This is a genomic window from Nitrospirota bacterium, assembly GCA_016195565.1.
Taxonomy (GTDB): domain Bacteria; phylum Nitrospirota; class Thermodesulfovibrionia; order Thermodesulfovibrionales; family UBA1546; genus UBA1546.
Genome location: JACPZK010000022.1, coordinates 57,672 through 115,342, shown reverse-complemented (window position 1 = coordinate 115,342; position 57,671 = coordinate 57,672). Strand labels below are relative to the sequence as shown.

General features: G+C 43.8%; 57 protein-coding genes, 1 tRNA gene and 1 pseudogene (2 of these 59 cut by a window edge). 38 read left to right on the top strand and 21 right to left on the bottom strand.

The features are described from left to right. Nucleotides 1–952, top strand: partial view of a sigma-54-dependent Fis family transcriptional regulator gene (locus HY035_07895; GenBank protein ID MBI3378303.1) — the 3' portion only. It extends 380 nt beyond the left edge of the window; the window shows 952 of its 1,332 coding nt (coding positions 381–1,332); the start codon falls outside the window, past its left edge; its stop codon occupies nucleotides 950–952. A 24-nt stretch (nucleotides 953–976) separates the two neighbouring features. Here HY035_07895 and pyk read toward each other — a convergent pair whose 3' ends face one another. The 6 genes from pyk to HY035_07865 all read right to left on the bottom strand — a co-directional run bounded on the left by pyk (nucleotide 977) and on the right by HY035_07865 (nucleotide 7,449). Then, nucleotides 977–2,395: a pyruvate kinase gene (pyk, locus tag HY035_07890; GenBank protein ID MBI3378302.1), complete on the bottom strand. Its 1,419-nt coding sequence runs from the start codon at nucleotides 2,393–2,395 to the stop codon at nucleotides 977–979. Between the two features lie 23 nt (nucleotides 2,396–2,418). Beyond that, nucleotides 2,419–4,035: an L-aspartate oxidase gene (gene nadB, locus HY035_07885; protein MBI3378301.1), complete on the bottom strand. Its 1,617-nt coding sequence runs from the start codon at nucleotides 4,033–4,035 to the stop codon at nucleotides 2,419–2,421. Nucleotides 4,036–4,071: 36 nt separating this feature from the next. Further along, nucleotides 4,072–4,734 (bottom strand): HAD-IA family hydrolase, encoded by a 663-nt coding sequence (locus HY035_07880; protein ID MBI3378300.1) that lies wholly within the window; start codon nucleotides 4,732–4,734, stop codon nucleotides 4,072–4,074. Between the two features lie 27 nt (nucleotides 4,735–4,761). Next, nucleotides 4,762–5,349 carry an imidazoleglycerol-phosphate dehydratase HisB gene (gene hisB / locus HY035_07875; GenBank protein MBI3378299.1) on the bottom strand — a complete coding sequence of 196 codons (588 nt, stop codon included), beginning with the start codon at nucleotides 5,347–5,349 and terminating at the stop codon, nucleotides 4,762–4,764. 81 nt (nucleotides 5,350–5,430) lie between these two features. Further along, a complete protein-coding gene (gene hisC / locus HY035_07870) occupies nucleotides 5,431–6,468 on the bottom strand; it encodes a histidinol-phosphate transaminase (protein MBI3378298.1) in 1,038 nt (345 codons plus the stop codon). A 105-nt stretch (nucleotides 6,469–6,573) separates the two neighbouring features. Continuing rightward, on the bottom strand, nucleotides 6,574–7,449 hold the full coding sequence (locus tag HY035_07865) for an ATP phosphoribosyltransferase (protein ID MBI3378297.1): 876 nt from the start codon (nucleotides 7,447–7,449) through the stop codon (nucleotides 6,574–6,576). Nucleotides 7,450–7,548: 99 nt separating this feature from the next. Here HY035_07865 and HY035_07860 point away from each other — a divergent pair, with 99 nt between their 5' ends. The 6 genes from HY035_07860 to HY035_07835 all read left to right on the top strand — a co-directional run bounded on the left by HY035_07860 (nucleotide 7,549) and on the right by HY035_07835 (nucleotide 12,110). After that, on the top strand, nucleotides 7,549–8,049 hold the full coding sequence (locus tag HY035_07860) for a hypothetical protein (protein ID MBI3378296.1): 501 nt from the start codon (nucleotides 7,549–7,551) through the stop codon (nucleotides 8,047–8,049). A 49-nt stretch (nucleotides 8,050–8,098) separates the two neighbouring features. Beyond that, a complete protein-coding gene (locus HY035_07855; GenBank protein MBI3378295.1) occupies nucleotides 8,099–9,841 on the top strand; it encodes an adenosylcobalamin-dependent ribonucleoside-diphosphate reductase in 1,743 nt (580 codons plus the stop codon). Between the two features lie 54 nt (nucleotides 9,842–9,895). Continuing rightward, on the top strand, nucleotides 9,896–10,603 hold the full coding sequence (locus HY035_07850) for a pyridoxine 5'-phosphate synthase (GenBank protein ID MBI3378294.1): 708 nt from the start codon (nucleotides 9,896–9,898) through the stop codon (nucleotides 10,601–10,603). Continuing rightward, nucleotides 10,600–10,971 carry a holo-ACP synthase gene (gene acpS, locus HY035_07845; GenBank protein MBI3378293.1) on the top strand — a complete coding sequence of 124 codons (372 nt, stop codon included), beginning with the start codon at nucleotides 10,600–10,602 and terminating at the stop codon, nucleotides 10,969–10,971. The genes HY035_07850 and acpS overlap by 4 nt, the downstream gene beginning before the upstream one ends. 17 nt (nucleotides 10,972–10,988) lie before the next feature. Then, nucleotides 10,989–11,085 (top strand) — tRNA-OTHER (locus HY035_07840). A 224-nt stretch (nucleotides 11,086–11,309) separates the two neighbouring features. Beyond that, complete coding sequence (locus HY035_07835; GenBank protein MBI3378292.1) at nucleotides 11,310–12,110, top strand: C_GCAxxG_C_C family protein; 801 nt, start codon at nucleotides 11,310–11,312, stop codon at nucleotides 12,108–12,110. Nucleotides 12,111–12,149: 39 nt separating this feature from the next. Here HY035_07835 and HY035_07830 read toward each other — a convergent pair whose 3' ends face one another. Next, a complete protein-coding gene (locus HY035_07830; GenBank protein ID MBI3378291.1) occupies nucleotides 12,150–14,228 on the bottom strand; it encodes a glycine--tRNA ligase subunit beta in 2,079 nt (692 codons plus the stop codon). A gap of 195 nt (nucleotides 14,229–14,423) precedes the next feature. On the opposite strand from HY035_07830, the gene HY035_07825 reads away from it, so the two are divergent. Together HY035_07825 and HY035_07820 are read left to right on the top strand one after the other, a co-directional pair. Then, a complete protein-coding gene (locus tag HY035_07825; GenBank protein ID MBI3378290.1) occupies nucleotides 14,424–15,170 on the top strand; it encodes a hypothetical protein in 747 nt (248 codons plus the stop codon). A gap of 139 nt (nucleotides 15,171–15,309) precedes the next feature. Continuing rightward, nucleotides 15,310–16,431, top strand: a complete 1,122-nt coding sequence (locus tag HY035_07820; GenBank protein MBI3378289.1) for a tetratricopeptide repeat protein — start codon at nucleotides 15,310–15,312, stop codon at nucleotides 16,429–16,431. 248 nt (nucleotides 16,432–16,679) lie between these two features. On the opposite strand, the pseudogene HY035_07815 reads toward HY035_07820, so the two are convergent. The 4 genes and pseudogenes from HY035_07815 to HY035_07800 form a co-directional block, all read right to left on the bottom strand. Continuing rightward, nucleotides 16,680–16,904: pseudogene (locus HY035_07815) on the bottom strand (hypothetical protein). Continuing rightward, entirely contained in the window at nucleotides 16,897–17,166 is a 270-nt protein-coding gene (locus HY035_07810; GenBank protein ID MBI3378288.1) for a hypothetical protein, read from the bottom strand. Before HY035_07810 ends, HY035_07815 begins: the two are co-directional and overlap by 8 nt. A 258-nt stretch (nucleotides 17,167–17,424) precedes the next feature. Then, a complete protein-coding gene (locus HY035_07805) occupies nucleotides 17,425–18,084 on the bottom strand; it encodes a hypothetical protein (GenBank protein ID MBI3378287.1) in 660 nt (219 codons plus the stop codon). Nucleotides 18,085–18,216: 132 nt separating this feature from the next. Beyond that, on the bottom strand, nucleotides 18,217–18,891 hold the full coding sequence (locus HY035_07800) for a transposase (GenBank protein ID MBI3378286.1): 675 nt from the start codon (nucleotides 18,889–18,891) through the stop codon (nucleotides 18,217–18,219). Nucleotides 18,892–18,939: 48 nt separating this feature from the next. Here HY035_07800 and HY035_07795 point away from each other — a divergent pair, with 48 nt between their 5' ends. Further along, entirely contained in the window at nucleotides 18,940–19,092 is a 153-nt protein-coding gene (locus tag HY035_07795) for a hypothetical protein (protein MBI3378285.1), read from the top strand. A gap of 443 nt (nucleotides 19,093–19,535) precedes the next feature. On the opposite strand, the gene HY035_07790 is transcribed toward HY035_07795, so the two are convergent. From HY035_07790 to glyQ, 4 genes are all read right to left on the bottom strand, one after another. Beyond that, entirely contained in the window at nucleotides 19,536–19,748 is a 213-nt protein-coding gene (locus tag HY035_07790; GenBank protein MBI3378284.1) for an addiction module protein, read from the bottom strand. 303 nt (nucleotides 19,749–20,051) lie between these two features. Then, nucleotides 20,052–20,726, bottom strand: a complete 675-nt coding sequence (locus HY035_07785) for a transposase (GenBank protein ID MBI3378283.1) — start codon at nucleotides 20,724–20,726, stop codon at nucleotides 20,052–20,054. Nucleotides 20,727–20,810: 84 nt separating this feature from the next. After that, entirely contained in the window at nucleotides 20,811–20,978 is a 168-nt protein-coding gene (locus HY035_07780; GenBank protein ID MBI3378282.1) for a hypothetical protein, read from the bottom strand. Between the two features lie 408 nt (nucleotides 20,979–21,386). Continuing rightward, a complete protein-coding gene (gene glyQ / locus HY035_07775) occupies nucleotides 21,387–22,256 on the bottom strand; it encodes a glycine--tRNA ligase subunit alpha (protein MBI3378281.1) in 870 nt (289 codons plus the stop codon). A gap of 75 nt (nucleotides 22,257–22,331) precedes the next feature. Between glyQ and HY035_07770 the strand changes: the two genes are divergently transcribed. The 14 genes from HY035_07770 (at nucleotide 22,332) to proB (ending at nucleotide 37,025) form a co-directional block, all read left to right on the top strand. Next, on the top strand, nucleotides 22,332–23,435 hold the full coding sequence (locus HY035_07770) for a 3-methyl-2-oxobutanoate dehydrogenase subunit VorB (GenBank protein MBI3378280.1): 1,104 nt from the start codon (nucleotides 22,332–22,334) through the stop codon (nucleotides 23,433–23,435). A 33-nt stretch (nucleotides 23,436–23,468) separates the two neighbouring features. Beyond that, complete coding sequence (locus HY035_07765) at nucleotides 23,469–24,515, top strand: FecR domain-containing protein (protein MBI3378279.1); 1,047 nt, start codon at nucleotides 23,469–23,471, stop codon at nucleotides 24,513–24,515. A gap of 234 nt (nucleotides 24,516–24,749) precedes the next feature. Then, the gene (locus tag HY035_07760) at nucleotides 24,750–26,846 is read left to right on the top strand and encodes an adenylate/guanylate cyclase domain-containing protein (protein ID MBI3378278.1); all 2,097 of its coding nucleotides are present in this window, start codon (nucleotides 24,750–24,752) and stop codon (nucleotides 26,844–26,846) included. A 47-nt stretch (nucleotides 26,847–26,893) separates the two neighbouring features. Next, nucleotides 26,894–27,685: a hypothetical protein gene (locus tag HY035_07755; GenBank protein MBI3378277.1), complete on the top strand. Its 792-nt coding sequence runs from the start codon at nucleotides 26,894–26,896 to the stop codon at nucleotides 27,683–27,685. Continuing rightward, complete coding sequence (locus tag HY035_07750; protein ID MBI3378276.1) at nucleotides 27,682–27,840, top strand: hypothetical protein; 159 nt, start codon at nucleotides 27,682–27,684, stop codon at nucleotides 27,838–27,840. The genes HY035_07755 and HY035_07750 overlap by 4 nt, the downstream gene beginning before the upstream one ends. Continuing rightward, a complete protein-coding gene (gene tatB / locus HY035_07745; GenBank protein ID MBI3378275.1) occupies nucleotides 27,840–28,124 on the top strand; it encodes a twin-arginine translocase subunit TatB in 285 nt (94 codons plus the stop codon). The genes HY035_07750 and tatB overlap by 1 nt, the downstream gene beginning before the upstream one ends. Before the next feature lie 59 nt (nucleotides 28,125–28,183). Beyond that, the gene (gene tatC / locus HY035_07740; GenBank protein ID MBI3378274.1) at nucleotides 28,184–28,975 is read left to right on the top strand and encodes a twin-arginine translocase subunit TatC; all 792 of its coding nucleotides are present in this window, start codon (nucleotides 28,184–28,186) and stop codon (nucleotides 28,973–28,975) included. Next, nucleotides 28,965–29,249 carry a hypothetical protein gene (locus HY035_07735; protein MBI3378273.1) on the top strand — a complete coding sequence of 95 codons (285 nt, stop codon included), beginning with the start codon at nucleotides 28,965–28,967 and terminating at the stop codon, nucleotides 29,247–29,249. The genes tatC and HY035_07735 overlap by 11 nt, the downstream gene beginning before the upstream one ends. A gap of 92 nt (nucleotides 29,250–29,341) precedes the next feature. Beyond that, a complete protein-coding gene (locus HY035_07730; GenBank protein MBI3378272.1) occupies nucleotides 29,342–30,985 on the top strand; it encodes a HEAT repeat domain-containing protein in 1,644 nt (547 codons plus the stop codon). Continuing rightward, on the top strand, nucleotides 30,975–32,393 hold the full coding sequence (locus HY035_07725; GenBank protein ID MBI3378271.1) for an HD-GYP domain-containing protein: 1,419 nt from the start codon (nucleotides 30,975–30,977) through the stop codon (nucleotides 32,391–32,393). Before HY035_07730 ends, HY035_07725 begins: the two co-directional genes overlap by 11 nt. A gap of 96 nt (nucleotides 32,394–32,489) precedes the next feature. After that, on the top strand, nucleotides 32,490–34,466 hold the full coding sequence (acs, locus tag HY035_07720; protein ID MBI3378270.1) for an acetate--CoA ligase: 1,977 nt from the start codon (nucleotides 32,490–32,492) through the stop codon (nucleotides 34,464–34,466). A gap of 69 nt (nucleotides 34,467–34,535) precedes the next feature. Then, a complete protein-coding gene (locus HY035_07715) occupies nucleotides 34,536–34,907 on the top strand; it encodes a hypothetical protein (GenBank protein ID MBI3378269.1) in 372 nt (123 codons plus the stop codon). Nucleotides 34,908–35,198: 291 nt separating this feature from the next. Then, complete coding sequence (locus tag HY035_07710; GenBank protein MBI3378268.1) at nucleotides 35,199–35,738, top strand: DUF2059 domain-containing protein; 540 nt, start codon at nucleotides 35,199–35,201, stop codon at nucleotides 35,736–35,738. 189 nt (nucleotides 35,739–35,927) lie between these two features. After that, entirely contained in the window at nucleotides 35,928–37,025 is a 1,098-nt protein-coding gene (gene proB, locus HY035_07705) for a glutamate 5-kinase (protein ID MBI3378267.1), read from the top strand. Between the two features lie 6 nt (nucleotides 37,026–37,031). On the opposite strand, the gene HY035_07700 is transcribed toward proB, so the two are convergent. The 6 genes from HY035_07700 to HY035_07675 form a co-directional block, all read right to left on the bottom strand. Next, entirely contained in the window at nucleotides 37,032–37,556 is a 525-nt protein-coding gene (locus HY035_07700; protein ID MBI3378266.1) for a DUF4416 family protein, read from the bottom strand. A gap of 13 nt (nucleotides 37,557–37,569) precedes the next feature. Then, complete coding sequence (locus HY035_07695; protein MBI3378265.1) at nucleotides 37,570–38,100, bottom strand: TlpA family protein disulfide reductase; 531 nt, start codon at nucleotides 38,098–38,100, stop codon at nucleotides 37,570–37,572. Nucleotides 38,101–38,146: 46 nt separating this feature from the next. Continuing rightward, on the bottom strand, nucleotides 38,147–40,591 hold the full coding sequence (locus tag HY035_07690) for an ATP-dependent Clp protease ATP-binding subunit (protein ID MBI3378264.1): 2,445 nt from the start codon (nucleotides 40,589–40,591) through the stop codon (nucleotides 38,147–38,149). A gap of 79 nt (nucleotides 40,592–40,670) precedes the next feature. Then, on the bottom strand, nucleotides 40,671–41,411 hold the full coding sequence (locus HY035_07685; protein ID MBI3378263.1) for a nucleoside-diphosphate kinase: 741 nt from the start codon (nucleotides 41,409–41,411) through the stop codon (nucleotides 40,671–40,673). A 30-nt stretch (nucleotides 41,412–41,441) separates the two neighbouring features. Next, nucleotides 41,442–42,368, bottom strand: coding sequence for a malate dehydrogenase (gene mdh, locus HY035_07680; protein ID MBI3378262.1), 927 nt, complete (start codon nucleotides 42,366–42,368; stop codon nucleotides 41,442–41,444). A gap of 96 nt (nucleotides 42,369–42,464) precedes the next feature. Further along, nucleotides 42,465–42,671: a cold-shock protein gene (locus HY035_07675; protein ID MBI3378261.1), complete on the bottom strand. Its 207-nt coding sequence runs from the start codon at nucleotides 42,669–42,671 to the stop codon at nucleotides 42,465–42,467. 209 nt (nucleotides 42,672–42,880) lie between these two features. On the opposite strand from HY035_07675, the gene HY035_07670 reads away from it, so the two are divergent. The 14 genes from HY035_07670 to HY035_07605 all read left to right on the top strand — a co-directional run. Beyond that, complete coding sequence (locus tag HY035_07670) at nucleotides 42,881–44,800, top strand: hypothetical protein (protein ID MBI3378260.1); 1,920 nt, start codon at nucleotides 42,881–42,883, stop codon at nucleotides 44,798–44,800. 23 nt (nucleotides 44,801–44,823) lie between these two features. Then, entirely contained in the window at nucleotides 44,824–45,576 is a 753-nt protein-coding gene (locus HY035_07665; protein ID MBI3378259.1) for a triose-phosphate isomerase, read from the top strand. Further along, entirely contained in the window at nucleotides 45,573–45,947 is a 375-nt protein-coding gene (gene secG / locus HY035_07660; protein MBI3378258.1) for a preprotein translocase subunit SecG, read from the top strand. The genes HY035_07665 and secG overlap by 4 nt, the downstream gene beginning before the upstream one ends. Nucleotides 45,948–46,181: 234 nt before the next feature. Further along, nucleotides 46,182–47,708 carry a nif-specific transcriptional activator NifA gene (gene nifA / locus HY035_07655; GenBank protein ID MBI3378257.1) on the top strand — a complete coding sequence of 509 codons (1,527 nt, stop codon included), beginning with the start codon at nucleotides 46,182–46,184 and terminating at the stop codon, nucleotides 47,706–47,708. A gap of 201 nt (nucleotides 47,709–47,909) precedes the next feature. Then, nucleotides 47,910–48,752: a nitrogenase iron protein gene (nifH, locus tag HY035_07650; protein MBI3378256.1), complete on the top strand. Its 843-nt coding sequence runs from the start codon at nucleotides 47,910–47,912 to the stop codon at nucleotides 48,750–48,752. 141 nt (nucleotides 48,753–48,893) lie between these two features. Next, a complete protein-coding gene (gene nifD / locus HY035_07645; protein ID MBI3378255.1) occupies nucleotides 48,894–50,321 on the top strand; it encodes a nitrogenase molybdenum-iron protein alpha chain in 1,428 nt (475 codons plus the stop codon). Nucleotides 50,322–50,326: 5 nt separating this feature from the next. Next, nucleotides 50,327–51,832: a nitrogenase molybdenum-iron protein subunit beta gene (gene nifK / locus HY035_07640; protein ID MBI3378254.1), complete on the top strand. Its 1,506-nt coding sequence runs from the start codon at nucleotides 50,327–50,329 to the stop codon at nucleotides 51,830–51,832. Nucleotides 51,833–51,957: 125 nt separating this feature from the next. Next, on the top strand, nucleotides 51,958–54,630 hold the full coding sequence (gene nifE, locus HY035_07635; protein MBI3378253.1) for a nitrogenase iron-molybdenum cofactor biosynthesis protein NifE: 2,673 nt from the start codon (nucleotides 51,958–51,960) through the stop codon (nucleotides 54,628–54,630). Further along, the gene (gene nifX / locus HY035_07630) at nucleotides 54,627–55,022 is read left to right on the top strand and encodes a nitrogen fixation protein NifX (GenBank protein MBI3378252.1); all 396 of its coding nucleotides are present in this window, start codon (nucleotides 54,627–54,629) and stop codon (nucleotides 55,020–55,022) included. Before nifE ends, nifX begins: the two co-directional genes overlap by 4 nt. Nucleotides 55,023–55,099: 77 nt before the next feature. Continuing rightward, on the top strand, nucleotides 55,100–55,417 hold the full coding sequence (locus HY035_07625; protein ID MBI3378251.1) for a P-II family nitrogen regulator: 318 nt from the start codon (nucleotides 55,100–55,102) through the stop codon (nucleotides 55,415–55,417). Beyond that, nucleotides 55,414–55,830 carry a P-II family nitrogen regulator gene (locus HY035_07620; protein MBI3378250.1) on the top strand — a complete coding sequence of 139 codons (417 nt, stop codon included), beginning with the start codon at nucleotides 55,414–55,416 and terminating at the stop codon, nucleotides 55,828–55,830. The genes HY035_07625 and HY035_07620 overlap by 4 nt, the downstream gene beginning before the upstream one ends. Nucleotides 55,831–55,844: 14 nt before the next feature. Beyond that, the gene (fdxB, locus tag HY035_07615) at nucleotides 55,845–56,120 is read left to right on the top strand and encodes a ferredoxin III, nif-specific (protein ID MBI3378249.1); all 276 of its coding nucleotides are present in this window, start codon (nucleotides 55,845–55,847) and stop codon (nucleotides 56,118–56,120) included. Nucleotides 56,121–56,165: 45 nt separating this feature from the next. Further along, on the top strand, nucleotides 56,166–57,047 hold the full coding sequence (gene nifB, locus HY035_07610; GenBank protein ID MBI3378248.1) for a nitrogenase cofactor biosynthesis protein NifB: 882 nt from the start codon (nucleotides 56,166–56,168) through the stop codon (nucleotides 57,045–57,047). 28 nt (nucleotides 57,048–57,075) lie between these two features. After that, a protein-coding gene (locus tag HY035_07605) for a HesA/MoeB/ThiF family protein (GenBank protein ID MBI3378247.1) crosses the window boundary here: on the top strand, nucleotides 57,076–57,671 show its 5' portion. It continues 142 nt past the right edge of the window; the window shows 596 of its 738 coding nt (coding positions 1–596); the start codon lies at nucleotides 57,076–57,078; its stop codon lies off the right edge, out of view.

Here is a 57,671-nt window from a genome sequence, read left to right as displayed (position 1 = left end):
GGAGAATCTGACAAAAAAATGGAAGCTTGTAGGTGAATCACAGAAAATAAGAGATTTGCGGGAACAGATAGAGATGGCTGCACGGAGCAACAGCCGTGTTCTGATATTCGGAGAAAGCGGTACCGGCAAAGAAGTTGCTGCAAGACTCCTGCATGAAAAAAGCCCGAGGGCCGGGAAGCCTTTTATTGAGGTAAATTGCGCTGCCATTCCGCAGGAACTCATAGAGAGCGAGCTTTTCGGGCATGAGAAGGGCTCTTTCACAGGCGCATTTGAAAAAAAGAACGGAAAATTTGAACTTGCTGACGGAGGGACATTATTTCTTGACGAGATAGGCGACATGTCACTTCAGACTCAGGCAAAGGTTCTGCGCGTAATTGAGACTCAGGAGTTTCAGCGGGTAGGGGGAAACAAGAATATAAATGTTGACGTCAGGATAATTGCAGCCACTAATAAAGACCTCAGGGAAGAAGTAAAGAAGGGCAGTTTCAGAGAAGACCTTTTCTTCAGGCTGAATGTTATCCCTCTGTTTGTTCCGCCTTTGAGGGAAAGAAAAGAGGACATACCGCTTCTTGTTGAATACTTTCTTGATTCTCTTGCGGCAGAATACGGCAAGCCTCCCAGAAAGATACTGCCCGAGGCCTTGAAATATCTGCAGTCATACGGCTGGCCCGGAAATGTCAGAGAACTTAAGAATGTCATAGAGAGGCTTGTTATAATGACGCCTTCAAATATAATAGACGCCAGGAATCTCTTTATCCCGGTTGAACACGACGGCTCCGACTATTTCCAATACAAAACGCTTAAGGATGCGAGAGACGCCTTTGAGAAGGACTATATCACGAAGAAACTCGAGGAAAATAACTGGAATATATCAAGGACGGCGGAGATTCTGGATGTGGAAAGAAGCAACCTGCACCGCAAGATTAAGGCTTATGAAATAAAAGTCCCTTGAGACTTTTGCAAGAGCCTCCCTTAGCTACGAAATTTTGTGCAGCTTCATAAGATTTGTTGTACCGCGTTTCATGAGTGGCGAGCCTGCGGTTATGACTATATTATCACCTTTTTTTGCTATCTTGGAGGCAATCAGTAATTTTTCAACCTTCTGAATCATATTATCCGTGTTAGATACATGAGATATGAGCATCGGCGTAACTCCCCAGTAAAGAGACATCCTTCGCTTAACATTGTCATGAGGAGTAACGCCTATTATCGGCACTTCAGGCCTGAACTTGGATACAAGCCTTGCAGTAAATCCCGATTGAGTGAATGCAACTATGGCCTTTGCGTGAATATCCCCGGCTGCAGTGCATGCCGCTTCGGCAACAGCGCCTGAAAAATCAGAGAAGAGCATGGCAAAGCCGGAATAATCATGTCTGGCTAAGGATTGGGATTCTGTATATCTTATAATCCTGGCCATCATCTTTACTGCATTTACAGGATATTTCCCTGTCGCTGTCTCTGCGGAGAGCATAAGCGCATCACTTCCGTCTATGACAGCGTTTGCAACATCTGTTGCCTCTGCCCTTGTCGGCCTTAAATGTTCTGTCATTGACTCAAGCATCTGTGTTGCTGTTATTACAAGCTTTCCTTTTTCATTGGCTTTGCTGATAAGCATCTTCTGTATTATTGGAACCTCTTCAGGCGATATCTCAACTCCGAGGTCTCCCCTTGCAATCATTATTCCGTCTGCCTCATCAAGTATGCTGTCAATATCATCAATAGCCTCAGGCTTTTCAATCTTTGCTATGAGAGGCAGCGATGTGTGTCTTTTTTTTAGCCATTCCTTCACAACTCTTACGTCACTTGCGCTTCTTACAAATGACAGCGCTGCATAATCAACACCGATTGTTAATCCAAAGCTGAGGTCGTTTTTATCTTTATCTGTGAAGGACGGCAAGGTTGTTTTTACATGAGGGAGATTGACTCCTTTTTTATTCTTTAAAACACCTCCCTCAACAATTTTCACTCTTAATCCGTCGCGGGTTTTGCCTGTTACATTTGCCTGAATCAAACCGTCATCAAAGAGTATCCTGTCGCCTGTCTTTATGTCTTTTCTTAACGCAGGATATGAAATGAATATGTGCTTGTCATTGCTGACATCGTTGCCGCTGTGCAGAAATATCTCTGTGCCTTTTTTAAGCTCTACTGAACCGTTGCTGACAAGCCCGACCCTGATCTTTATGCCCTGCAGGTCCTGCAGGATTGCTACTGCTTTTTTAAGGTTTCCGGATTCAGCCCTTATAAGTCCTGTAATCTTTTTGTAAGTAGCATGGTCGCCGTGAGAGAAATTTAATCTTGCAACATCCATTCCGTTTCTTATAAGAGAGCGTATTGTCTCACGGCTTGATGAAGCCGGGCCTATTGTGCAGACAATCTTGGTTTTACTGGTATTCATTATCACCTCTTTTGAGACATCTCTTATGCCAAGCTATATTTTATTCTATCATCTTCTCTGGACAGTGCAATATGTTTCTGCCAGTCTTGGCCCTTTTCCGGGAAATCAGACCTGTAATGCGCTCCCACGCTTCCTTTTCTGAGAGAGGCGGCCTCAGTGATCATCATTGCAACTGTAAGCATGTTTTTCAATTCAAGTTCACGCCTTGTGTAAAAGACCTTGTCAAGTATGAATGCCCATTCTGAAAGTTTTTTTCTCGCCTCTTCAAGAGACTCGCCGCATCTTATTATTCCAACCCTGTCCCACATGAGCTTTCTCAGTGTCATTCTTATTTCATCGTGTTCCGGGATGGTGTGATATGTATGCGGATAGTCTGAAACTCTGAACTCCGAACTCTCGCCTCGGCTCTCCTCGGCGAGTCCGCCCGAGTGCGGACGAGTCGCCCGGGGCGACTGAACTCCGAACTCAAGCGCTGCCTTTCCTGTACGCGCACCGTAGACAAGCCCTTCAAGCAGGCTGTTGCTTGCAAGCCTGTTTGCGCCGTGCACGCCTGTGCATGCTACTTCGCCTGCCGCATAGAGTCTTTTTATGCTTGTAACACCGTTGATGTCAGTTCTTACTCCTCCCATGATGTAATGGGCAGCCGGGGATACAGGTATCGGCTCGTTTGTTATGTCTACATTGTATCGAAGGCATGTAGAATAAATCTGAGGGAACCGTTTTCTGACAAAATCTTTTTCGAGATGGGTCATGTCAAGATACACATAGCTGCTTTCAGTTTTAACCATCTCTGAGATTATTGCCCTTGATACAATGTCTCTCGGCGCAAGTTCCGCATCGCGGTGATAATTTTTCATAAAATGTTCTTTGTTTATATTCCTTAAAATCGCCCCTTCACCTCTCATTGCCTCGCTGAGCAGAAACTGCGGGGCATACTGAGAGTAGAGGCTTGTGGGATGAAACTGAATAAATTCCATATCTTCAAGCTGAGCGCCTGCACGGAAGGCTATTGCCATGCCGTCTCCTGTTGCCACCATGGGGTTGGTTGTTCTTGCAAATATCTGTCCTGCGCCTCCTGTACAAAGGATGGTTGCCTTTGCAATGATTGCAGTCATTTTCCTGTCCTTCAGAATATATGCTCCACAGCATTCATCGTTTTTTATGATCAGGTCAACTGTAAATGCAAAAGGATATTTTTTTACCGACGGAAAAGAACGCACTTTGTTTAGAAGCACGCGCTCCAGTTCCTTGCCCGTTGAATCGCCTCTGGCGTGCAGGACTCTTTTCCTTGAATGAGCTCCTTCTATCGCAAAATCAAGTTTTGTCCCTTCCTTGTCAAATTCAGCGCCCCATGAAATAAGCTCAAGAATCCTTTCAGGGCCTTCCTCAACGAGAATCTTTACCGCGTCCTCGTTGCAGAGGCCGTCACCGGCCTTTAGCGTATCTTCAAAATGTATCCCGACTTTATCTTCATCGCTCAGCGCAACAGCTATGCCTCCCTGAGCATATTCTGTGCTGCTTTCTTTGGGCATATCTTTTGTTGCGACAAGGACGTTCCCGTGGGGCGCAAGCTCTATCGCAGCCCTCAGTCCAGCCACCCCGCTTCCAATAATTAGAAAATCAACGGTTTCTATGTCCATACGTTATTTGTTTATCAATATGCTTAAAATAATCTTTCACATCAATTCGCTAAAATCAAAAATATGCATAAAATCCTTTGACAGTTTTGGCTTGATTTTTGAATTAGCCTTTGCCTTGTGAATGATGTGTTTTAGCCCGTATTTCCTGGCTGTTTTCAGTACCTCCTCTGTGTCATCAACGAAGAGTGTCTTTTCCTTCTCAAATCCAAGCTTATTTTCAGCCTTTTTCCAGAATTCAAGCATCTCTTTTGGATAGCCCATTTCAAAAGATGTAATTGCTGCATCAAAATATTTGCCGAGTTCAGTTTTCTTAAATTTTAAATCCAAAACTTTATAATGTGCATTTGTAACAAGAAATATTTTCTTTTTCTGTTTTTTCAGCATCTTCAGAAAATCCTCTACATGCGGGTGAACCTCTATCATGTGCCGTATCTGTTCTTTGAGGGCAGGGATGTCAAGGTTAAGCTCTCTGGACCAGAAATCTATGTCTGTCCAGTTCAATGTGCCTTCGTGATGTTTATATTTCTTAAAAAGTTCTTCCTTAGCTTTGCCGAATGTCATGTCATGTTTTTCAGCATATTTCTCAGGTACAAGATGCTCCCAGAAGTAATCATCAAAATATTTATCAAGAAGAGTCCCGTCCATATCAAGGAGGACATATTTAATCTCATTGAGGGGGATTTTAGAGAGCAGTGGCATATCGGTTAGTCCCAATAATCAGGGTTCCTATATCATGCCCTTTGTAGTGGGGATGCTTTTAATTTTCCGATTTACTGAGACTGCTTCTCTGAGCGCCCTGCCAAGCCCTTTAAAAATTGCTTCAATAATATGATGTATGTTCCTTCCGTAAAGAGCGTTGACATGGAGCGTTATGCTGCTGTTACTTACGAAAGCCTGAAGGAAGTCTTCTATAAGGTCAGGGTCAAAGTCCTTCAGTTTGCTTTTTTTCGGGAATTCAACTTTATAAACAAAATAGGGCCTTCCGCTGATATCAATGCTTACCGAGGCGAGAGCTTCATCCATAGGCACAGATGCCTGTCCGTATCTCGCTATTCCTTTCATGTCTCCGACTGCCTGTTTGAGGGCCTTGCCGAGCACTATCCCGATGTCTTCCACAGTGTGATGGTCGTCAATATCTATATCGCCTTTTGCTTTCAGTTTAATATCAAACAGCCCGTGTTTACACATCAGGGAAAGCATATGGTCCAGAAACGGGATAGAGGTGTTTATTGAATAACTTCCCCTGCCGTCAAGATTCAAGTCCAGGGAGATATTTGTTTCTTTTGTCTTTCTCTTAATCAATGCCTTTCTCATTCAGCCCTCCTGAGCATTTCAGATAAGGAATTATAATGTTTTTTGAGGTTTTTAGGAAGGGGAAAGTAAGATGTGCGTGTATTAAATAACGTTGATAAGCGCTTTCAGAAAAGCACTGTTTTCTCCGGGCGCGCCGACTGTTACCCTGAGACATCCATCTACAACGCCTTTCATATTCCTCACAAGCACGCCTCTTTTAAGAAGCCTATAATAGATTTTATCAGAATTCTTAACTTTGAATAATATAAAATTAGCCTCGGACGGATAGGGTTTTATTCCCTGTATCTTCCACAGTTCATTAAGAAGCCTCTCCATCTCAGAGGTAATAAGCCCTATGTGTAATTTTATTGTATTGGGGTTTTTAAGCAATGCCGCTGCAACTGCCTGTGAAATGGAATTAAGGTTAAACGGCAGCCTTACCTTATTAACCTCATTTATTATCTCTTTGCCGGCAATCATAAAGCCTACCCGCAATCCTGCAAAGCCTATCTTGCTCATGGTTCTGAGAATCACGAGATTTTTATAGTCGTTTAACATCGGCAGAAAACCTCTCTCGCTGGAAAACGGCTGATATGCCTCGTCAACAATAACAAGGCCTTTAGAGTCGGCGATTATTTTCAGGATTCTTTCCGAAGAAAAACAGTTGCCTGTGGGATTATTTGGAGAACTCAGGAATATAAGAGTCGGCTTATTTTTTTTAATTACGCTTAAAATCTCTTCCATATTTAGGTCAAATTCATCATCCAGCGGAACTTCTATTCTTTTTTCTCCGAGCGCCTGAGAGATAATGCCGTACATTGAAAACGTGGGAACAGGATACAGGACAGGCCCGCCGAAGACAGTTATGAGATAATATATAAGCTCATCAGAGCCGTTTCCAAAAAGGATATTCTCGGGATTCAGCCTCAGATTTTTTGCGATAATTTTTTTTAGAGTTTTTGCCTCAGGGTCAGGATAGCGGTTGGTTTTAATTGATTTTAAGATTTCATCAGTAATATCAAAACCATAAGGGCTTTCATTCGCATCAAGCTTCACCCTGCATGGAATCTCTTTTGCATTATACGCTCTGAGATTGCGGATGTCCGGACTGACAAGGCTCTTTATGCGTATCTTTTTCATCTAAAAAATTCCTTTAACTGTCATTCCTGCGAAAGCAGGAATCCAGAGGAAAGGAACTGGATTCCGTGTCAAGCACGGAATGACAGTTTTGGGACAAAAAATGCACTACGGTATCACTTTGTTCAACTGATACTCCACTATGCCTGACGCTCCCGCAGTCTTTAGTTTCGGGATAATATCCCGCACAACTTTCTCGTCAATTATCACTTCAAGGGCATACCACCCCTTATCTGAAAGCGCAGATATGGTCGGCGAGTGCATGGCAGAAAGAAGGCTCATTACGCGTTTAAATGATCTCTCAGTGACATTCATCTTAAGCCCGACTTTCTCCTCGGCAGACAATGCGCCTTTCAGTAGCATGACAATATTTTGCATCTTTTGTTTTTTCCACTTGTCCTGCCACGCCTTTTTGTTTGCAATGAATCTTGTGCTTGACTCAAGAATGGTTTCAACGATTCTCAGATTATTGGCCCTTAAAGACGTGCCTGTCTCTGTCAGCTCGACTATGGCGTCGGCAAGGTAGGGCGGTTTCACCTCTGTTGCGCCCCATGAAAAATCAACCTCTGCCTTTATCCCTTTTGCCTTGAGGTATCTCTTCGTAAACCCTACAAGCTCTGTTGCAATGCGTTTGCCGTTCAAGCCTTTTACGCTTTTTATCTTTGAGTCATTCGGCACGGCAATGACCCATTTTACGGGCCTGAGGCCTTCCTTTGCATAGATGAGTTCCGCAACCTCATGCACGTCGGCATTCTGCTCCAGTATCCAGTCTTTGCCTGTAAGTCCGCAGTCAAGTATTCCGCCCTCAACATATCTTGCCATTTCCTGCGCCCTTATCAGCATTGCCTCAACTTCAATGTCGTCAAAGGACGGATAGTAGGAACGGCTTGATACCGAGATGTGGTATCCTGCCTTTCTGAAAAGTTTTAATGTTGACTCCTGAAGGCTTCCCTTGGGAATACCGAGTTTTAGGATTTTGCTCATATTTAGTTTTCTCCTCAAATTATCTTCGTATCCTGACCCATATAATACATGAGGGCATGGAAAATATTCAATTTTTTGATGTAAAATTAAGAGTATAAAATGAAAGGAACTAAAGTCTCTCTATTTTTAGGCTGTGCATTTTTGCTGGCCCTCAATCTGCCGTTTGTTTTCGCAGAGGTAGTTGACAGGGTGGTTGCTTTTGTTGATGACAAAGCAATAACCCTTAGCGAACTTGATGAGAATTACAAGGCTGCGGCAAAACTGAGGCCTGATATAAAAAAAGAAGAGGTGTTGAACACGAAGATAAACAGGATGCTCCTTTTGCGCGAGGCAAAGAAGCTGCGTATAGAGGGAGCTAATACGGATGAGTCTATCAGGGAGTATATTGAGTTAAAGCTTAAGACATTTATAAAAATAACAGAGGACGATCTGAGGGAATTCTACGATAAAAACAGAAAAGAATTCGGCAAGGCTGAGTTCGACGATGCAAGGGAAAAGATTGAGGAATATCTCGTTGAAAAAGAGGTCAATATAAGGCTGAAAAAGCATATTGAGGATTTAAGATCAAAGGCTTATATAAAGATTCAACTTAACAATTAAACAATTTCCCCGACTCTATAACAGAAATTTTTTCTGCTATAATGTTCTTATGAATCTGACTGAAAATGCTCTTAAAGCGCTTAAGGCAAGGTATCTCCTCAAGGACGAAAGAGGGGAGGTTATAGAAACTCCTGAAGGGATGTTCAGGAGGGTTGCAAGGACTATTGCGGCTGCCGAGACTCAGTACGGCGGCAATGCTGCCGAATGGGAAGAGAAATTTTACGAGTTGATGACATCCCTCAGATTCCTGCCGAATTCTCCGACACTTATGAACGCAGGAAAAGAGATAGGACAGCTTGCTGCATGTTTTGTGCTTCCTGTGGATGACTCAATGCATTCAATATTTGATACCCTGAAAAATGCCGCATTGATACTTCAAAGCGGCGGCGGTACCGGTTTTTCATTTACGCACTTAAGGCCTAAGTCTGATGTGGTCCATTCAACAGGAGGCATCGCAAGCGGCCCTGTCTCTTTTATGAAGATATATAACATTGCAACGGATGTCATAAAGCAGGGAGGAGCAAGGCGGGGCGCTAATATGGGGATTCTCCGCATTGACCACCCTGATATCCTTGATTTTATCCGTATAAAGAGGACAGAGGGAGAATTAACAAACTTTAATATCTCGGTTTCAGTGACAGATGCATTTATGGATGCCCTTAAAAATGAAGGAGAATATGAGCTTGTAAATCCGAGGAGCGAGGCAGTTGCCGGGAAGATAAAGGCGCATGATGTTTTTAAGGAGATTGTTGAGAGCGCATGGGAAACAGGAGACCCCGGGCTTATATTCATTGACAGGATTAACAGGGATAATCCGACTCCAAACGTCGGCAGCATAGAGTCCACAAATCCATGTGGTGAACAGCCTCTGCTTCCGTACGAGGCATGCATATTGGGGTCGCTGAACCTTTCAAAATATGTAAGACAGCCAACAGTTCACAGTTCACAGTTCACAGTAAAGGACATTGAAAAACAGATTGATTTTGATGGCCTTTCGAAAGACATAAAAACCGCTGTGAGGTTTCTGGATAATTCTATAGATGTAAATAAATATCCTCTGCCTGCCATAGAGGCAATGCACAAGGGCAACAGGAAGATAGGGCTTGGCGTTATGGGATGGGCTGATATGTTAATACTCATGGGACTGCCTTACAATCATAAAAAGGCATTTGAGTTAGGAGAAATGGTGATGAAATTTATGCGGGATGAGTCGAAGAATGCATCTGTAGAACTGGCGCGCGAACGCGGGGTCTTTTCGAATTTCAAGGGTTCTGTCTATGACGCGCCTGATATGCCCCGTGTGAGGAATGCAACAACAACTACAATAGCTCCGACCGGAACTCTGTCTATGGTTGCGGATTGCTTAAGCGGTATAGAGCCGCTGTTTGCGCTGGCATACAAAAAACTTGTTCTGGACACGGAACTCTTTGAGCTTAACAGGTATTTTTTTGATATTGCGAGGGAGAGAGGTTTTTATTCAGAGACATTAAAAGAGCAGGTCATTAACAGAGGCAGCCTTCACGGTATCAAAGAAATCCCAAATGACGTCAGAAGATTGTTTAAGACCGCTCATGAGATTCCCTTTGAGGATCACATAGAAATGCAGGCGTGTTTCCAGAAATTCACGGACAATGCAGTATCAAAGACCATAAATATGCCGCACAAGGCAAGAAGAGAAGATGTTGAAAGGGCTTTTATGCTGGCTTATGATAAGGGATGCAAAGGCATTACTGTTTTCAGGTATGGGACACAAAAAAGGGGAACCCTCGTAAGAGCAGCAGATACTGATTGAAAGAGATTTTGTGTTAGACTAATTTAAAATTTATAATTGGAGCGGGGGAGATGCATGATTCTTGGAGTTAACGTTGACCATGTTGCTACTGTGAGAGAGGCAAGGAAAGGCATAGAGCCTGACCCTGTTATGGCTGCAACGCTTGCGGTATTGGGCGGAGCTGGCGGCATTACAATTCATCTCAGGGAAGACAGGCGGCATATACATGACAGGGATTTAAGGATATTAAGGGAAGTCGTTCCTGTTGAGTTAAATCTGGAGATGGCAGCTACAAAAGAGATGATAGGCATTGCGTTGAAGGTAAAGCCTGATATGGTGACGCTGGTGCCGGAGAAGCGAGAGGAGCTTACAACAGAGGGCGGGCTTGATGTTAAACGGCAGAAATCAAATCTTAAAAATACAATCAGGAGGATTCAGGGCGCAGGGATACCTGTCAGCCTTTTTATAGATCCGTCAACTGATGACATTGCCGTATCCAAAGAAACAGGCGCTGATATGGTGGAGATACACACAGGGCTTTATGCTAATGCAAAGGGCAGTAAACAGGAAAAGGAACTTATAAAAGTTGCGCGGTCTGTCAAAGATGCGTTGAGTCTGGGACTTGGCGCTAATGCAGGACACGGGCTTAATTATTTTAATGTTAAAAGTGTTGCAGCGATTGAGGGCTTAAGAGGACTGTACATAGGGCACAGTATTATCTCAAGGGCGGTGCTTGTGGGGATGGAGAGGGCTGTGAGGGAAATGAAGGAGTTGATGATATGATTTACGGCGTCGGAATAGACCTTGTTAAGATTGAGCGGATGAAGGATGTTGTTGACAGGTGGGGCGGGAAATTTCTTGAAAGGGTTTTTACAAAAAATGAGATTTCATACTGCTATGAGAAAAAGAACCCTTATCTTTCGTTGTCTGTCCGTTTTGCGGCGAAAGAGGCTTTAATAAAGGCGATAGGCTCTGAGGTTCCTGTGGCGCTGACTGAGATTGAAGTTATAAATGCCGCAAATGGCAGGCCTGATATAAAAATCAGCGGCAGGCTGAAAAAATTTTTCAGTGACAAGTCAATAAAGCAGCCTGCCCTCAGTCTGAGCCACGAAAAAGACTACGGCATTGCCTGTGTTGTGCTGGAAATTTGATTCGGAAATAGACATACGAGGGGTATGGGACTGGCGTCCCGGCTGGTCTGCAAAACCAGTATTACGGTAGATAGAGTCTGCTGTGGTGGGTTCAATTCCCACTACCCCTCTCCAAAAGTTAAGATATATAATCTTATAATTAAAACTTTAAGTTGACAAGAAAGCAATTTTGATTTAAAGTTTTAATAACATGCGATTGAAAAGCTTAATGGTATTAATCGTCCTGTGCCTTTTAGTAATATCCTCATCAAGCGGAGTCTCTTTTTAATGAATATTTCATATGGCAGGTTGACTGTGGTTTCTTTGAAACCGGAGATTTATTAATTAAGGAGAAAAGTATGGGAAAAAAAGAAGTGCTTGAAGAAAAAAGTCTTACAAGGAGGAGCCTGCTCTCAGGCGCAGGCAAGATTGCAGTCGTAGGAGCAGGCATAGCCGCTGTATCAGGAGGTCTGAATCTTTTTTCAAAGGCAGAGGCAAAAGGCGGGTCAACCGAAAAGTGGCCATGGCCGTATGAGAAACTGGACCCTGAAAAAACCGCTGAATTAGCCTACAACGAGTGGTACAGGGTATTCTGCGGAGCCGCTGTTATTAGCAGCATATTCAGTCAACTCAGTGAAAAGGTAGGCGACCCATACAAATCATTCCCTATTGACGCCTTTGTCTATATGGAAGGAGGCATGACTGGATGGGGAACTATATGCGGTTCAGAAGCAGGCGCCGCTGTTGTTACCAATGTTATAATCGGGCCAAGGATTGCAGGTTCCAAAGACGGCGCAATGATGGGCTCTGAAATTATGCAGTGGTATTCTGAGACCCCGCTGCCATTCTATGTCCCAAAAGAGCCAAAGGTAAAGACAGAGATAATCAAAACCACAAGCGACTCGCCTCTCTGTCATGTTTCGGTCGGAAAATGGATGAAGGCTGCGGACAAATCTTTCGGCAGCGCAGAGAGGAAAGACCGGTGTGCAAGGCTCACAGCGAACGTGGCATACCATACCGTGGAACTGTTGAACGCATGGAAAGACGGCAAATACCACACAAAAGGCACAATACCGGCCGGAAGCTATGGAATACCAGCCCAGCATAACTGCACAAGCTGCCACGGCTCAAACATTCCGACACCGCCGAAATCAAAGTAGTCCCAGCAGATTTCCAAAAGACGGGGGGCTCCCCCGTCTTTATTGCAGTTTTGAAAAATCCGCTATTGATGATGCAAGTGTCCAGATATCCTTCAGCAGGGCAAGCCTGTTGAGTTTGATTTCTTCCTGTTTGTCCATTACGAGTACATTATCGAAAAAATGGTTTATCGGGGCTGTCAGTTTTGAGAGAATACTGAGCGCTTCGGAATATTTGTGTCCATCTATCAGGCTTGCGAGTTCGGTTTTTATCGCGGTGAATATCTCGTAGAGTTTTTTCTCCGGATCTGTATGGAGCAGTTTCACCTTTAATGAAGGAAGCGCAGCCGCGTGGGTAATATTTTTCACCCTCTTTATGGCAGTGAGAAAATCATTGTAGTTCTCTGTTCCCTTAAAATCCTTAAGAGCATGGAGTCTCCTTCGTATTTCTTTTAACGGAATTTCTGCAGAGAGATGGAGTACAGATTGGATTATATCGGAACCATACCCTTCTGATAAAAACAAAGGCTCAAGCCTCTGTTGAAAAAATCTGAGCGCTGTTTCTGCAATCTCTCCAGATTGTTTAGTGTCTTTCAGGTTTTTCAGAGAAGCAGTAACAATATCATTGAGTGATAAAGCGTAGCCATTATTCAGCAGTATTGCTATGACTGCAAGCGTCTGTCTCCTTAATGCAAAAGGGTCTTCCGAGCCTGTTGGTGTAAGACCGACAGAGAAGAATGAGGTTATATTATCCAGTTTGTCTGCAAGGCTGAGAATAGCGCCTGTCTCTGTTTCAGGCAGTCTGTCTCCGTAATAGGCAGGCAGATACTGTTCCATCAAAGCGGCTGCGACTTCTGTGTCTTCCTTGTCATTGCTCGCATAGTATTTCCCAATAATTCCCTGCAGTTCAGGAAATTCCCTTACGACTCCTGTCAGGAGGTCTGTCTTGGAGAGAAGCGCTGCTCTTTCGGCCTTTTGCGTTAGAGAGGGATTTATTTTTGACGCAAGATATGACGCAAGGCTTTTGACCCTCAATGCTTTCTCGTAGAGGTTTCCGAGTTTTTCCTGATACACCACATTTTTAAGGTTGTTTATTCTATCTTCAAGTTTTTTTCTGCAGTCTTCTTCAAAATAGAATTTTGCATCCTCAAATCTTGCCCTGATAACGCGTTCCGCTCCAATCTTGACAGTCTCTGAATTTTCTTCAGCGGTGTTGCTTATAATGATAAAGTAATTCGTAAGCACACCTTTAATATCTTCAATTGCAAAGTATTTCTGATGTTCTCTCATTACTGTTATAAGCAGTTCCTTCGGAAGTTTAAGATATTCTTCCGAGAAGCTGCCCAGTACCGGAGTTGGATATTCTACGAGATTTGAGACAGTATCAATGAGTTCTTCGTCTTTCACGATTTTCCCGTTTATGGAAGATGAGAGCTTCTCCGCTTTTTCTGTTATAATCTTTCTTCTTTCCTGAGGGTCGACTATTACATGGTTATTTGCAAGCAGCTTTACATAAGCCGGTATTTCTTTTATCTGAAAAGCGGCAGGAGACAGGAATCTGTGACCGCGGGTCATATTGCTGCTTTTTATCCCGTCTATCTCAAAATTGATTGTTTCGTTATCAAACAGAGACAGCAGCCATCTGATAGGCCGTATAAATCTCATGTCATTGCCGCCCCATCTCATTGATTTCGGAAGATGCACTGAAAGCACAATCTTTTTGAGTATGTCAGGCAGGAGTTCTCTGACATGAATGCCTTTTTCTTCTATGACTGCAACAACGTATTCTCCTTTGTCTTTATTTTTTACAACAAGCTTTTCCACGCTTATGCCTTGAGAACCGGCAAAGCCAGTTGCCGCTTTTGTAGGACTGCCGTCCGCATTAAAAGCAGCTTTTTTAGAAGGGCCGAATATTTCTTTTGTTCTGTCTTTCTGCATCGGCGGGATTCCATATGCAATCACTGTCAGTCTGCGCGGAGAGCCCAATGTCTTTACCTCTGAGAACCTTATATGATTCTCTTTGAATATCGTCTCTGTATTCTCCTTTAATTGCCGTATGGCAGAGGGCAGAAACCTTGCAGGGATGTCTTCTGTGCCTATCTCTAAAAGCAGCGACGAGCGCTGAATCTCGTTTTTTGTCATTAATGTTACCTCTGATTTTTTCAGAACATTATAACTTTATAAGAGATTATTGACAAGAGAAGCATGGTCTGATAGATTGTCTATGAAGCATTAGTAATGAAATTGTCATTGCGAGGAGCGTTAGCGATGAAGCAATCCCAAAAAGCAAGATTGCCGCGCCTTCGGCTCGCAATGACGGAGTAGAGGTGTTCTAAGGTGAAAAAAATCTTAAATTGGCAGGTTCTTCTGGGCATTTCTCTGGTTGCGCTTTCCGCTGTTCTTTACCTTCTCCATTATGCAATTTTCAGAGACAGCCACCACATCTTTATTTATTTGTTAGGTGATATTGCATTTGTTCCGATTGAAGTTTTGCTGGTTACGCTGATTATACACAGGCTGCTTAACGCGAGAGAAAAACGCGCCATGCTGAAGAAAATGAATATGGTCGTAGGTATTTTTTTCAGCGAGGTTGGCACAGCGCTTCTTAAGTACCTTTCTGCTTTTGATTCTCAGCCTGACAAGATAGGAGCAAGGCTTGTTGTTGCATCCAGATGGTCGGAACAGGAATTTTCCACGGTAAAAAAATATGTTAACGGCTATGATTGCAGAATTGATATTCACAAAGGCGATCTTCAAGGTCTCAGGGATTTTCTTGTCGGAGAAAGAAGGTTTTTGCTTACTCTTCTGCAGAATCCGAATTTGCTGGAGCATGAATTTTTTACTGACCTCCTGTGGGCTGTATCTCATCTGACAGAGGAATTATCACACAGGAAAGATTTGAAAACCCTGCCCAAGTCTGATTATGAACATCTCTCAGGAGATATAAAGAGGGCGTATATTATGCTGATAGCAGAGTGGCTGGCGTATATGAAACATCTAAAGGAAAGCTATCCTTATCTGTTTTCCCTTGCTGTGAGGACAAACCCTTTTGATCCGGCTGCATCGCCGATCGTAGACTCGTAGAAAAGTAAAGTGAGGTTTCTGAAAAGTGTTAATGGAAAATATTAGGGGTTTAGGATATCGGAGAATCAGGAAAGGGCGTTTTATCAAAAATTTTCTCCTGTTGCTCATTGCTTTTACATCTCTGACGGCAGGGACTGCTTTGGCTGAAACGGTTTCTTTCCAGAAGGAATATACCTATCAGGCAGGAGATATGGACAGCAAGGATGCTGCCCGTATAATTGCGATGGAGAATGCGAAGAGGCTTTTATTCGGAGAAATAGAAGCGTATCTTGAGAGCAAGGCATTGATAAAAAATCTTCAACTCACTAAAAATCAGGCTACGGCTCTTATCTCGGTAATTGTAAAGACTGATGTGATAGAACAGAAATGGGATAATAATGCCTTTTATGTTAAAGCAGGGGTTTCTGTTAATTCGGATGAGATAGTTAAGTCTATTGCTGTTCTGAGCAGGGATAAGAGGAATACGGGAGAGATAGAAGAGGTAAGGAAGAAAGCATCAGGGTTTTTAAAAAAAATTGAAAAATTAAAAGAACGGCAGGAAGCAGACAGTGCAGATGGAAAGACAGCCCCGATAATATCGGGGTATAATGAGGCAGTAAAGATTCTAAGCGCAATTGGCTGGTTTGAAAATGGGTGTGTGCTTGTGAATTCAGGCAACCCGCAGAAAGCAGTAGAGGCGTTTACAAAGGCCATAAAATTAAGCCCTAATAATGAGAAGTTTTATGTCTTTCGAGGGAATGCCTATGGGGAAGCCGGCAGCAATAATCAGGCTGTTAAAGACATTGCAAAGGCTATAAAGCTAAATCCTAAATATGCTAAGGCTTATGTCTCTCGAGGGAATGCCTATCTAAGGTCGGGTAGTTATCAGCAGGCTGTTAAGGACTACTCCGTGGCTGTAAAATTAAGTCCCAAACATGAAGAAGCTTATTGCTATCGCGGAGTTGCCTATGGAGCGCTGGGAAAAGAACAGCAGGCGCTTGAAGATTTCAGCCATGCCATAAAAATAAATCCCGAATATGAGAAGGCTTACTTTTACAGGGGACTTGCTTATGCCGAATCCGCAAATTATCACAAGGCGCTTGAGGATTTTAACAAGGCTGTGGAGTTGAATCCCGGTGATTCTGAGGCTTATTTCAACCGCGGCAGGGTTTATGGGCTGCTCGGCGATACTTATAAGGCAGTGGAGGACATCAGGAAAGCTGCAAGATTAGGAGATAAGGCAGCTCAGAATTTTTTAAAGATGCAGAAAATTGAGTGGTAAGTTGTAGTGCGTATATGTCTGTAAAAAAGCGTTGCGGATTTGGCTCTATTGATTTGTTAAAAAGTTATTTTTTTAATTTCTTTTCTGAAATCTTCAAATATTTTTGGGGCACCCGCGACAAGCGGTTTCATTCGCTCAGGATATAATTCAAGGGCGTAGGTATGGCTGAAGAAGTGTCTGAAGGCAAGAAAGCTCTTGAGTTCTTCTGAAAGAGATTCCGAAATAATATTTTCTTTAACAGCGTCTAAGATTAAATTGCGATGCCATGATTCACCTGTAGGGATTCCAAGCTTTTTGGCAAAAAATATTTGCTTTAATACATTTTCAATACCATTATAAAAATTATGGAGAAAAGCGGCTACACCGGCAAGTTCAAGTTCAGAAATTTGAGATAAGTCTCTTGGGGGAAACGCAGAAATAATTTTTTCTATGGCTTCGTATTCTGCCTCAATATTTTCCTGATAATCAGCCATAGAGAGGGATTCCTTCTTTTAGTATCAATTTAATAAATTTAGATTTTCCTGAAATATCGATTATATCAACAGGTTTTGACAAAGAAAGCATGAGGTCGCCGTAATAGCTGAAAAAATCCTTGGCAGCGATGCCTTCCACGCCAATATCAATATCCCGGCTTTCTTTTTTTGGATCCGTGCTGGAGCCAAAAAGTAATACGCGCTTAACACGATATTTTTTGGATATTTCATAAATTGTTTTTTTGTCGGTTTCAGTAATCATAGGTAAATTATAGCATTTTTAGGCAATATCATCGATAATTTTATTTTTAGGACAGTTTTTAAAGCAGTGGAGGACACCAGGAAAGCTGCGAGGCTGGGAGACAAGGCAGCGCAGAATTTTTTAAAATCGCAGAAAATTGAGTGGTGATATAGATACTCTTGCCCTTAGAATCTAACTATAGAAATCACGAGCACAGTATAACGAAGGCCTGTGATTTGACTGGGTATATATCTTAATTTTTTTCTTCACTCTTCAATATTATTTTGTATTTGATGTCAGAATTGTTAGAATTTCTTTCTCTAATGTGCCATTGGGTTGGCACAATGTACCACTGTGAGCTGCTGAGCCTGGAAATGTTCCTTGCTGTCCAGATACAAAAGAAATCGTATCTGAGAAGTGGCTAAATGCACCTTGTACGTTTCTAACTGTGCCTGACTTTGTTAATACATATTTTGTATTGATTGTAATCTGAGTATCCTTTGATGAAACTTCTTCAATAATGATATTAATTCTTCCTTCGAGATTCATTTTTCTGTCAACAAATAAAAGCCCAGCACCACTATCCATATCCATGACCTCATAGGATTGATGTGCCTTGGATGCCGGAAAATCATAGGTTCTTTCTCCTCTTGCATTTTTTACGTAAGAGTTAATCCGACCACAATCAACGTATTTTTCTGGGTCACCCGAATAACTCACATTAATTATTCCCGAGGTCTTATCCAAATTGTTTATTACAAAAAAACTTTTACCTAACGCAGGAATAATCGATTTCCAAATGTCTTCTTTGCTTTTATTGAGAGTAATCACATTTTGCATTGAGGATGTCATAGATGGTGGTGTATATTGCATCTTCCCCGCACATGCTGTTATAAGCAGTAATCCCAAAGTTATTGATAACAACCTAATTTTTACCATATCAGCCTCCATTATTTTTTATGCCGCGTGCGTCTTTTGGGATGATTTTAGGGGAAATCACAGGTTTCGTCAAGAAAAATCACCAAACATCAGGAGGGTAAAGATAGGGTAAAGATAGGGACACTTCCCATATTATTCCTTCCCCTTTATTTTTGGCCTGCCGCCCTTCCTCGGAAAGAGATTTCGTTTCAATATCCTCTCCAGTTTCTTTATAAACCCTTCACTACCAAAAGGTCTGCCGGTTGATGTCGCACGCCTTATGGTTGCATTTATCTCCTTGGCATCTTCAGTTAAGAATTCCTTGTATGATTTGATTTCCTTCTCACTAAAACAACTCTCTTTTGCGAGGACATCGTCTTTAATGCCTGACAAATGCGCCCTTGCGCTTGACCACGCATAGTCTTCTGCTCTCCTGACAAGTTTTGCCCTTACCGGATTGTGCTCTATGTATCTCATTACAGCCCACAGATAAGGCTCTTTCTCAACGACTGACGAAAAAAACCTGTTCTGCCACAGCCTCCCGCTTCTGTTATATTTGCGGTTTATGTATTGAGTATAAAGCAGGTTTGTCCCTCCGATGCCTCTGGCCAATGACGTTTCCTTTTCAGGCATTGCAAGGATGTGAACGTGGTTTCCCATCAGACAGTAGGCAAGTATTTTCATTTTATATTTATCTTTGTATCGTTGAAGGGCATCAAGATAAAACCTCTTATCTTCATCATCAAAAAAAGTTTTTTCTTTATTGTTCCCCCTTTGAGTTATATGATGGGGGTATCCCTCAGCGCATACTCTTGCAATCCTTGGCATGGGTATTATGCTATCCGAAACATTCCAGTTTGTCAAGAAATATGGGAAGTGTCCCTATCTTTCCCCTATCTTTCCCCCTGCGGCAGGGTTTACGGGCTGCTCGGCGATACTTATAAAGCAGTGGAAGACATCAGGAAGGCTGCGAGATTAGGAGATAAGGCGGCGCAGAATTTTTTAAAGATGCAGAAAATTGAGTGGTAGTGCGTATATGTGCGGGTTCGCTTAAAGGTTTTAGATTAAGTAAGGGAAAAAATGTGAGGGAACATGAGGGAAGTGTACTGCGCGGTCTCACTCATAGCCTAACCGCTAAAGCTCACTGGCGGCATACTCGCCGTTCAGCGCAGCGCTTTGTTAAAATTATCTTAATTGTTTTTTTATCCAGGCAGGATTTCTACGACAATCAAGAATCGCATAAACCAATGCTTCAGTATCAGATAATTTATAATAAATGGCAAATGGAAAACGTTTTGAAAGCATGCGGTGATAACCGAAGTATATGGAATGGATTCCGGCGTAAATTTGTAAGGAATCAATGTCAGAAAATAGAGCGTCTATAAAATAACTCCCGAGGCCGACTGATTGTTTATCATAGAAATGAAATCCATCTATCAAGTCTTGCGACGCGGATTCAAGAATACGAATTTTCATTGGCAGGATTTTTTAATTCTTTCTTTTTCTCCATCCCAATCATTAAATTTTTCTTTGCCCTTGGCCACAGATTTTTCGCGCTGAGATAAAATATCTTTATGCCATGATGGTGAAGCGACTGCATTTGCATGTTTACATAAATCATCCCACAGTAATTCCATAGCCCGAATTTTATCCCTTGTTGTCATTTGGTCAAGTTGTAATACCATATATTTTCACCTCGCATTTTTTTATTAAAGCATATGTGTATATTTTTAAATATTTTAGAGTAAAAAGTCAAAGCACAAATATGCTATTATAGTAATAATTAGTAATAATAGTAGTAATAATAATAGTAGTAATAATAATAGTAGTAATAATAATAGTAGTAATAATAATAATAATAGTAATAATAGTAATAATAGTAATAATAGTAATAATAGTAATAATAGTAATAATAAATAATAAATAATAATAAATAATAAATAATAAATAAATAATAAATAATAAATAAATAATAGGGACACATCCCATTAATAGCCCACCTTCTTCCTCGGTCTGCCCCGTGGCCTAAGTGCTAAATCCCTTCCGGTTTTTCTTTCCATCCTTTTCATGAACGCTTCATCTCCCAACGGCTTACCTGTCCTCGTATAATAGCGTATCAAGTCCCTGTCTTTCTCTGCACTCGTTTCTCTGATAAAATCCCTGTAATCCTTTCTCTGTGTTTCTGCAATAAGCTCCTCGTTTAAAAGGTCGTCTGGTTTCCCCATTATATGTGCCAGCGCACTTGAGTAGGCGTAGTCTTCTGCTTTTTTCACCATCCGGGCACGTACAGGATTCGTCTCTATGTATCTTGCAACTGCCCAGAGATAGGAATCCTTATCCACAATACAGGAATGATACCTGCTCTCCCATAACCTTCCTGTGCGGTTATATTTTCTGTTGGCATATTGTGTGTAGCAAAGCGTTACTCCCTGCATCATCTTGTACAGAGATTCGTTTTCTTTTGGCTTTATCAGCAGATGCACATGGTTTGACATCAGACAATAGGCCAGTATCCGGGCATCTCTTTCCCTTGAATATTTTTTCAGAAGTTTAATATATTTCTTCCGGTCTTCATCATCAATGAATACATTTTCTCTGTTGTTTCCCCTCTGCACTACATGATGGGGGAAACCGGCTGCAACAGCCCGTGCGATTCTTGCCATGTCGAAATTCTACCGGAGAGAGGCGTGCTTGTCAAGTTAAATGGGATGTGTCCCTAATTGTAGGACTAATTGTAGGATGTGTCCCTAATTGTCCCTAATTGTTGCATCAACTTTTTTAATTGTTGCATCAACTTTTTTGAGAAATTTTATCAAAACAGTTGATTTATTGGACGGCGATTCGGAAAAAGATAGCAAAGTTAACATAGGAACTATCAAACATGCTCCAAGTAATATTCTTAACACTTTTCTCATTACGCCTTCTTCTCTAAAGACAATTTATTCATCGTTTTTAGTTTTTTTCTAATGCGGCAGTTGAGCGGTGCCCCGAAGGGGCATCTGTCTCGAACTCCTGGTTCTCCCGTAGCGTAGCGGAGGGCAGGAGTTTCCGCTCAACTGCCGCATTCTCCCTGAGCGAAGCGAAGGGAGAACCAGTGATTATAGGAACGGTAGCATAACTTTAAATATGTCGTCAATAGATAGAGTTAACAGCACAATTTGAGGTAATAACAAAACTTCACGATGCGGACATTGCAGCGGGTTACGCGGGCGTCTTTCTTGATGATCAACTCAAAGAGACGAAGAGCCCGCTGGATTTTTGAAGCTGCGAGATTGCTTCGCTTTGCTCGCAATGACCCCAAAAGATTTTCAGGAGTCTCAATTTTAAGTCTTCAGCAGCGGGAAGCCCATTTCCTCTCTCTGTTTCAGGTATGCATGGGCGCATAGCCTCGCAAGGTTACGCACTCTCGCAATGTAGCCTGTCCTCTCTGTTACAGAGATAGCTCCCCTGGCATCAAGAAGATTGAATGTGTGGGAACACTTAAGGCAGAACTCATATGACGGAAGAACGAGTCCGAGTTCATTCAGCCTTATGGATTCTTTTTCATAGGCTTCAAATTGCTTTATCAGAAGTTCTGTATCTGCATAATCAAAGTTATATTTTGAAAATTCCACCTCGTCAATATGGTGAATGTCGCCGTATTTTATGCCCTTGGACCACTCAAGATTGAATACATTGTCTACGTTCTGAAGATACATAGCGATTCTTTCAAGCCCGTATGTTATCTCAAGCGACACAGGCTTCAAATCAATGCTTCCTACCTGCTGAAAATATGTGAACTGTGTTATCTCCATTCCGTCAAGCCAGACCTCCCATCCGAGCCCCCATGCGCCGAGTGTCGGGGATTCCCAGTCATCTTCCACAAACCGTATGTCATGTTTTTGAGGTTCTATGCCGAGATATGTGAGGCTTTCAAGATAAATTTCCTGACTCTCACTCGGAGAGGGCTTAAGGATTACCTGATACTGGTAATAATGCTGAAGCCTGTTCGGATTCTCGCCGTATCTGCCGTCTGTAGGCCTTCTTGAAGGTTCGACATAAGCTGTTTTCCACGGCTCGGGCCCGAGGACTTTAAAAAAGGTTGCAGGATGGAAGGTCCCTGCGCCGACCTCAATGTCATAAGGCTGGAGCAGAACACAGCCCTGCTTGGACCAGAATTCATGAAGCTTTAAAATCAGTTCCTGAAAATACATTAACGTCTCCTCGGTATTGTGAAAAAATCATAATGTAAGGGTAAGAGTTTTGTCAAATGTGATATAATGTTTCCAATGGCTAAAAAGATTTTCATGAAGGGCAATGAGGTCATTGCAGAAGCGGCGATTCAGGCAGGCTGCCGTTTTTATGCAGGCTATCCTATAACCCCGCAAAACGAAATCCCTGAATATATGTCCTGGCGCATGGAAGATGAGGGAGGAGTATTTATTCAGGCTGAAAGCGAACTTGCCGCAATTAATATGGTGTATGGCGCCTCTGCTGCAGGCGCGCGGGCTATGACATCGTCAAGCAGCCCCGGCATAAGCCTGATGCAGGAGACTGTTTCCTATCTGTGCGGAGCAGAGCTTCCCGCTGTACTCGTGAATATGCAGAGGGGAGGGCCCGGACTTGGAAACATATCGGGCAGCCAGGCGGATTATTTTCAGACAGTAAAAGGCGGCGGGCACGGCGATTATAAACTTCTTGTATATGCTCCGTATAATCTTCAGGAACTCTGGGATTTAACCATGCTTGCCTTTGATAAGTCGGATGAATACCGGAATCCTGCAATGATTCTCGGCGATGGGATACTGGGGCAGATGATGGAGCCTTTTTATCAGACGCCTTATATAAAGCCAGACCTTCCTGAAAAGACATGGGCGCTGACAGGGTGCGGCGGGAGAAACCCGAATGTGCTCAAATCAGGAGAGGAGTCATGTATAAGAGAGCCTAATGTAATCAGGTCCCTCTATGTGGGGGAGGGGGAGCTTGAATTCAGAAACAGTATTCTTCAGGAAAAATACAGGAAGATGAAAGAAGATGAGGTAAGATTTGAGATGTTTGGCACAGAAGACGCCGAGACAATAGTTGTTGCATTCGGAACTGCGGCCCGGATAGCGTTTTCTGCTGTCAAGAAGCTGAGGAGTGAAGGTTCCAGATTAGGATTTTTCCGTCCCATTAGTCTTTTTCCCTTCCCTGAAAAGGAACTTGCAGCTCTTGCAAATCCCAAGAGGAGGTTTATCACGATTGAACTTAATGCAGGCCAGATGGTTGAGGATGTAAGGCTTGCTGTTAACGGTAAATCCGAAGTTCTTTTTTATGGAAGAACGGGCGGCGCAATAATGACGCCCGAAGATATCTATGAAGAACTGAACCTTCTTTCCGTAGTTAATAGTTAAGGAAAAACATAAAACTTTTTTGGGGAGGCGGTTATGAAAAAGATATTTTTAATTATTCTGGTCCATGTGTGTCTCTTTATGTTCGTTACCACTGCGTATGCTGCTGCCGGGAAGATTGCAAAGCTCAGCGGTGAGGTATCATGGAGAGACAAAGCCAACGTGCCTTATAAAAAAGCAAAGGAAGGAATGGATTTTGAAGCAGGATGCTGGATAAAGACGGGCAAGGATGGATGGGCCAAACTGTCTCTGTCCGATGGCAGCGCTTTTACCCTCGCCAATAACACAGAACTCGAGATAGATAAATTTCTGGTTTCAACTGATAAAAAGGAAGGCGTTTTTAAATTAACTCAGGGCAAACTCAGGGCTACTGTTACAAGGCTTGCAGGGCAGCAGACAAATTTCAAGGTGAAAAGCCCCACGGCAGTTGCCGGCATCAAAGGGACTGAATTTATGATGATGACGCAGGGTTACGCAAATGTCCTTTTCGGAAATGAAGGAAGCGCTGAGATTGGAGGCGACTCGGCTTCAAACAAACCGCTGACCGCTGATACAATGGTTCAGAACACAAGGGGGATAACTCCTACAGACCCTGTTAAGGTTGAACAGAACACGCCTTTATATACGGCCAAGCAGGACTTTGATAAAATCACGGCAGCCAAGCCTCCGGAAGAGTGGGAGGCATCAGGAAATCTCCCTCATATTATAGCCAGATGGAACATACAGCACGGTCATTATCTTGCAGATTCGGGGAAGTATGAAGAAGCGATGTATGTTTTTCAGATAGCGCTGGACCTTAGCGATAAACTCGAAATCAGAGGCGATGCAAGGCTTGAAAGGGGAGCTGTTTATTCAAGGTTCCTTAGAAATCAGGAGGCTGCGCTTGCAGAATATCTGCTTATCCTTGAGGAATACCCGATAAGCCCGCAGCGTGAAACAGCGCTCTATCTTACAGGGATACTTCTTGATGAAATGGGCTTTGTAAAACGGGCCAAGGAAAGGCTGCTTCAGTATAAAAGCGAATTCCCGAACGGCAAACATATCGGTAATGTAGAGACTTATCTCCAGAGAATTAAAGATTAATGCGGTTAAGCCAAAAACCTGCTTGAAGGGGCAATTATGAAACATTCATGCCTCAAAGAGATGCAAAGGGCGATGAAAATGTCATTGCGAGGAGCGAGATTCCTCACTTGTCATTGCGAGACTCACAAAGTGAGACGAAGCAATCTCAAAACAGGTTCGGAACAGGCTCCGCAATCTTTAGATGCGAGATTGCTTCGCCTACGGCTCGCAATGACAGGTTAGAGGTATTTACAGGTGAAATACTCCAAACTGCTGACCTTTATTGTAATTGGCCTTCTTGCTTCAGTTGTAACCTTTTTTATTTACAGGCAGAATTTTCATTTCCTTGATGCAGTAGACCTGAAGCTCAAGGACGCAAGATTTAAACTCAGGGAAAATATTCAGCCTGACAGCAGGGTTGTGATAGTTGCGATAGATTCAAAGAGCGTCAATGAAATCGGTAGGTGGCCTTGGAAGAGGTCTGTATTTGCCGGACTTCTGAATAGCTTGAAAGAATACGGTGTAAAGGTAACAGCGCTGGACATTGTTTTCTCCGAACCTTCGGACAGCAAAGAAGACGCAGTCCTTTCCAGAGCCATAGAAAAAAACGGCAGTATAATCCTGGGTTATTTTTTCAGAGATGAAAAAGAAGATGCAGACCCCAAGGCTGTCTCCCAGTTGGAATCATCAAAGATAAAACTTCTGAAGATTGCAGAAGGTGTGACAGCGGTTCCTGTATATCAGCGTCCTTTTGTGGAGACAAATATCCCCTTGCTCGGACGCGGCGCTCTGGATTTCGGCTTTTTCAATACAGACCCTGACGCTGACGGCCCTGTAAGAAAATCCACGCTTCTCATGCTTTATAACGGAGAAATTTATCCCTCTCTGGCATTAAAGGCGCTGAGACATTACACAGGCAAGGAGATCATGCTTGAAGTGGAATCTTTCGGTGTTTCCTCTCTCAGGCTCGGAGATATGTCTATCCCTTCTGATGAAAGCGGAAGGCTTACCGTGAATTATTACGGCAAGGGCGGGACTATCACTACGCTGTCGGCAGTTGATGTTATTAAAAAGAGATTAAAAAAAGAAGAACTCAGAGACAGGATTGTATTTGTGGGCGCAACAGAGGTCGGCATCTATGACATGAGGGCAACGCCTGTTGAGTCAGCTTTCCCTGGAGTTGAGATACATGCAACTGTAGTGTCCAATGCTCTTCAGGGTAGATTCATATTAAGGGATGGAAGAATAATTGCTGTTGAGATTTTATGCTTGGCATTATTCCCTGTCCTCCTTACATTGCTTCTCGGCGTATTGAGGAACAGCTTTTTGGGGCTTGTTGCTTTTATGTTTGTGTCAAGCATATATGTTGTTTTCAATTATTCGTTGTTCAGAAATTATTCCATAGACATGAGTTTGCTGTACCCGCTTTCCTCAACAGCAATGGCATTTATAAGCTCTGAGGCCTACAGAAACCTTGTGGTAGAAAGGAAGAACCGCTATCTTAAAAAGGCGTTTTCAAGCTATGTTTCGCCTGAGCTTGTTGCCGAGATAATAAAGAATCCTGACAGGCTCGCGCTCGGAGGCGCAAAGAAAGAGATAACGGTTCTGTTTTCAGACATAAGAGGGTTTACGGGCATTTCGGAAAAGCTTGCGCCTGATGTGCTGGTCTCGCTCCTTAACGAATATCTTGGCCCTATGACAGAAGTGGTCCTGAAAAATAACGGGACGCTGGATAAGTATATCGGCGATGCGGTGATGGCCATTTATAATGCGCCTCTGGATGTGATGGATCACCCTGAAAAGGCATGCAGGACAGCAAAAGAAATGATTGATAAATTGAAGGAAATAAACGGCAGTTTTAAGCAGAAAGGGCTTCCTCCTGTTGATATAGGGATAGGCATAAATACGGGATATGCGGTTGTCGGCAATATGGGAGCGGATATGAGATTTGATTATACGGCGATTGGCGACACGGTAAATCTGGCTTCAAGGCTTGAGGGGCAGAATAAGTATTACGGCACCCATATAATCCTGAGCGAGTTTACTGCAGGGAAGGTGAAGGACAAGTTTATGTTAAGGGAAATAGATCTTATGAGGGTTGTGGGCAAGGAAAAACCTGTTGCTATTTTTGAGTTAATGGCAGACGGGAATAACAAGCTTGCAGAGAGATTTTCCGAAGCCCTGAAGGTTTACAGGGCAAAGGGTTTTCAGAATGCGCTCGATATTTTTACAGGGCTTATAGGCGAATACAATGACCCCGTTGCAAAACTTTACGCTGAAAGATGCCGTGAATATCTTCAGACGCCTCCTCCTCCTGATTGGGACGGCGTATTTATTTCAAGCAAGAAATAGCTTTTGCTTCATTGACACTTAAGGATTTTTTCTGTTATGTTTTATGAATGAAAAAATATATTTTCCTGCTGTTTTTTTTTAGCTGCACTCTTTTTACCGGACATGCTTATGGATTTGATATAAAAGGCCTCCAGCCGGTCGCCCCTTATGGAGTTTTTTCAACCTTCAGCGCAGACAGTCTAAAGAAGGGACAATACGCAGTTGGCGCCGGAGTTGAAAAGTCGGTAGAACCTGATTTTTTCAGGTATCTTTTTCAGTATGCACACGGGATAAATGACAGGATAGAATTTACAGCTACGGTCCCTTATGTTGATAGATGGAACGATGTGAAATCAGGATTTGAAGATATCGCTTTAGGCGTAAAACACAGATTTATTGATGAAACTAAATATGCGCCTTCCGTAGCTTATATGGTCAATGCCTCTATCCCATCAGGCAAGGAGGTATTCAGCACTGACGGAAGGGCAGGAGCGGGCCTTATTGCCAGCAAGAGAGTAGGTCCTGTCAGCGGACATGCCAATATATTCTATGAGAAGGTTGGTTCATCAAAACTTGAAGATGAGGTAAGCTTCTCAGCCGGATTTGATTTTTCGGCTGCGCACGATGTCAAGCTGCTTGCAGAGATATATGGGAGGAAAAGCCACTATTCAGCAGCGCTTGATGACCTTGAGGGAAGATTCGGCTACAGGTTCATGACAACGGATTATCTTTATACAACGATTGGCGTGGGGGTTGATTTGAAAAACAGAAGCCCTGAATACAGGTTTATGCTTTCGATAACGGCGGTTCTTCCTGCTGAAAAGAAAACGATAAAGAAGGTATATGAGGAGGAGAAATGATTAGCAGGGTCAAAATAGAGGCGAACGGCAGCAGGATTAATTCGACAGAGGAATTTGCTATAATTATCAAAGACATGAAATCCGGTGAAAGCCTTTTAACGCTGCTTAAACGCTGCAACAGTTATATGTACCGCAGCATCAGGGTGAGGGAATAATGTTTGACATCGGAATGCAGGAACTTATACTTATTTTTATAGTTGCTTTACTGGTTTTCGGCCCTAAGAGGCTTCCTGAACTTGGCAGGACAATCGGTAAGGGCATGGCTGAGTTTAAGAAGGCAATGTACGGCATTAAGGAGCAGATGGACTCTGAACTGCATGATATAAAAGAACCAATGTCCCATCTGGATGTTACCGGCAAAACCGAAAAAGAGGCAACTACAGCTAAAGAGGCAACTACAGCGAAGGAACGTACAGATAAAGAGAAAGGGGCAGAGTGAATGTTGAGAGAGTACAGTTTTCAAACACTTAAACTCTCTGCTCAAGCGTGGTGAGGAATATGGAAAGTGAAAGAATGCCTCTCATAGAACATCTCGGAGAGCTCAGAAAGAGGATTACCATATCTCTGACTGCCCTGCTGATAGCTTTTATGGTTGCGTTTAACTATTCCGAAGAACTTTTCAAATCCATTATGTTTCCGCTTAAATACACTCTGTCCTTTTCCGTGAAAAATCCTTTTATAAGCATAATCCCTCAGGAAAAACTTTCCCGGACTATGAAGCTTGTATTTCTGGCGCCTGCCGAGGCTTTCTGGATGAGCATGAAAGTAGCATTTGTAGCCGGCCTGGCGCTTGCCTTGCCTGTAATATTTCACCAGCTGTGGAAGTTTATATCGCCGGGCCTTCTTGCAAGGGAAAAGAAATATGTGCTCCCATTTGTCATTTCAGCGACAGCTCTCTTTATGGCGGGTGCCGCATTCTGTTTTTTTATAGTCCTTCCGTTTGCAATGGGGTTTCTTTTAACCTATAACGTAGGCGCTGTTCTGATGCCTATGCTGTCGGTGGGGCAGTATGTGGATTTCTGCCTTAAGTTTATACTCGCATTCGGAGCTGTTTTTGAGCTGCCTATTGTTATCATCTTTCTTACACGCATGGGTATTGTAACTACCAAGACACTCGCAAAAAACAGGAAATATGCCATATTAATTGCCTTCATCATAGCTGCCGTACTTACTCCAACACCGGACATGTTTAATCAGACTCTGATGGCTATACCCATGATAGTCCTTTACGAAGTAGGTATCCTTGTATCAAGAATATTTGTGAGGGGAAAAACACCAGATGCCGGTTAGCAGCATAAGAGGGAAAAGCCTTAAAGCTATGGCGTATGACATAGCCGACGGCTATGTGATGGTTAATCCGTTGTTTCTCAAGCCGCTTGATATAGATTCCCTCACAGGACTATATCACGAAATAATGCAAGTGCAGATAGCTATCAGGGGAGAGAAGGTTGATCTCAGTGATCAGCCGTCTCTTAGGATGAGGAATGTAAAGCTGCAGAGGCTGTATTCCTCATTGATGATAATCAAGAACTTTGCGAGAGAACGAAGGATAGTGATGGTGTAGATGATATGTAAGCTGAAATATAGAAAATTCAGAACATAAAAGGTAAAATTAAAAGAAGAGGCATGTATTTTTTGATTTCTTGAGGAACGGTTATGGAATTGCTTGATGACATAAAAGCGGCAAAAGAGATAGTTCAGGCGCTTCTTAAGTCCAAGAAGACGTTCAGGATGTATCCTGAGACGAATCCGATGTATGCCAAGACCATTGAGGATACTAATGCAAAATTCAGAAACTTTTTTGATTACAGGGACGAACTGACATTCAAGATAAAGCAGAATGAGATCTTCTGTGATTCCGAGCAGATATATTACAACTCCCAGAAAGAAGACAATATTGCGCTTTTTTTCTTTAAGGACGGTTTGAGAGAAATAACTTTCAAGAAGGGATTTTCCGTGAAGGAACTGGAGGATTTCCTGAGAATTCTTACGGTTGATTATGACAGGGAAGTTCTTGACGATGATGTAGTGACACTTCTGTGGGAGAGGGATTTCCAGAACGTAAAATATGTTGTTGATGAGGCGTTTCTTACGGAAGATGAGGATTACGAGAGTGAGGCGGTAAGAGAGGTAAAAGATAAGGCATCAGACGGGGATGAACTGACAAAGGCATACGAGGATTCATTTAACGAAGAAGGCGTTAAAGATGCAGTGATAGTCCCTCTGACGGATAAGGACCTTCAAACTGTTGTGAAAGAGATGGACAAGGATGCTCATGACAAAACAGGCAAGCTCATCACAATTATTTTCGAAATGCTTTATCAGGCTGAGAATAAAAGCGAATACGAAGATGTGGCGCACTTCCTGAACAGCATTATAGAGTTTTCAATAACACATGGCGATTTGGAGACAGCGCTGCATACTCTCAGGAAAACAAGAGAGGTAATCGGCGGCCCATTCATTGCCGATGATGCCAGGAAAAATCTGGACATGGTTTTTTCTTTTCTGGGATTTGACGCCACAATAAAACTCCTCGGCGAATTGCTTGACAGCGGAATTGAGATAAACGAAAAGGTCTGGGATGAATATGTGGCATTTCTTGATAAAAATGCTATTCAGCCGTTCATAACAATACTCGGAGAGCTCAAGAGTATTCCCGCAAGAAAGAACGTTATTAATGCCTTAATATCTCTTGGGAGAAAAGACATACAGAGCCTTGCGAAGGGACTTTACGATTCGAGGTGGTATGTTGTCAGAAATATTATTTATATACTGGGAAAGATAGGCGATAAAGCGGCTGTGGATTATCTTCTTAAGACAGTAAATCACAGCGATATAAGAGTCAGAAAGGAAGGGATAAAGGCTCTGGGGGAACTCGGCGCCCCGGGAGTGTTCCCGGCGTTAAGGGAATGCTTTAATGACCCCGAGGTTCAGATAAGGACTGCTGCGGCAAGGGCTCTCGGCAATATCCGCTCAACGACCGCTAAAAACATAATACTTCAGAGGATGACAGCTGCAACTTTCGTAAAGACGGAGTTTAGCGAGAGAAAAGAATTCTATGAGGTTCTCTCTCATTGGAAAGACAATGATATAGTGGAATTTTTGATGAAAACTTTTAAGAAGAAAGCATTTTTTAAGCGGGCCTTTAATGATGAAAACAGGGCCTGCGCAGCATACTGCCTTGGATTGATGGGAAACAAAGACGCGCTGCCGTTGCTGCATAAGGCAAAGGAGTCAAGAAATAAGCTCCTGAGAGAATATGTCTATTCTGCAATTAAAAGGATAGAGTATGGCCAGTAAGGAAAGCAGGGAAGAGGCATTTAAGAAGGCCAAAGACATAGTAAACCAGCTTGCGGTTATTATAAGGACCTCCGCTATCCATGACCCCGGCAATATTGCCGTGACTACGGCGATAGAGAGGTTTACTGCGATTATAAACCCCTTGATTTTATCTGAAGGAGAACTGCTTCTTGAACTCGGAGGCGAGTTTTTTTATCTGAATGAAGCAAGGATAAGATACTCTCTGGAATATCTTCCGAGCTTTGATTTTCTTGTAAAAGAATTTAAAAGGAGAGAATTGGGCAGTATTGTGTTCAGAGACGCCTTAAAATCTGAAGATATGCAGAGCTTTTTAAGGGCGCTCATAGCTTCAGCTTCCTCTCTGGAGTCTTTTGAGGCGCTTGCAGAAGAGATGGCGGATGGCGGCAGTTTAGGAGTCGGCAGGCTAAGGAAGATACGAGATGAGGAAAAAACTGAGGGCAGTTCTGATGTCCGGAAAATGGTAAAAAAATCATATTTTAACGCTGTTTCATATACCAGAGGCGTTGTAAGCAAGATCAAGTCAGGTGAAAAGGTAAACATAAAAAAGGCAAAGAGAGTAGTAGAGTCCATGGTAGACCTGATACTTGAAGAAGAGCAACTGCTCCTGGGCATGACTACCATTAAAGATTATGATGAGTATACATATCACCATTCGGTTAATGTAAGCATACTCGCTGTAGCGCTTGCGCAGAGACTCGGCCTGAGCAAGAGGGCTCTGACAGAACTGGGCCTTGTTGCGCTGTTTCATGATATAGGCAAGATAGAAATACCCAGCGAGGTGTTGAATAAACCGACCAGTTTTACCGATGATGAATGGCACATGATGCAAAAACATCCATTCTGGGGCGTGAGGGCTATACTCAAAATGAGGGGTATTGATGCTACAGTAGCAAGGGCGGCTATTGTCGCATTTGAGCATCATATGTACCATGATTTTTCAGGGTACCCTAAAACGAGAGAACCATTCGAATTGGATTTCTATTCAAAGATTATAAGTCTTGCCGACCAGTATGATGCAATGACATCAGCGCGGGTTTATTCAAGAATCCCGATGCCTCCTGACAGGGCGTTGAGCATTATGATGGAGAGGGCAGGGACGCAGCTTGATCCGATTCTCTTTAAGTTTTTTATTAATATGATAGGTGTATTTCCTGTAGGGACTCTCGTTATGCTTGATACCAGAGAACTGGGACTCGTCTATCAGAGCGATACTGTTTTTTTAGACAGGCCCAAGGTTCTGGTTGTCATCAGCAGCAAAGGAGAAAAGGCAGATAGATATATTGTTGATCTCACGGAAAAAGCCCCTGACGGAAAATTCCTGAGAACTATTGTTAAGACAATGGACCCTAATAAATACAGGATTAATCTCGCCGAATATTTGCTCTGAAAAGGGAAGGAAGGTGATTTTATGAAGATAAGAAAGGCAGCAAAGAAATCTGCCGCGACATGTAAATGTAAGGGTTCATGCTAAATGGGAGGCTCTATGTCAGGCACAAAAGGCATTGAAGTTTTGATGGCAGAGAACAGGACCTTTCCGCCGCCAAAAGAGTTCAGCAAAAAAGCGCATATAAAGAGCATGGAAGAATATGAAAAACTCTATAAGCGGTCGGTGGAAGACCCTGACGGGTTCTGGGGTGAGATGGCCGAAAAAAATCTTTCATGGTATAAAAAGTGGGATAAGGTTCTTGAATATAATTTTGAAAAACCTGAGATAAAGTGGTTTCAGGGCGGCAGCCTGAACGCATCGTATAACTGCCTGGACAGATTTGTAAATACCCCGACGAGGAACAAGGCGGCAATAATATGGGAAGCGGATGACGGAAGCTATAAAACATACACATATCAGCAGCTTTATTACGAGGTGAACAGGTTTGCAAATGTCCTGAAAAAACATGGAGTGAAGAAAGGCGACAGGATTACCATCTATCTTCCGATGATTCCGGAACTTGCGATTTCCATGCTTGCGTGCGCGAGAATCGGAGCAATCCACAGCATTGTATTCGGCGGATTCAGCGCTCAAGCTTTAAGAAACAGGATTCAGGACTGCAAATCAAAAATTGTTATTACATCGGACAAGGGCGCGAGGGGCGGAAGATTCGTTCCTCTGAAGGCAAATGCCGACGAGGCTCTGCATGAATGCCCTACGGTTGAAAAGATGATAGTGGTAAGAAGGACAGACGGCAATGTTGATATGGAGCCTAAAAGAGACCTCTGGTGGCATGATGAAATTAATGCCGCTGACGTTGCCAAATATTGCGAGCCTGAGAAAATGGATTCGGAAGACCCGCTTTTTATCCTTTACACATCCGGCTCAACAGGAAAGCCCAAAGGCGTTCTTCATACAACAGCCGGATATATGCTTTTCACAAACCTGACTTTCAGGTGGATATTTGATTATCACGACGAAGATATTCACTTCTGCACAGCGGACATCGGATGGGTCACAGGGCACAGCTATATTATCTATGGCCCGTTGAGCAGCGGCGCCACAAGCCTAATGTTTGAGGGGATTCCGACGTATCCGAATCCCGGCAGGTTCTGGGATATAGTTGACAAACATAAGGTCAATATCTTTTATACTGCGCCGACTGCGATAAGGGCCTTGATGAAAGAAGGCGAAAGCTGGGTGAAAAATCATGACCTTTCATCCTTGAGGCTTCTCGGTTCAGTCGGAGAGCCGATAAATCCTGAAGCATGGATGTGGTATTACACTAATATAGGTAAAGAAAAACTCCCTATTGTTGATACCTGGTGGCAGACAGAGACAGGCGGCATTCTCATATCGCCACTGCCCGGGGCAATGACATTGAAGCCCGGCTCTGCAAACAGGCCGTTTCCTGGTGTTGTTCCGAAAGTCTTAAAAGAGGACGGCTCACCTGCAGGTGTGAATGAAGGCGGTTACCTTGTAATTGAAAAGCCATGGCCCGGAATGATAAGAGGCACTTACGGAGACTCTGAAAACAAAAGGATTAAAGAGGTATACTTTTCCCGCTTTAAAGGCAAGTATTTAACCGGAGACGGAGCGAGGGTTGATGAGGCTGGAGATTACTGGCTGATGGGAAGAATAGATGATGTTATAAACATCTCCGGTCACAGGCTTGGAACAGCAGAGGTTGAGTCAGCGCTCGTAAGCCACGAGGCGGTTGCAGAAGCTGCGGTTGTTGGTTTTCCTCATGAGATAAAGGGAGAGGGTATATATGCTTATGTTACATTAAAAGACGGCAGACAGCCCTCTGATGAGCTTAAGAAGATACTCATCGGCCACGTAAGGACAGTCATAGGCCCGATCGCAACCCCTGATAAATTACAATTTGCCCCGGGCCTGCCAAAGACAAGAAGCGGAAAGATTATGAGAAGGATTCTGAGAAAAATCGCGCATGGGCAGATAGAAGACCTTGGCGATACTTCAACGCTTGCGGACCCTTCTGTTGTTGATAATCTGGTAAAAGGAAGGCTTTAGAAGCAAACTTAGTTATTGCGAAAGTGCCTTTCCTTCTATACAATTATGGATAGAGAGGAGGTGATACGGATGAAAATTATGAAAGTATCTCTGCTGCTTCTTATAATTCTCGGGTTAACATTCTCAGTTGCCTTTGCTAAAAAAGATCTGCCCGAAGAAAGAGGGAAAACGTTATTCAATGACCAAAAGGCATTTGGCGGCAAGAAGGCATGTAATGACTGCCACCCTAACGGCAAAGGGTTGGAAAAAGCGGCTGACAAGAAAGAGTTCAAAATAATGGGCAAAACGCAGAAGAGCCTCGAAGAGGCTGTTAATTTCTGCATTATAAATGCAAATGAAGGCAAGGCTATTGATGTTAAATCTGAACAGATGAAGGATATGGTTGCCTATATAAAGTCTCTGAAAGGTAAGGCAGTCCCGAAGGCTCCAGGTTACAAGTAGAACCATTTAAATGGGGGGGTGATATACCCTCCCATTTTTTATTATTCAGGAGGTATTTTATGTCTTCATTCTTTTTCAAATCTCTGCTCGGTATTGGTATGCTGGTCTCAGTTCTGATTGCAGTGTTCACCATGTTTGAAATATTCGGCAGGAGCGGAAAAAATATGATATTGAGAAACTGAATAAAGACATGCCGTCGTTTTCATATCTCCTTGATGAAGATGTGGAGAATATCGTTGCGTTTCTGAATACCCTTTGATGTTGTTGCAGCTCAAGAAGGAGGATTGTAAAATGATTGTTTTTAGATTTGCTGTTATTTTGCTGCTCCTGACAGCATCGTATGCGTTTGCGGATGAGGCGTCAAAGGCAGCCAAACTTAAGGAACTTGCGAAGATTCAGGGCCTGCATGAAATAATCGAACAGCAGAGGTCCTACAGCCATGAGCAGGTCAAATTAATTGCTCCCAAGATGCTGCAGGAGGCCAAGACCCAATTCCCCGGTTTAAAGAAAGCGACACTTGTTGCTTTGGATAATGCGTATCAGAAATTCCTTAATGCGGCAAAACCAGTGTGGACGACTGAAGAGGCAGTGAATGCGTGGAGCGTTTATTACGGCCTGCATGTTACGGAAGATGAATTGGATAATATTCTTGCATTTTATAGATCGCCGATAGGCCAGAAGGATGCAGAGGCGGCTAAGATTGCCATGCAGCAGTGGGCTATTTTTTTTATGGAGAAAAACAATGTAACGGTTGAGAAGGCTACGCAGACATATATCTCTGAACTGAGGGCCATTATCAAAGCAGAGGTGAAAAAAAGAAACCGCAAGTAGCATAAATAGGGTCAGCGACTATTAAATAAAAATAAAGAAGCCTATTAGTTCAGTTGGATGCGGTGAAACTGCGTCAATGATTTTGTTGTTATTGATAGTCCACTCGCCAATCCTCACTTGTCTTAATAACCAATAAAAACTGATGACAGTAAGACCGGCGGTGATGTATAATTCTGCAAGGATAAAACTATGAAAAGGATTGTTGTAAAAGTGGGCAGCAACATAGTTGCTGATGAGAAAGAGGGGCTTGATACAAGGCGCATTACGGCTATTGCGTCTGATATCAGGGATGCTCAGGACATGGGCTGTGAGGTTGTCGTTGTCTCTTCAGGCGCTGTTGCCGCAGGCATGAGAAAGCTCGGGCTGAAGGAGAAACCGAAAGATATACAGCTTAAACAGGCTGCGGCTGCCGTAGGCCAGAGCAGTCTGATGTGGGCTTATGAGAAGAGCTTTGGAGAATTCGGCAAAAAAGTTGCGCAGGTTCTGCTCACGCGGGATGATTTTACCGACAGGAAGAGATACATCAATTCCAAGAACACGCTTGATACACTGCTTTCATACGGCATTATCCCGATAATCAATGAGAACGATACAGTTGCAACTGATGAAATAAAATTCGGCGACAATGACAACCTTGCCTCGCTTGTCACAGGGCTTGTTGACGCTGAAAGGCTGATAATTCTTTCTGATGTGGAGGGACTTTTTTCCGCTGACCCCAAGAAAAGCCATAAATCAGTCCTCATAAAAACAGTTGATGAGATTACGGCAGAGATTGAGGCAATGGCAGGTGGCGCGGGGAGCGCTGTCAGCACAGGAGGAATGTATTCAAAAATCCTTGCGGCAAAGAGGACTGTAAACAATGGAATCACTGTAAATATAATAAGCGGCAAAAAGAGCGGATTGATAGTGTCTCTCTTAAAAGGCAATCATCACGGAACTGAATTCAGGCCTGTAAGGGAGAGGCTATCTTCGCGTAAGGGCTGGATAGTCTATGGAAGCCGCGCAAAGGGCAGCCTGCATATAGATGAAGGAGCTGTTAAGGCATTGCTGCACGGAGGCAAGAGCCTCCTGCCTTCAGGGATTACTGCGGTTACGGGTGTTTTTGAGATAGGCGATGCCGTATATTGCATTGATTCGGACAGGAAAAAGATTGCAAAGGGAATTACGAACTATTCCTCAGCAGAGATAGAAAAGATAAAAGGCAGAAAGACGTCTGATGTGGAAAAGGCGCTGGGATACAGATATTCCGACGAGGTAATTCACAGGGATAACCTTGTGGTTTTATAGGTGAATCTATTTCTTTAGTTTCAAAAACTCTCTTGCTTTAATAAACATCTCAATACATTTTTTATCCTGATAGTCTGAATATGTAAAGATGTTTGGCACAAAGGTCTTGTCTTTTTCTCTATACAGCAGAGAGACCTCTCCGTAGATGCCTTTGCCGAGGTAAATCCTGTGTGAATAGCCCTTAGTGGTTGCAAGGATGACATTTGCGAGTGTGAGGTATCCGGGGTCAAGGTTGACGTTTCTTTTACCGTCTGTTGAAAGCAATGTCTCAATGTCGTTTGTCCTGAGTTTAATGTCAGCAATCTCAGCACGGTTTATGAGGTCTTTAAAAAAAATAAAGGTTCTCATTATCGGCGAGCCGATTTCCTCTTTGTAGTATTCTGAATAATCCCAGCTTACCGGCGGTGTTTCCAGAAGTGCGGCTCCGAAGGCGCTTAACAGAGATTCTTTTGCCTTGGATAAGTAAGATTCATCAGAGTAGAGAATCCCTGTGAATAGAAGTGCAGGTTTAGGATTTGCTGGGGTACCCATAGTTCAGTGAAAGTTATTCTTTGAGCAGGCCTGAGATAAATGTCAGAACATCCGGAGAATCCCACCCATAAGGACCGATGACTTTTTTTCTGATGATGCCTTTTTTATCCACGATGTATGTTTCAGGAATTCCTCTTAATCCATAAGCTCTGGCAGCTTTTCCGGTTTTATCAATCAGTATCGGCAGATTGAATCCGCTCTCTTTCAAATAATTCATGGCATCCTGCGGGCTGTCCCTGTAGAGGACAGGCAGCAGAATAAAATCCTGATTGTCTGAAAAATGTTTGGAGAGCTTAGCGATTGACGGCATTTCTTCCCGGCACGGGCTGCACCACGACGCCCAGAAATTAATAAATAAAACCTTGCCCCTGAGTTCTGAGGACAGCATTCTTTTTCCGCTTGCGGCATCCTCAAGCTCAAATTCAGGCGCGTATAAGCTTTCAAGCATTGCTTTTTCCTTCATATCGTGACGGGTCAAGCTGTAGGTTATTAAAAAAACTCCGATAAGAAAGAGAGATACGAGTATTAAAGATTTAGCTTTCAATCAGCAGTGAACTCCTTATTGGTAATTTTTAAGGAACTTCGTGAAGTCAATTTACTCCGGAAAGTATCTGAGCCTCTTCGGCTTCAAGAAAGACCGGTATCCCGGCCTCAAGCACAACTTTTATTTTGTGGGTGTCTTTGAATCTGCCTTTGAGCAGTTCTTCAGACAGCGGATCCTCGATTTCTTTCTGCACGGCTCTTCTCATGGGCCTTGCGCCGTAGTTTGGCTGATAGTAGTTTTTTACAAGCCACTCTTTAACGGCGTGGTCTATTTCTACAACAATATCCTGTTCGATCAGTTGCTTATTGGTCTCGTTTATAAGCCGGTCGATAATCGAGAACAGCTGTTCTTTTTCAAGAGGATGAAACACTACTATCTCATCAACACGGTTAAGGAATTCAGGATTAAATGCTTTTTTGAGCTCAACGAGCACATTATCCTTTATCTTCTGATAGACATCGTCTGACCTGGTTCTCTGGAAGCCCATAGGAGTTGCTTTTTCAATAATCCTTGCGCCTATATTTGAGGTCATGATTATTACCGCGTTTTTAAAGTTAACCTTTCTGCCGAAACTGTCTGTAAGCACTCCTTCATCAAGCACCTGCAGCAGTATATTAAATGTGTCGGGATGTGCTTTTTCTATCTCATCAAAGAGAATGACAGAGTAGGGACGCTTTCGTATTTTTTCTGTAAGCTGTCCTCCCTCTTCATAGCCTACATAGCCCGGAGGCGCGCCTGTCAGTTTGGAGACATTGAACCTCTCCATGTATTCTGACATGTCAATTTTAATAAGGGCATTTTCGTCATTGAAGAGGAACTCTGCAAGTGCTTTTGCAAGTTCAGTCTTTCCAACGCCTGTTGGGCCGAGGAAGAAGAATGAACCTATAGGTTTCTTCTTGCTCTTCAGTCCTGCTCTTGACCTTCTGATTGCCCTTGATATAGCTTTTATTGCCTCATCCTGAGAGATTATCCGTTCATGAATAACTTCTTCCATTCTCAGGAGTTTTTCGGATTCTTTTTCTTCGAGCCTTAAGAGCGGGATGCCTGTCATCTTTGCAACTGTGTAGGTCACATCATCTTCTGATATGACCGGGATTTCTTTATTCAGGTTGTCCTTCCACTGTTTCAATATTTGGTCGTGAAGTTTTTTAAGCTTTTCTTCCTCGTTTCGTATGGATGCGGCCTTCTCAATGTCGTGAAGCTTTACATAAAGATTTTTTTCTCTTGTCAGCCTTGCTATATCGTGTTCGAGTTCTTTTATCTCTCCGGGAGGCGTATATCTTTTGAGGTTGACTCTTGCGCCTGTTTCATCAATAACGTCAATTGCCTTGTCTGGCAGATTCCTGTCAGATATATACCGGTCGGACAGCTTTGAAGCCGCTGTTATGGCAGCGTCGCTGATTTTTACTCTGTGATGCGATTCGTATCTGCTTCTTAACCCTGTCAGGATATCTATTGTTGCATCTACCGAAGGAGATTCAACATTGATCGGCTGGAATCTTCTCTCCAGCGCGCCGTCTTTTTCCACATATTTTCTGTATTCGTCAGGAGTTGTTGCGCCGATGCATTTAATCTCGCCTCTGGACAGGGCAGGTTTAAGCATGCTTGACGCATCCACAGAGCCCTCAGCGGCGCCTGCGCCTATTAATGTATGGAGTTCATCAACGAAGAGAATCACATTGTCTGTATGAGTGATTTCCTTCATCACAACCTTCAGCCTTTCTTCAAACTGTCCCCTGTATTTAGTCCCTGCTATAAGAGCGCCGAGGTCCAGGGACACAATCCGTTTGCCAAGAAGACTTTCCGGAACATCGCCCAGTACGATTTTCTGCGCAAGGCTTTCAACAATCGCTGTTTTGCCTACGCCAGGCTCACCGATTATCACAGGATTATTTTTTATCCGCCTGCCGAGTATCTGGAGCACGCGCTCAATCTCATCCTCTCTGCCGATGACAGGGTCAAGTTTGCCTTCTTTTGCCATCTGTGTCAGGTCTCTTCCGAACTCATCAAGGGCAGGTGTTGCGCTCCGTCTTTCTCTTACAGTATGTGTCTGGGGCCTCATCGAGAAATTTATTGCAAGCTGCCTTGCAGCCAGAAGGTTTGCTCCGAAGTTTCGCAGTGTTCTGCCCGCTATACCTTCATCTTCGCGCAGAATGCCGAGCAGAAGATGCTCGCTTCCTATATAACTGTGGCCGATAAGCCTTGCTTCTTCTACTGCAAGTTCAAGGACTTTTTTTGCACGCGGGGTAAACGGTATGTCGCCGAATGTAAGCACATTTGTGCCGTAGGGGAGTTTCCGCTCTACTTCCATGCGCACCTCTTCTGTTGAGATGCCCATCTTTTTGATTATTGCGGCGCTTATCCCTTCTTCTTCTCTCAGAAGAGCGAGCAGGAGATGCTCTGTCCCAAGGTAATCGTTCTGGCGCTTTTCAGCCTCTTCCCTGGCGTAGATTATTACTTTTCTGCCGCGCTCTGTGAACTTCTCAAACATTAAATAAATCTCCTCTGCGAAGTTCTATACTACTTATTTAAATAATACTTTTTCCGCCTGATTAAAGTCAATAAACCTTTCAACTCTCCACAGCATAATTCATAAGATATTTAGCGGCCACTGCTTCAAGAGAAGAGGCAGCAGGCAAACCCTTGCTCAGTAAGCGCAGCGCATCAAAATCAGATTTCCAGACAACATCGCCGGGAGCAATCAGGCACACGCTGCCCGGCTCATGAGTAATATAGAGATTGCCGTTCTTGAAATAATAATGGTCTTCTGCGTTTATCTCTGTAGGATACGAGCACATGAATGGAGGAAAGTCGCCGGGACTGAACCAGAGTTTGATTTCCCGTTCTGCCTCGTTATCAGTAGCCGAAGCATGGATGAGATTGTCCATCCTCTCGCCGATCTCGTTTCCGGCGGCATCTTTCAGAGGAACAACTGTGCCCAATGCGCGAATGCATCCCGGTTTTGTCTCGCGGGCAACGTGAGGATTGGTAGGCCCGCAGATTTCCCGCATCTTTTTCACTGCATCCCGGCCCTGATAAACAAGGGCTATTACTCTGCGCCTGTCGGGTTCATCAGGATAATGAAGCAATCCCATGATATATTCAATCAGTGAAGGATAAAACACCTTACCCCGATGTTCGGCATAGTGTTCTTCTGCAAGCATCCTGCTCACATGCACTATTTTTGCTCCGGCAAAGCGTAAACCGGTATGAAACTCTGAAAGCTGGGAAAGCACATATCCTGTCAATGAATTTTTAAGGGCATCCGGTTTGATCAATACAAGCGTTTGTTCTATTTCTTCTGTGCGCATATAGCGGTTCCTTCCTTTATTCTCCAAGAATTAAATCGAAAGTTTCTTGAGCAGTTTTTTTACGGCAGAGCATGATTCTCTGAACTGTGCTCTTTCTTCCTTTGTAAGCTTTATCTCAACTACTCTCTCAACGCCCTCTCTGCCGAGAATAACAGGCACGCCAAGATACACATCTTTCATCCCGTATTCTCCAGTCAGGTACGCCGCGCAGGGAAACATGCGCTTTTCATCGAGTAAAATTGATTTGATCATCTGGACGACTGCGGCGGCAGGCGCATAGTATGCGCTTCCGGATTTAAGCAGGCTTACTATTTCGGCTCCTCCGTTCCGTGTCCGGTGCACCAGCGAATCCATTGTCTTTTTTTTCAGAAATTCTGTTATTGCTATGCCCTTTACGGTGGTGAACCTCGGGAGCGGAACCATCTGGTCTCCGTGCCCTCCAAGCACAATGGTTTCTATATCTTCCGGTGATACATTAAGTTCCCATGAAAGAAAGGTCCTCAATCTGGCTGCATCGAGTATCCCGCCCATTCCTATCACCCGTTTGCATGAAAACTCAGTAGTTTTCCATGCAAGCTGAGCCATTATATCCATCGGATTTGTTACGACAATAACGATAGCGTTTGGAGAAGTTTTTGCAACTGCGCCTGACACTGCCTTAACAACATCAGCATTCGCATGGAGAAGGTCATCGCGCGACATGTTGGGTTTTCTTGGAAATCCGGCAGTAATCACTACAATGTCGGAGTTTTTAGTGTCGGCATAACTGTTAGTCCCCTTCACTGAAACAGAAGAATTCCAGATGGGACATGCTTCTGCAATATCAAGAGCCTTTCCCTGAGGAATTCCGTCTGCAATATCAAAAAGGACCACATCGGCGAGCGCTGCCTGAGCAACCAGCTGCGCTGCAGATGCGCCTACATTTCCTGCCCCGATTACGGATACTTTTTTTCTCATTTCTTTCCCTTTAGAAATTCAATATAGATTAAGTAAAGAAAGGGGCTAAGGATAGACAGACCCCTTTGATGACTGAAATTTCCTTACTATGCAATTCTATTGTAATTTTACTACGTTTGCAGCTTTTGGACCTCGCTCGCCTTCTACAATATCAAACTGAACCCTCTGACCCTCGGCAAGAGTCTTAAATCCGTCGTTTGCGATAGACGAATAATGCACAAACACATCCGTGCCATTGTCCTGCTGGATAAACCCGTAACCTTTTGTCTCGTTGAACCATTTTACTTTTCCTTCAAACGGCATACTGCTTAAATCCTCCTTTTCTCGTTACGAGAAAATATTTTGCCTGAAAAACAGGGTAAACTTTTATAGCATGTAGCAGAATTGTTGTCAAGAAAAAATCACGGACGAGAAAAATGCCGGAAGCCTGTGATTTTCCTTTGACATAATATTGTGAAATATGGTATTCATACATACGTGAAAAAAAGTCCTATTCTGATAGGAGAAGAAGAATGAAAAATATTTTTAGTCCGAAAAGTTTGTTGTCATCTATGGTTGCCGTTTTATTCGTATTTGCCGCATCAAACGTATCGCATAGCGGAAATATCATAGTGAAGCCCGGAGGTTTTGACCACTTTGCGGTGCAATTGCCGGAAAAAGTCAGGGCAGGCGAAGGAGTTATAGTTAAGCTGCAGGCATACGACATGCATGACAACCTGATTACGAATTTTGCAGAGACAGGCAAGGAGTTTAAGGTTTCAGTTTCAGGTTCTGCTCAGGCGCAGCCCTCAATCTTAAAGGCTGCGTCATTCATGGGGGGCAGCGCCGGCATTACTATAACAGGGAATAAGGCGGAAGCGGTTATGCTGTCTATTTTTGAGGCCGGAGGAACGGTGCCTGTTGTGACAAGAGAAATAACAATCCTGCCCAATAAGCTCGACCACTTTTTTATTCAGTCTCCGCCTTCTGTTGCGGCAGGGAATAAATTTGACATAAAGGTTATTGCAAGAGATGCATACAATAATCCTGTTGCCGATACCGACATAGAGACCAAAAATATAAAGCTCGCGCTTGCAGGCACAGCCGGCTTAAAGATTGTAAGCGCAGATATGGTATTTAGAAATGGTGCAAGCATTGCTACGCTTATGGCTGAAAAAACAGGTGAATCCGCGATTGAAGTTCATGACACAGCCACAGGCAGCAAAGGCATAAGCGCTGCCTTAAAAGTTATGTCTGCAGGGCTAAGCCATTTTAAAGTGTATGCGCCAAAAGAAGCAGTTGCAGGAGAGCCGTTTGAAGTAACCATAAGTGCATTTGATGCATTTGATAACCCCATAGACAATTATTCATCTTCCGGCAGGGGCGTGAACTTCAGCTCTACGGGACAGGCAAAAGTATCCCCTTCTTTTATAGGGCAGTCAGAGTTTAAAAGCGGGCAGGCAGTTGTAAAGCTGAGGTATGAAAAAGCTGAGGAAATAAGCATAGTTGTATCCGAGAGCAGTATGAGCCAGCAGGGCAAAAGCACTGCAGTAAGAATAAATCCTGCTGCTCCGGAGAGCTTTGTGGTTGTTACCCCTGATTCTGCGGTTGCAGGCCAGAGGTTCAGGATAAAAATAGAGGTATACGACAGATTTAAAAACAGTGTGAGGAATTACAATCTTGTCGGCAATGATGTTTATCTGAATGCCACAGGGACGGGTGTGTTGTCTCCGAAGAGGGTTCATGCATCGGAATTTGTTAATGGTGTTGCAGCTGTTGATGCTGTATATGATAAAGCCGAATCCTTTGCAATTTCAGCTTCAATGTCCCCCAGAAAAGAAGAGAGGAAAATAACCGTCAAGGAACAGAAAAAAGAAGTCAGCGTTCCTGCGGCGGGTAAATCCCCAGAGAAATCTGCTGCTCCAAAGCCCAAGGCAATAGAAAAACCTAAGGTGGAGAAACCTGCTGCAGTTGAAGGAAAACCCTCAGCCAAGTCTGTAGAGAAACGCGAGAAAAAGAGCAAACAGATAACTGTCGCAAAAGAAGAAGGGGAAACTGCTGCAAAGACTGCAGAGAAGAAGGACTCTGTAAAAAACAAGAAGACAGCGGAAAGATCTTTTGAGATAAGCAAGGTTTCACTTATAGAGGCAAAAAACAAGGCAATGATAATAATGAATATGAATGCTCCCAAGGGGAATCTTGAATACAAAAACAGGACAGAATCCATAGACGGGAAAGAATGGATAATTCTAAGCCTGAAACCTGCGGTGAACAAAACAAAAAACGTCTGGAAATTTAAATCTGCATTTATTAAGGAGATTCATATAGAAGAGGACAAAACAGCAGGAGGCGCGCTGAATATAAGGATTGAGACCATGGGAAAGCAATTTACATTTGATATAAATAAAGTAAAAGACTCACTCATCATAAGCATTACAGCAATAAATTCCTGAGCAGTAAGAAAGATAAGAGAACCTTGCGCAGACCATTCATTACAGCCAACTGGAAAATGAACAAGACCGTTCCTGAGACAAGGGAATTCTTGAAGGAATTAGTATCTTTGGCAGAGGATGCAACGGGTGTGGATATTGTAGTAGCCCCGCCGTTTACCTCCCTTTATGCCGCCGCAGAGAGCATTAAAGATACGAACATAAAAATCGCAGCGCAGGATGTTTTTTATGAAGAAAAGGGCGCATTTACCGGTGAAATATCACCTGCTATGATTTTGGACTGCGGATGTTCGCATGTTATCATCGGGCATTCGGAACGAAGACAGTATTTTAATGAGACCGATGAGGTGATTAATAAAAAGGTTAAAGCGGCAAGAAACAACGGGCTTGGAGTTGTTTTCTGCATAGGAGAATCACTCGCGGAGAGAGAATCAGGAAAGACATTCGATGTGCTGGAAAGGGAAATAGAAAAGGGGCTTGAAAATATAGCCGGAGATAATATCGTTGTAGCTTATGAACCTGTATGGGCAATAGGCACAGGGAGGACTGCTGCGCCTTCGCAGGCTCAGGAGGCGCATGCTTACATAAGAGACAGGTTAAGAGTTTTGTATGGAAATAAGGCTGATGAAAATCGTATAATATACGGAGGAAGCGTAACCCCTGAGAATGTAGATTCTCTTATGGCTTGTGAAGATGTGGATGGGGCGCTTGTAGGCGGAGCAAGCCAGAAAGCGGAGAGTTTTATAAAGATAGTGAAATTTAAGGCGGAGGCAAGATGATAACATTCCTTTTGGTAATTCATATTATTGTGGCTTTATTCTTGATTTTTATTGTTCTTATACAGAGCGGTAAAGGAGCGGAACTCGGCGCAGCCTTTGGCGGTTCAAGCCAAACCCTTTTTGGCAGCAGCGGTGCGGCTACTTTTTTCAGCAAACTTACCACAATTGCTGCGGTTGTTTTTATGGTTACTTCTTTATCCCTCGCAATTGTCTCAACAAAGAGCGGTTCGGTTGTAAAAAAGACAGCGCCGGTTAAGGAAAAAACTGATATTCCGGCATCACAGGGCCCTATTCCGGGCGGAGGTGTTCAACAGCCCCAGCCCTCGGAGCAGCAGCCTCTTCAAACACCATCGCAGCCCGGAGGCAAATAGAAAATGAGCGATCTGCTTTTAGCAATAGGCATTCTGGTTGTGTGGATAATTCTTCAGGTTGTAGTATTCCCACGCTTAGGCATTTCCACCTGAGGTGTTCCCAAGGAGCCGGGGGCTCCTAAGAAGAAATGCTGAGAGAGCAGTAATTCTGTTTGCGCTTCCTGACCTTAAAACATAATCTACAAAAAAGTCATTTAACTTTACATTTTTGTCATATCTTATTAAACTTATCTTATGAAACGCGATTACAATAAGGCGCTGGAAATCACTGCGCTTTACGAGATAAGCAAGCTTCTCGGTTCTTCGCTCAATCTGAAATCAAACCTCAGAGGCGTGATGAGGGTGCTGTCAGAATATCTGGATATGAAAAGAGGGACTGTTGCGCTCAGAAGCAACAGCGAGGTGTCTATTGTTGCTGCTCACGGAATGACAGAGGAGGAAATAAAAAAGGGCAGATACAGGCTGGGCGAAGGTATCATTGGAAGAGTTGCAAAACTCGGCTCTCCCATAGTGATTCCAAGCATTGGCGATGAGCCTTTATTCCTGAATAAGACCGGAGCAAGGGAAATTATTAAGAAGGAAAATATTGCGTTCTTATGTGTGCCGATAAAATTTAAGAATGAAACGCTTGGCGTGCTGAGCGTTGACAGGCTTTTTGGCTCCAAAGTCATATCGTTCGAGGAAGACCTAAGGCTGTTGAAGATTATAGCATCGCTGGTTGCCCAGACCGTAAAGCTTCACATGGAGATTGAAAAAGAGAGAGAGGCATTTCTTGAGGAAAAAGAAAATCTCAGGCAGCAGCTTAAAGGCAAATACAGACTGGAAAACATCATAGGACAGTCAGACAGGATGCAGGAGGTCTTTGGGGCTGTTCACAGCGTGGCTCCTTCAAGGGCAAATGTGCTTTTACGCGGGGAAAGCGGAACAGGCAAGGAACTTATTGCAAAGGCAATACATTATATGAGCCCGAGGGCAAAGGGGCCGTTTATAAAATTCAACTGTGCATCTATTCCCGAAGGGCTCCTTGAATCAGAACTCTTTGGCCATGAAAAGGGCGCATTTACCGGCGCAATGGCAATGAGAAAAGGCAGGTTTGAACTTGCTGACGGCGGTACAATATTCCTTGATGAGATAGGCGACCTTCCTTTAGCGCTCCAGCCGAAAATACTCAGGGTTTTACAGGAAAAGGAATTTGAAAGGGTAGGCGGCGAAAAAACAACAAAGGTTGATGTGAGGCTTATTGCTGCGACAAGCAGGAATCTTGAGTATCTCGTTTCTGAAGGAAAGTTCAGGGAAGACCTCTATTACAGGCTGAACGTTGTTCCTGTATTCCTGCCTCCGTTAAGAGAAAAGATTGAGGACCTCCCTCTGCTTTCGGAATACTTTTTGAAAAAATATAACGAGGAAAATCAGAAGTCTGTCTCCATCGCATCTGATGCTTTAAATACCCTTATAAATTATGACTGGCCCGGCAATGTAAGAGAGCTTGAGAATACAATAGAAAGACTGGTGGTTATGTCACGCGGAAAAGTTATAACTCCGTCTGACCTGCCTTTCAATATCAGAGACCACACCCTTAAGGCAAAATATGCATCTCAGATAAAGGATGCTCTTCCCTCAACAATAGTAGATATAGAAAAGACTAAGATATTGGATGCAATTAAAAAGACAGGAGGGATGCAGGCAAAGGCAGCAAGACTGCTCGGTATTACCCCGCGGCAGATAGGCTATAAGATTAAGAAGTATAATATTCAGCCTTAATTTTTTCTGAAAGAGATTAGCCCGTCATTTCCATCGCTTAAAGTTTTCAATATTAATACAAAATTGTTTCATTCATAACAATTTTGTTCACTAACTATTTTCTGATAATTACCCAACCCCTTGTTATTCCTTGTTTTTCTTTCTGGCATATATATTGCTCTAATAGTTTTGATGAAATAAAAAATTGAACAGGAGGATTTTATGAGACAGATAGCAGTATACGGCAAGGGCGGCATCGGCAAATCTACTACAACACAGAATACCGTGGCGGGACTTTCACAGGCCGGGTACAAATGCATGATAGTGGGATGCGACCCCAAGGCTGATGCGACGAGGCTTATTCTCCACGCAAAGGCACAGACAACCGTAATGGATCTTGCAAGAGAACGCGGCACGGTAGAGGACCTTGAAGTTAGTGAGGTGCTTCTGACCGGCTTTAACGGCATCAGGTGCGCTGAGTCAGGAGGCCCTGAGCCGGGAGTCGGATGCGCGGGCCGCGGCGTTATAACCGCCATAAACTTTCTTGAAGAAAACGGGGCTTATGACGCGGACACAGACTTTGTCTTTTACGATGTCCTTGGCGATGTTGTCTGCGGCGGCTTTGCCATGCCGATGAGAGAGGGCAAGGCAAAGGAAATTTATATAGTGACCTCCGGTGAGATGATGGCCATGTATGCCGCAAATAATATCTCGCGAGGCATCCTCAAATATGCGCAAAGCGGGGGCGTAAGACTCGGCGGGCTTATATGCAACAGCCGAAAGACAGACAAGGAATACGAATTAATTTCAGAGCTTGCAAAAAAACTTGGGACACAGCTGATACATTTTGTGCCGAGGGACAACCAGGTGCAGAGGGCCGAGTTGAGGAGGATGACAGTCATCGAATACTCTCCGGAACACCCCCAGGCTGAGGAATACAGGGTGCTCGCAAAGAAGATTGCGGACAACAGGGATCTGGTTATACCTACTCCCATTTCCATGGATGAACTGGAAGAATTGCTTATGGATTTCGGGATAATGGAGAGCGAAGAAGCAGCAGCGTAACGACAGTGAATAGTTAAAGATACAGCTTTTGTTTTTTTCGTCATTCCGTGCTTGACACGGAATCCAGTTCCTTAAAATAGGTCTGGATTCCTGCTTCCGCAGGAATGACTAATGACCAATGAGTTTAAAAATGGAGGAAATATGAGCACAGCAATTAAAGATACCCAGAAGATGATAGAGGAAGTACTGGAGGCTTATCCCGAAAAATCAAAGAAGGACAGGGCCAAGCATCTTGCAGCCAATGATCCGACCGGCCAGTGCAGCACCTGCCAGGTCAAGTCGAATGTCAAATCACGGCCAGGGGTCATGACAGTAAGAGGTTGCGCCTATGCCGGAGCAAAAGGCGTTGTCTGGGGTCCTGTAAAAGACCAGTTAACGATCAGTCATGGACCTGTCGGCTGCGGCCAGTACAGTTGGTGGGCAAGAAGGAACTATTACAACGGCCAAACCGGTGTGGATACCTTCGGCACTATGCACATAACGACAGATTTTCAGGAAAAGGACATTGTCTACGGCGGGGACAAGGGGCTGGACTCAGCACTGCATGAACTGAAAGAACTGTTCCCCCTCGCAAAAGGCATGGGTATTCTTTCTGAGTGCCCTGTAGGTCTGATAGGTGACGACATAGAAGCGGTATCAAAAAGGGTAGCAAAGGAATTCAATATTCCCATTGTGCCGGTCAGGTGCGAAGGGTTCAGAGGTGTCAGCCAATCCCTGGGACATCACATAGCAAACGACACGATAAGGGATTATGTTCTGGGCAAGGGCCAGCTTGAAAAAACTACTCCTTATGATGTCGCGCTTATAGGAGATTACAATATCGGCGGAGACGCCTGGGCCTCGAGGAAGATGCTGGAAGAAATGGGCCTGCGGGTCATCGCGCAGTGGACCGGCGATGCATCTATTAATGAGATGGGTATTGCCAATAAGGCAAAACTTAATCTTGTCCACTGTTACCGGTCGATGAACTATATCTGCAGGCATATGGAAGAGACATACGGGATTCCATGGGTTGAGTTCAACTTTTTTGGCCCGACAAAGATATACCAGAGCATCAGAAAGATAGCATCATATTTCGATGACAGTATAAAGGAGAATGCCGAAAAGGTAATAGAGAAATACAAGCCGAAGATGGATGCGGTTATCGAAGAGTTCAAGCCGCGGCTTGAGGGAAAAAAGGTGATGCTTTATGTAGGCGGCTTGAGGCCGAGACATACAATCGGCGCCTATGAGGATATCGGGATGGAGGTCGTGGCTGCCGGGTATGAGTTTGGGCATAGCGACGATTACAAAAGGACATACCCTGAGATGAAGGAAGGCGCAGTAATAATGGACGACGCCACCCTTTATGAACTGGAAGAGTTCACAAGGAGACTTAAACCCGATATGGTAGGTTCGGGCATTAAAGAAAAGTATTCCTATCATAAGATGGGAGTGCCCTTTAGGCAGATGCATTCATGGGATTATTCAGGACCCTATCACGGCTTTGACGGATTCCCGGTTTTTGCAAGAGATATGGATATGACAGTGAACAGCCCGACATGGAATTTGATACGGAGGAAAAAATGAAAGCCATGAGAATAAAAGACCATAGTGAGCTCTTTCAGGAGCAGGAGTATATCGAGCAGTTTGCCCGTAAAAAAGAGTTCGAGAACGGGCCTTCGGACGAAGAAATACAGAGGGTTTCCGCATGGACGAAGACAGAAGAATACAAAGAGCTTAACTTCAAAAGGCAGAACATCAAGATCAATCCTGCAAAAGCTTGTCAGCCGCTGGGGGCAATATTCTGCTCGTCGGGCTTTGAGGGCACAATGCCCTTTGTGCAGGGGGCACAGGGCTGCGCTGCATATTTCAGGAGCCATCTCAACAGGCACTTCAAGGAGCCCTTTGCCGCTATCTCCACTTCAATGACTGAAGACGCTGCTGTCTTCGGAGGGCTCAACAACATGCTTGAAGGCATGGAGAACGCATATAAGCTTTATAGTCCCAAAATGCTCGCAGTATGCACAACGTGTATGACCGAGGTAATAGGGGACGACCTTAACTCATATATCAGGACCGCGCGCGAAAAAGGCTTGATACCGAACGATTTGCCCGTGCCGTTTGCGCACACCCCGAGTTTTGTAGGCTCATATATAACCGGCTATGACAACATGATGAAAGGGATACTCTCGTCAATCACATCGGGGAAAAAAGGCGAGCCTAATGGAAAGATTAATATAATCCCCGGATTTGACACCTATACCGGCAACTACAGGGAATTAAAAAGACTGCTTGATATAATGGACGTCAAACACACAATACTTGCTGATGTGAGCGACATCTTCGATTCTCCGAATACCGGGGAATATAAGCTTTATCCTGGAGGCACTCCGCTTGTGGATGCGATGGATTCCATAAATGCGGAGGCAACTATTGCGTTACAGAAATATTCAACGCTCAAGACTATGGAATATATCGGGAAAGAATGGAATCAGAAGACCGCTGTTCTTACACCCATAGGCATAAAGAATACCGATAAGTTTTTTGAGGAGATAAGCAAAATTACCGGCAAGCCCGTGCCTCAGGAGATCGAGGACGAGCGCGGCAGGGCTGTGGACGCAATGATAGATTCTCACCCTTATGTGCATGGAAAGAGGTTCTCATTGGTCGGAGACCCTGATATGCTGATGGGGCTGGTGAGCTTCCTTATGGAGATGGGCGGCATCCCGGTGCATATCGTCTGTACCATGGGAGATAAAAAGTTTGAAGAGGATATGAATGCCCTTTTGAGCGAGAGTCCATTCGGAGCAGATGCCCATGTCTATGCAGGCAAGGATATGTGGCATCTAAGGTCTCTTCTGTTCACAGAGCCGGTTGATTTATTAATCGGAAATTCTTATGCAAAGTTCCTCTGGAGAGATACCGGCACGCCTCTTGTCAGAATAGGCTTCCCGCTTTTTGACAGGCATCACCTGCACAGGTATCCGGTAATCGGCTATCAGGGAGTGATAAATCTCGTTAACTGGGTTGTGAACACTGTTCTTGATGAAATGGACAGAAAGACTATGAATACTACGAGTTTTGATGTGATACGGTGATAGGGAATTATGAATAAACTCATATTACGTCATTTCCGCTTGTCGGGAATCCTTCCGAAGCACATGGAATCATTAAGAAAGATTCTGGACAAGCCAGAATGACAGCAATAAAAAGGTGAAAAAGAATGTTAACCAGCATTGATAAATTGCTGCAAAGCGGTTGCGATACGGAGAGCAAGCATAAAGTTTGCCGTTCCAGAGGCGGGGAATCATGCGCATTTGACGGCGCTATGATAGTCCTCCAGCCTATCGCCAATGCAGCACACCTTGTCCACGGCCCCATTGCGTGCTGCGGTAATTCATGGGAAGGAAGGGGCACGCTGTCGTCAAAGGGCAGCCTTCACAAGATTGGTTTTACAACAGATATGACCGAGATGGACATTATCTATGGCTCTGAGGAGAAACTTTACAATGCGATCTTGCAAACATATGAGTCGGTAAAGCCAAAGGCAATATTTGTTTATGCCACATGTGTAAGCGGACTTATTGGAGAGGATATAGAGACTGTCTGCAAAAAAGCGGAAGCAGAACTTGGTATTCGTGTCATTCCTGTTAATGCCCCGGGGTTCGTGGGGCCAAAAAACTTAGGGAACAGAATAGCAGGAGAGGTATTGCTCGACTATGTGATAGGAACCGGCGATCTGCCTGAAGGGGACAGTCCCGATTCTACGGCTTCGCTTCACTGCGCCCGTAAATCTGGGAGAGCCCCCTATAGTGAGGAGAGGTTAATAAATCTTATAGGCGAATACAACATTGCAGGCGATTTATGGCTCGTCGAGCCCGTGCTAAAAGATGCAGGAATACGGATTCTTTCGAGGATAACAGGCGATGCTGCTTTTGAGGAGATAACATACGCTCACAAGGCAAAGCTGAATGTAGTCGTATGCAGCAGGGCATTGATAAACATAGCAAGGGAGATGGAAAGAAAATATGGGATTCCTTATGTTGAAGTTTCTTTCTTTGGAAAGACAGAGATGTCGAAGGCATTAAAAGTTATAAGTTCAAAGTTGAAAGTTGAAAGTTCAAAGATTGAAGCAATCATTGCAAAGGAAGAAAAGCGGCTTCAAGAAAGATTGAAGACTTACGAACATTTAAGAGGCAAAAAGGCTGTGCTTTATACCGGAGGCGTGAAGAGCTGGTCTTTTATCTCTGCACTCCTTGATTTAGGGATTGAGATAGTGGCAGTAGGAACAAAGAAGAGTACCTTTGAGGATGAGGAGAAGATGAAGGAGATATTGGGGCAGGATGCGCCTCTTATTGAAGATGTAACACCCAAAAATCTGCTCAGACTTCTGAAAGAAAATAATGCAGATATACTTGTTGCGGGAGGAAGGAACCAGTACCTTGCAATAAAGGAAGGATATCCGTTTGTTGACGTGAATCAGGAAAGGCATACCGCGTACGCAGGATATGACGGGCTGGTAAATCTGGCGGAGCAGATAAGCAACGGCATAAGGTTTTATAGCAATCAGCAATCAGTCAACAGTCATACTCAGAGTCTTTGCGAGGCACGAAGTGCTGAAGCAATCTCAAAAGATAAGGGATTGCTTCGCTTTGCTCGCAATGACAGACAAGGGAATGATGTACTCATCAATCCCCTCAAACACTCACAGTCCATCGGCGCAGCAATCGCATTTCAGGGGATACATAAAGCTCTGCCTATTATTCACGGCGCGCAGGGATGCACATTTCTCGGAAAGGTTCTTCTGACAAAGCATTTCAGGGAGCCAATAGCGCTCGCATCCACAAAGCTCTTTACAGAGAATGTGGTTATGGGAAGCGAAGAAAATATAACGGAAGCGGTCAAGGGATTTATAGAAAAGAACAATCCTGAGCTAATCGGCATTCTCACATCAGGACTCTCAGAAGTAAAGGGTGATGATGCGGCAAGTGCAATTAAAAATTTAAAATTCAAAATTCAAGATTCAAGGTGCCAAATTATCAATGTTGCAACGCCTGATTATGAAGGAGGATTGGAAATAGGGTATGCAAAAGCAGTGGAAGCGCTTTTGCATATTGCTGAAAATTCGTTCACAGTTCACAGTTCACAGTTCACAGAAAGGCAGATCAATGTCATTGTCGGCTCGCATCTCACCCCTGCCGATTTCACAGAACTGAGGGAGATTATCGAGTCGTTCGGCTTAAGGTCTATAATTTTGCCTGACCTGTCAGCGCTCGACGGAAGCAGGCAGGGCCTGTCGGCCTTGTCTCTTGGAGGCACGAAGATTGATGAAATTAAGGAGATGTCGAAATCAGAGTTCACTATTGCCATAGGCGCAAGCATGGAGACTTCCGCTAAGCAGCTGAAAGACAGGTTCAACATAGAATACAAGGCGCTTGAAAGCATAGCAGGATTAAGGGATACGGATATGCTTATGGAAACGCTTTCGATGTTGAGCGGCAAGCCGATTCCCCAAAAATACGAGCGGCAGAGAAGGATTTTGATTGATGGTATGAGGGATGCTCATTTTTATTATGGCAGTAAAAAAATATGCACTGCACTTGAGCCTGACCTTTCAGTACAGACATCAAGATGGCTTGAAGAGATGGGCGCTGAGGTTTTTGAAGTCGATGTAAATAAAAGCGCCCTTTTCTCAATAGAAGGAGACTTCGATCTTCTCGTATCGAATTCCCATGCTGAAGATACGGCAAAGAGGCTCGGAGCGCCTTTGTATCAGATGGGGTTCCCTGTGTACAAGGTTTTGGGAAACAACCACAGGATTACTATCGGATACTGGGGAACGCTAACTATGATTAACGAAGCAGCTAATTTATTAGCTAAGGAGGTGCATCAATGAAGGTGGCATTCGCAACAACTGACGGCGTAAATGTGGATGAACATTTCGGAAGGGCGGGAATGTTTGCGGTGTATGAATTAACAAATGACGGTTATAAATTTCTTGAGATGAGAAAGTTTGCGGACGGAAGGGATTCGGCAATAGAGGAGACTAAGGGACTGGGGCAGGTGCATGACGACAGGGTACGGAGTAAAGTGGATAAACTGGCAGACTGCAAGATTGTGTATCTCACGGAAATAGGCGGGCCTTCTGCGGCGCGCCTTGCCAGAAAAGGGATTATGCCCATAAAGGTGAAGGAGGTTGTTTCCATTGAGGAGTCATTGAGAATGCTTCTTGAAACTGTAAAAAAATTGCCGCCGCCATGGCTAAAAAAGGCAATAAATAGTGAATAGTAAAAAATATTCTGTCATTCCCACGAAAGCTGGAATCCAGAAAAAAAAGACTAATAATTGAAAAGGAGGAAATGGAGATGAAGATGATTAGAGCATTCATTAGGCCGGAGAAAGAGCAAGAGGTAGTCTTGGCATTGGAAGGAGCGGGTTTCCCGTCTCTGACAAAGATGCCTGTGTTCGGAAGGGGAAAGCAGAAGGGGCTTCAGGTCGGCCCTGTACACTACGACGAACTCCCCAAGACACTTGTGATGATGGTCGTCAATGACAACGAAGTAGAAAGAGTGGTGAACATAATCTCTGATAAGGCAAAGACAGGCTTTATCGGCGACGGAAAGATATTTGTAAGTCCTGTTGAGGCGGCCTATACAGTCAGGACAGGAGAGGCGGGGTTATGAAAGAGATTTCCGCGATTATAAGGAGAGACAAGCTCCCTGAAACAAAGACAGCGCTTGACGAGTTGGGTTATCCGTCACTAACGATTCAGAGCGTTGATGGCAGAGGGAAACAGAAAGGCGCTATGTGCGCGGAGATGGATTCTGAGATGCCTGACAGTTATTGCACGGCAGTGAAACTGAAGCCTACTCCTTCGACATATGCGCTTGAGCATACGCTGCCTAAGGTAGCGCTGTATGTGCCGAAGAGGATGCTTACAATAGTTGTGCCTGACGATGTTGTGAGCAAGATTGTGAAGTCTATAATCAAGGTCAACAAGACAGGCCAGCACGGAGACGGTAAGATATTTGTTCTGCCGATAGAAGGCGCTGTGAGGGTAAGGACAGGAGAGCATGATGGAGAGGCGATAGCATAAAGAAAGGAGGACTTATGGCAATTATCGGATATACACGCGGCGGTCAGACATGGACGCCTAAATTTATAGAGTCCATTGATATTGAGAAATGTATAGGCTGCGGCCGGTGTTATAAAGTCTGCAGCAGGGATGTTCTTGAGCTTATAGAAAAGCCCTTTGAAGGAGAGGATGAATACGGAGATGATATGGGCAACAAGATAATGTCAATTGCCCATCCCGAAAACTGCATCGGCTGCGAAGCATGTTCAAGGGCCTGCACCAAAAAATGCCATGTTCACGTAGATATGTGAAAGTTGAGTTGCTCTAATAGAGATAAAAGCAAGGAGAGGTACAAGATGGTTATGAAAGGAAAGGACATTATAAGCAGTCATCCATGTTTTTCAAAGGAGGCGCATCACAAATTTGCAAGGATACATTTGCCGGTTGCTCCTGCCTGTAATATCCAGTGCAGGTATTGCATCAGGAAATACGACTGCGCCAATGAGTCGAGACCGGGGATTACAAGCAAGGTTATGTCTCCTTCAGAGGCTTTGGACAGGGTTAGAGTCCTATCTGACAGGCACGATAATATCAGCGTCATAGGTATTGCAGGCCCCGGAGACCCGCTTGCAAATGATGCAACATTTGAAACGCTTAACATGATACACAGGGAATTTCCTGAGATTATACTCTGCATTTCTACAAACGGCCTTTTATTGCCGGACAGGCTTGAGGACATGGTAAAGGCAGGAGTGAGAAGCATTACAATTACGATCAATGCAGTAATGCCCGAGGTGGCAGAAAAGATTTATTCATGGGCTTATTACAAGGGGAAGAAATATCTCGGAAGGGATGCTGCCGAACTCATTGTGAAGAATCAGGCAAGGGGATTGAGAAATGTCATAGATGCAGGGCTGATTGTGAAGGTTAACAGTGTTTTAATTCCTGGCGTGAATGATACAGAGATTCCCTTAATTGCATGGCTTGCTGGCACAAAAGGAGCTGATTTAATGAACATCATGCCTCTGATTCCGCAGGCCGAATTTGAGCATTTACAGAGGCCTTCAATGGAGATGATTAACAGCATGAGAGAGGAGTGTATTAAATATATTCCCCAGATGACACACTGCAGGCAGTGCAGGGCAGACGCCTTTGGAATTCTCGGAGAGGATAAGGATATGGAGCTTGAGGTATTAAATGCAATGATTGGAGAGGATTACTGTGATATTGTCAATTGAGAAAGATAGCAGATTATCAGAGGTAGAGATGGAGCGCTACCGCAGGCAGATGATGCTTCAGGGTTTTAATAGAGAGCATCAGGAGGTGCTCAAGGCGTCCACTGCTTTAATTGCCGGTATCGGGGGTCTTGGCGGGACTGCCGCGATGTATCTCGCAGTTGCCGGGATAGGCAGGATGGTCTTTGCGCATTATGGAAATCTCACACTTTCAAATATGAACAGACAGGTATTAATGAAGAATGAATGGATTGGCAAGAGCAGGGTCATTCAGGCAATGAAAACTATAGAAGAAATCAATCCTGATGTGCAAGTTGAAATATTTGATGAGAGGACTACGCCTGATAACGCGGAGAGGCTTCTTGAAAATGCGGATATAGCCTTATCAGCGCGTCCCAATTTTCAAGAAAGGCGTATTCTGAACAGCGCCTGTGTGAAGAAAGGAATTCCAATGGTTGAGGCGGCAATGAACGGTATGGAGGGATACCTCTTTAATGTCATTCCCGGACTAACACCGTGCCTTGCTTGTGTATTCCATGAGGATAACCCTGAGTGGGAAGAACTGGGCTTTCCTGTTCTTGGCGCTGTTTCAGGAATGCTCGGATGTCTTATGGCAATAGAGACGAT

Excerpts from the sequence above, each read along its gene's own strand:
- pyk (MBI3378302.1), bottom strand. The coding sequence starts at position 2,395 with ATGAATACCAGTAAAACCAAGATTGTCTGCACAATAGGCCCGGCTTCA.
- nadB (MBI3378301.1), bottom strand. The coding sequence starts at position 4,035 with ATGGACATAGAAACCGTTGATTTTCTAATTATTGGAAGCGGGGTGGCT.
- HY035_07880 (MBI3378300.1), bottom strand. The coding sequence starts at position 4,734 with ATGCCACTGCTCTCTAAAATCCCCCTCAATGAGATTAAATATGTCCTC.
- hisB (MBI3378299.1), bottom strand. The coding sequence starts at position 5,349 with ATGAGAAAGGCATTGATTAAGAGAAAGACAAAAGAAACAAATATCTCC.
- hisC (MBI3378298.1), bottom strand. The coding sequence starts at position 6,468 with ATGAAAAAGATACGCATAAAGAGCCTTGTCAGTCCGGACATCCGCAAT.
- HY035_07865 (MBI3378297.1), bottom strand. The coding sequence starts at position 7,449 with ATGAGCAAAATCCTAAAACTCGGTATTCCCAAGGGAAGCCTTCAGGAG.
- HY035_07860 (MBI3378296.1), top strand. The coding sequence starts at position 7,549 with ATGAAAGGAACTAAAGTCTCTCTATTTTTAGGCTGTGCATTTTTGCTG.
- HY035_07855 (MBI3378295.1), top strand. The coding sequence starts at position 8,099 with ATGAATCTGACTGAAAATGCTCTTAAAGCGCTTAAGGCAAGGTATCTC.
- HY035_07850 (MBI3378294.1), top strand. The coding sequence starts at position 9,896 with ATGATTCTTGGAGTTAACGTTGACCATGTTGCTACTGTGAGAGAGGCA.
- acpS (MBI3378293.1), top strand. The coding sequence starts at position 10,600 with ATGATTTACGGCGTCGGAATAGACCTTGTTAAGATTGAGCGGATGAAG.
- HY035_07835 (MBI3378292.1), top strand. The coding sequence starts at position 11,310 with ATGGGAAAAAAAGAAGTGCTTGAAGAAAAAAGTCTTACAAGGAGGAGC.
- HY035_07830 (MBI3378291.1), bottom strand. The coding sequence starts at position 14,228 with ATGACAAAAAACGAGATTCAGCGCTCGTCGCTGCTTTTAGAGATAGGC.
- HY035_07810 (MBI3378288.1), bottom strand. The coding sequence starts at position 17,166 with ATGATTACTGAAACCGACAAAAAAACAATTTATGAAATATCCAAAAAA.
- HY035_07805 (MBI3378287.1), bottom strand. The coding sequence starts at position 18,084 with ATGGTAAAAATTAGGTTGTTATCAATAACTTTGGGATTACTGCTTATA.
- HY035_07800 (MBI3378286.1), bottom strand. The coding sequence starts at position 18,891 with ATGCCAAGGATTGCAAGAGTATGCGCTGAGGGATACCCCCATCATATA.
- HY035_07790 (MBI3378284.1), bottom strand. The coding sequence starts at position 19,748 with ATGGTATTACAACTTGACCAAATGACAACAAGGGATAAAATTCGGGCT.
- HY035_07785 (MBI3378283.1), bottom strand. The coding sequence starts at position 20,726 with ATGGCAAGAATCGCACGGGCTGTTGCAGCCGGTTTCCCCCATCATGTA.
- HY035_07780 (MBI3378282.1), bottom strand. The coding sequence starts at position 20,978 with ATGAGAAAAGTGTTAAGAATATTACTTGGAGCATGTTTGATAGTTCCT.
- glyQ (MBI3378281.1), bottom strand. The coding sequence starts at position 22,256 with ATGTATTTTCAGGAACTGATTTTAAAGCTTCATGAATTCTGGTCCAAG.
- HY035_07770 (MBI3378280.1), top strand. The coding sequence starts at position 22,332 with ATGGCTAAAAAGATTTTCATGAAGGGCAATGAGGTCATTGCAGAAGCG.
- HY035_07765 (MBI3378279.1), top strand. The coding sequence starts at position 23,469 with ATGAAAAAGATATTTTTAATTATTCTGGTCCATGTGTGTCTCTTTATG.
- HY035_07755 (MBI3378277.1), top strand. The coding sequence starts at position 26,894 with ATGAAAAAATATATTTTCCTGCTGTTTTTTTTTAGCTGCACTCTTTTT.
- HY035_07750 (MBI3378276.1), top strand. The coding sequence starts at position 27,682 with ATGATTAGCAGGGTCAAAATAGAGGCGAACGGCAGCAGGATTAATTCG.
- tatB (MBI3378275.1), top strand. The coding sequence starts at position 27,840 with ATGTTTGACATCGGAATGCAGGAACTTATACTTATTTTTATAGTTGCT.
- tatC (MBI3378274.1), top strand. The coding sequence starts at position 28,184 with ATGGAAAGTGAAAGAATGCCTCTCATAGAACATCTCGGAGAGCTCAGA.
- HY035_07735 (MBI3378273.1), top strand. The coding sequence starts at position 28,965 with ATGCCGGTTAGCAGCATAAGAGGGAAAAGCCTTAAAGCTATGGCGTAT.
- HY035_07730 (MBI3378272.1), top strand. The coding sequence starts at position 29,342 with ATGGAATTGCTTGATGACATAAAAGCGGCAAAAGAGATAGTTCAGGCG.
- HY035_07725 (MBI3378271.1), top strand. The coding sequence starts at position 30,975 with ATGGCCAGTAAGGAAAGCAGGGAAGAGGCATTTAAGAAGGCCAAAGAC.
- acs (MBI3378270.1), top strand. The coding sequence starts at position 32,490 with ATGTCAGGCACAAAAGGCATTGAAGTTTTGATGGCAGAGAACAGGACC.
- HY035_07715 (MBI3378269.1), top strand. The coding sequence starts at position 34,536 with ATGAAAATTATGAAAGTATCTCTGCTGCTTCTTATAATTCTCGGGTTA.
- HY035_07710 (MBI3378268.1), top strand. The coding sequence starts at position 35,199 with ATGATTGTTTTTAGATTTGCTGTTATTTTGCTGCTCCTGACAGCATCG.
- proB (MBI3378267.1), top strand. The coding sequence starts at position 35,928 with ATGAAAAGGATTGTTGTAAAAGTGGGCAGCAACATAGTTGCTGATGAG.
- HY035_07700 (MBI3378266.1), bottom strand. The coding sequence starts at position 37,556 with ATGGGTACCCCAGCAAATCCTAAACCTGCACTTCTATTCACAGGGATT.
- HY035_07690 (MBI3378264.1), bottom strand. The coding sequence starts at position 40,591 with ATGTTTGAGAAGTTCACAGAGCGCGGCAGAAAAGTAATAATCTACGCC.
- HY035_07685 (MBI3378263.1), bottom strand. The coding sequence starts at position 41,411 with ATGCGCACAGAAGAAATAGAACAAACGCTTGTATTGATCAAACCGGAT.
- mdh (MBI3378262.1), bottom strand. The coding sequence starts at position 42,368 with ATGAGAAAAAAAGTATCCGTAATCGGGGCAGGAAATGTAGGCGCATCT.
- HY035_07675 (MBI3378261.1), bottom strand. The coding sequence starts at position 42,671 with ATGCCGTTTGAAGGAAAAGTAAAATGGTTCAACGAGACAAAAGGTTAC.
- HY035_07670 (MBI3378260.1), top strand. The coding sequence starts at position 42,881 with ATGAAAAATATTTTTAGTCCGAAAAGTTTGTTGTCATCTATGGTTGCC.
- secG (MBI3378258.1), top strand. The coding sequence starts at position 45,573 with ATGATAACATTCCTTTTGGTAATTCATATTATTGTGGCTTTATTCTTG.
- nifA (MBI3378257.1), top strand. The coding sequence starts at position 46,182 with ATGAAACGCGATTACAATAAGGCGCTGGAAATCACTGCGCTTTACGAG.
- nifH (MBI3378256.1), top strand. The coding sequence starts at position 47,910 with ATGAGACAGATAGCAGTATACGGCAAGGGCGGCATCGGCAAATCTACT.
- nifD (MBI3378255.1), top strand. The coding sequence starts at position 48,894 with ATGAGCACAGCAATTAAAGATACCCAGAAGATGATAGAGGAAGTACTG.
- nifK (MBI3378254.1), top strand. The coding sequence starts at position 50,327 with ATGAGAATAAAAGACCATAGTGAGCTCTTTCAGGAGCAGGAGTATATC.
- nifE (MBI3378253.1), top strand. The coding sequence starts at position 51,958 with ATGTTAACCAGCATTGATAAATTGCTGCAAAGCGGTTGCGATACGGAG.
- nifX (MBI3378252.1), top strand. The coding sequence starts at position 54,627 with ATGAAGGTGGCATTCGCAACAACTGACGGCGTAAATGTGGATGAACAT.
- HY035_07625 (MBI3378251.1), top strand. The coding sequence starts at position 55,100 with ATGAAGATGATTAGAGCATTCATTAGGCCGGAGAAAGAGCAAGAGGTA.
- HY035_07620 (MBI3378250.1), top strand. The coding sequence starts at position 55,414 with ATGAAAGAGATTTCCGCGATTATAAGGAGAGACAAGCTCCCTGAAACA.
- fdxB (MBI3378249.1), top strand. The coding sequence starts at position 55,845 with ATGGCAATTATCGGATATACACGCGGCGGTCAGACATGGACGCCTAAA.
- nifB (MBI3378248.1), top strand. The coding sequence starts at position 56,166 with ATGGTTATGAAAGGAAAGGACATTATAAGCAGTCATCCATGTTTTTCA.